Origin of the sequence: Coprococcus sp. LG101-27, from assembly GCF_027695515.1 — a bacterium.
Classification (GTDB): Bacteria; Bacillota; Clostridia; order Lachnospirales; family Lachnospiraceae; genus Allocoprococcus; species Allocoprococcus comes.
In genome coordinates, this window is the sequence record NZ_JAQEUJ010000010.1 from 1 (window position 1) to 57,671 (window position 57,671).

The 57,671-nt window shown below is 42.0% G+C and carries 47 protein-coding genes, 4 tRNA genes and 1 pseudogene; 12 read left to right on the plus strand and 40 right to left on the minus strand.

The window, feature by feature from the left end; genetic code table 11:
- Nucleotides 1-313: 313 nt before the first annotated feature.
- The 4 genes from PG766_RS08555 to PG766_RS08570 form a co-directional block, all read right to left on the minus strand.
- A complete protein-coding gene (locus PG766_RS08555) occupies nucleotides 314-1,225 on the minus strand; it encodes a CvpA family protein (protein ID WP_118199589.1) in 912 nt (303 codons plus the stop codon).
- A 9-nt stretch (nucleotides 1,226-1,234) separates the two neighbouring features.
- The gene (locus PG766_RS08560; protein WP_118199588.1) at nucleotides 1,235-2,413 is read right to left on the minus strand and encodes a DUF5711 family protein; all 1,179 of its coding nucleotides are present in this window, start codon (nucleotides 2,411-2,413) and stop codon (nucleotides 1,235-1,237) included.
- Between the two features lie 68 nt (nucleotides 2,414-2,481).
- Nucleotides 2,482-3,615, minus strand: coding sequence for a LysM peptidoglycan-binding domain-containing protein (locus PG766_RS08565; protein WP_118199587.1), 1,134 nt, complete (start codon nucleotides 3,613-3,615; stop codon nucleotides 2,482-2,484).
- A 66-nt stretch (nucleotides 3,616-3,681) separates the two neighbouring features.
- Nucleotides 3,682-4,281, minus strand: a complete 600-nt coding sequence (locus PG766_RS08570) for an HD domain-containing protein (RefSeq protein ID WP_118199586.1) — start codon at nucleotides 4,279-4,281, stop codon at nucleotides 3,682-3,684.
- Nucleotides 4,282-4,475: 194 nt separating this feature from the next.
- Between PG766_RS08570 and PG766_RS08575 the strand changes: the two genes are divergently transcribed.
- Nucleotides 4,476-5,276: a hypothetical protein gene (locus PG766_RS08575; protein WP_118199585.1), complete on the plus strand. Its 801-nt coding sequence runs from the start codon at nucleotides 4,476-4,478 to the stop codon at nucleotides 5,274-5,276.
- A 171-nt stretch (nucleotides 5,277-5,447) separates the two neighbouring features.
- Here PG766_RS08575 and PG766_RS08580 read toward each other — a convergent pair whose 3' ends face one another.
- The 8 genes from PG766_RS08580 to PG766_RS08615 all read right to left on the minus strand — a co-directional run bounded on the left by PG766_RS08580 (nucleotide 5,448) and on the right by PG766_RS08615 (nucleotide 13,040).
- Nucleotides 5,448-6,389: a transketolase family protein gene (locus tag PG766_RS08580; protein ID WP_022220697.1), complete on the minus strand. Its 942-nt coding sequence runs from the start codon at nucleotides 6,387-6,389 to the stop codon at nucleotides 5,448-5,450.
- Nucleotides 6,377-7,213 carry a transketolase gene (locus PG766_RS08585; protein WP_055158468.1) on the minus strand — a complete coding sequence of 279 codons (837 nt, stop codon included), beginning with the start codon at nucleotides 7,211-7,213 and terminating at the stop codon, nucleotides 6,377-6,379. The genes PG766_RS08580 and PG766_RS08585 overlap by 13 nt, the downstream gene beginning before the upstream one ends.
- A gap of 94 nt (nucleotides 7,214-7,307) precedes the next feature.
- The gene (fsa, locus tag PG766_RS08590; protein ID WP_008370963.1) at nucleotides 7,308-7,964 is read right to left on the minus strand and encodes a fructose-6-phosphate aldolase; all 657 of its coding nucleotides are present in this window, start codon (nucleotides 7,962-7,964) and stop codon (nucleotides 7,308-7,310) included.
- A 263-nt stretch (nucleotides 7,965-8,227) separates the two neighbouring features.
- Nucleotides 8,228-9,328 (minus strand): LacI family DNA-binding transcriptional regulator, encoded by a 1,101-nt coding sequence (locus PG766_RS08595; RefSeq protein ID WP_044998858.1) that lies wholly within the window; start codon nucleotides 9,326-9,328, stop codon nucleotides 8,228-8,230.
- Between the two features lie 67 nt (nucleotides 9,329-9,395).
- The gene (recR, locus tag PG766_RS08600) at nucleotides 9,396-9,992 is read right to left on the minus strand and encodes a recombination mediator RecR (RefSeq protein ID WP_008370967.1); all 597 of its coding nucleotides are present in this window, start codon (nucleotides 9,990-9,992) and stop codon (nucleotides 9,396-9,398) included.
- A gap of 16 nt (nucleotides 9,993-10,008) precedes the next feature.
- On the minus strand, nucleotides 10,009-10,359 hold the full coding sequence (locus PG766_RS08605) for a YbaB/EbfC family nucleoid-associated protein (RefSeq protein ID WP_022220696.1): 351 nt from the start codon (nucleotides 10,357-10,359) through the stop codon (nucleotides 10,009-10,011).
- Nucleotides 10,360-10,380: 21 nt separating this feature from the next.
- Nucleotides 10,381-11,949: a DNA polymerase III subunit gamma/tau gene (gene dnaX, locus PG766_RS08610; protein WP_118199584.1), complete on the minus strand. Its 1,569-nt coding sequence runs from the start codon at nucleotides 11,947-11,949 to the stop codon at nucleotides 10,381-10,383.
- A 14-nt stretch (nucleotides 11,950-11,963) separates the two neighbouring features.
- The gene (locus PG766_RS08615; protein ID WP_118199583.1) at nucleotides 11,964-13,040 is read right to left on the minus strand and encodes a 6-phosphofructokinase; all 1,077 of its coding nucleotides are present in this window, start codon (nucleotides 13,038-13,040) and stop codon (nucleotides 11,964-11,966) included.
- A 306-nt stretch (nucleotides 13,041-13,346) separates the two neighbouring features.
- Between PG766_RS08615 and PG766_RS08620 the strand changes: the two genes are divergently transcribed.
- Nucleotides 13,347-14,210, plus strand: coding sequence for a methionyl aminopeptidase (locus tag PG766_RS08620; RefSeq protein ID WP_055249318.1), 864 nt, complete (start codon nucleotides 13,347-13,349; stop codon nucleotides 14,208-14,210).
- 86 nt (nucleotides 14,211-14,296) lie between these two features.
- On the opposite strand, the gene PG766_RS08625 is transcribed toward PG766_RS08620, so the two are convergent.
- The 15 genes from PG766_RS08625 to PG766_RS08695 all read right to left on the minus strand — a co-directional run bounded on the left by PG766_RS08625 (nucleotide 14,297) and on the right by PG766_RS08695 (nucleotide 38,570).
- Nucleotides 14,297-16,186 (minus strand): fructose-1,6-bisphosphatase, encoded by a 1,890-nt coding sequence (locus PG766_RS08625; RefSeq protein ID WP_118199582.1) that lies wholly within the window; start codon nucleotides 16,184-16,186, stop codon nucleotides 14,297-14,299.
- A 24-nt stretch (nucleotides 16,187-16,210) separates the two neighbouring features.
- Nucleotides 16,211-18,724, minus strand: coding sequence for a hypothetical protein (locus PG766_RS08630; RefSeq protein ID WP_117559427.1), 2,514 nt, complete (start codon nucleotides 18,722-18,724; stop codon nucleotides 16,211-16,213).
- Between the two features lie 36 nt (nucleotides 18,725-18,760).
- Complete coding sequence (locus PG766_RS08635; RefSeq protein ID WP_270590731.1) at nucleotides 18,761-19,648, minus strand: methyltransferase; 888 nt, start codon at nucleotides 19,646-19,648, stop codon at nucleotides 18,761-18,763.
- 108 nt (nucleotides 19,649-19,756) lie between these two features.
- The gene (locus tag PG766_RS08640; RefSeq protein WP_270203567.1) at nucleotides 19,757-22,363 is read right to left on the minus strand and encodes a histidine kinase dimerization/phospho-acceptor domain-containing protein; all 2,607 of its coding nucleotides are present in this window, start codon (nucleotides 22,361-22,363) and stop codon (nucleotides 19,757-19,759) included.
- An 8-nt stretch (nucleotides 22,364-22,371) separates the two neighbouring features.
- On the minus strand, nucleotides 22,372-23,070 hold the full coding sequence (locus tag PG766_RS08645; protein WP_270590732.1) for a response regulator transcription factor: 699 nt from the start codon (nucleotides 23,068-23,070) through the stop codon (nucleotides 22,372-22,374).
- A gap of 149 nt (nucleotides 23,071-23,219) precedes the next feature.
- Nucleotides 23,220-28,553, minus strand: a complete 5,334-nt coding sequence (locus PG766_RS08650; RefSeq protein ID WP_270590733.1) for a sugar-binding domain-containing protein — start codon at nucleotides 28,551-28,553, stop codon at nucleotides 23,220-23,222.
- Between the two features lie 102 nt (nucleotides 28,554-28,655).
- Nucleotides 28,656-28,925 (minus strand): hypothetical protein, encoded by a 270-nt coding sequence (locus tag PG766_RS08655; RefSeq protein ID WP_008371021.1) that lies wholly within the window; start codon nucleotides 28,923-28,925, stop codon nucleotides 28,656-28,658.
- Between the two features lie 22 nt (nucleotides 28,926-28,947).
- A complete protein-coding gene (locus PG766_RS08660) occupies nucleotides 28,948-30,018 on the minus strand; it encodes a galactose/methyl galactoside ABC transporter permease MglC (protein WP_117824392.1) in 1,071 nt (356 codons plus the stop codon).
- A 30-nt stretch (nucleotides 30,019-30,048) separates the two neighbouring features.
- Entirely contained in the window at nucleotides 30,049-31,545 is a 1,497-nt protein-coding gene (locus PG766_RS08665) for a sugar ABC transporter ATP-binding protein (RefSeq protein WP_055249308.1), read from the minus strand.
- 137 nt (nucleotides 31,546-31,682) lie between these two features.
- Nucleotides 31,683-32,816: a galactose ABC transporter substrate-binding protein gene (locus PG766_RS08670; protein WP_117824391.1), complete on the minus strand. Its 1,134-nt coding sequence runs from the start codon at nucleotides 32,814-32,816 to the stop codon at nucleotides 31,683-31,685.
- Between the two features lie 232 nt (nucleotides 32,817-33,048).
- A complete protein-coding gene (locus tag PG766_RS08675; RefSeq protein ID WP_270590734.1) occupies nucleotides 33,049-34,068 on the minus strand; it encodes a substrate-binding domain-containing protein in 1,020 nt (339 codons plus the stop codon).
- Nucleotides 34,055-35,779, minus strand: coding sequence for a sensor histidine kinase (locus PG766_RS08680; RefSeq protein ID WP_118219329.1), 1,725 nt, complete (start codon nucleotides 35,777-35,779; stop codon nucleotides 34,055-34,057). Before PG766_RS08680 ends, PG766_RS08675 begins: the two co-directional genes overlap by 14 nt.
- Nucleotides 35,766-37,361, minus strand: a complete 1,596-nt coding sequence (locus tag PG766_RS08685) for a response regulator (protein ID WP_117824388.1) — start codon at nucleotides 37,359-37,361, stop codon at nucleotides 35,766-35,768. The genes PG766_RS08680 and PG766_RS08685 overlap by 14 nt, the downstream gene beginning before the upstream one ends.
- Before the next feature lie 197 nt (nucleotides 37,362-37,558).
- Nucleotides 37,559-38,047: a QueT transporter family protein gene (locus PG766_RS08690; protein WP_008371036.1), complete on the minus strand. Its 489-nt coding sequence runs from the start codon at nucleotides 38,045-38,047 to the stop codon at nucleotides 37,559-37,561.
- A 452-nt stretch (nucleotides 38,048-38,499) separates the two neighbouring features.
- Nucleotides 38,500-38,570, minus strand: a tRNA-Gly gene (locus PG766_RS08695).
- Between the two features lie 169 nt (nucleotides 38,571-38,739).
- On the opposite strand from PG766_RS08695, the gene pepI reads away from it, so the two are divergent.
- Complete coding sequence (gene pepI / locus PG766_RS08700; RefSeq protein ID WP_118219325.1) at nucleotides 38,740-39,621, plus strand: proline iminopeptidase; 882 nt, start codon at nucleotides 38,740-38,742, stop codon at nucleotides 39,619-39,621.
- A 123-nt stretch (nucleotides 39,622-39,744) separates the two neighbouring features.
- Here pepI and PG766_RS08705 read toward each other — a convergent pair whose 3' ends face one another.
- The 4 genes from PG766_RS08705 to PG766_RS08720 form a co-directional block, all read right to left on the minus strand.
- Entirely contained in the window at nucleotides 39,745-40,326 is a 582-nt protein-coding gene (locus tag PG766_RS08705) for a xanthine phosphoribosyltransferase (protein WP_022220300.1), read from the minus strand.
- An 80-nt stretch (nucleotides 40,327-40,406) separates the two neighbouring features.
- Nucleotides 40,407-41,285 (minus strand): aldose 1-epimerase family protein, encoded by an 879-nt coding sequence (locus PG766_RS08710; protein WP_270590735.1) that lies wholly within the window; start codon nucleotides 41,283-41,285, stop codon nucleotides 40,407-40,409.
- Nucleotides 41,286-41,544: 259 nt separating this feature from the next.
- Nucleotides 41,545-41,862, minus strand: a complete 318-nt coding sequence (locus PG766_RS08715) for a hypothetical protein (protein ID WP_081733101.1) — start codon at nucleotides 41,860-41,862, stop codon at nucleotides 41,545-41,547.
- Nucleotides 41,863-41,985: 123 nt separating this feature from the next.
- On the minus strand, nucleotides 41,986-42,201 hold the full coding sequence (locus PG766_RS08720; protein ID WP_025656187.1) for a helix-turn-helix domain-containing protein: 216 nt from the start codon (nucleotides 42,199-42,201) through the stop codon (nucleotides 41,986-41,988).
- Nucleotides 42,202-42,312: 111 nt separating this feature from the next.
- On the opposite strand from PG766_RS08720, the gene PG766_RS08725 reads away from it, so the two are divergent.
- Nucleotides 42,313-42,630 carry a hypothetical protein gene (locus PG766_RS08725; protein WP_118178119.1) on the plus strand — a complete coding sequence of 106 codons (318 nt, stop codon included), beginning with the start codon at nucleotides 42,313-42,315 and terminating at the stop codon, nucleotides 42,628-42,630.
- 158 nt (nucleotides 42,631-42,788) lie between these two features.
- On the opposite strand, the gene PG766_RS08730 is transcribed toward PG766_RS08725, so the two are convergent.
- Nucleotides 42,789-43,205: a helix-turn-helix domain-containing protein gene (locus PG766_RS08730; protein ID WP_005424130.1), complete on the minus strand. Its 417-nt coding sequence runs from the start codon at nucleotides 43,203-43,205 to the stop codon at nucleotides 42,789-42,791.
- A gap of 159 nt (nucleotides 43,206-43,364) precedes the next feature.
- On the opposite strand from PG766_RS08730, the gene PG766_RS08735 reads away from it, so the two are divergent.
- The 3 genes from PG766_RS08735 to PG766_RS08745 all read left to right on the plus strand — a co-directional run bounded on the left by PG766_RS08735 (nucleotide 43,365) and on the right by PG766_RS08745 (nucleotide 45,910).
- Nucleotides 43,365-43,685 (plus strand): hypothetical protein, encoded by a 321-nt coding sequence (locus PG766_RS08735; protein WP_005330993.1) that lies wholly within the window; start codon nucleotides 43,365-43,367, stop codon nucleotides 43,683-43,685.
- Nucleotides 43,686-43,827: 142 nt separating this feature from the next.
- Nucleotides 43,828-44,661, plus strand: coding sequence for a rolling circle replication-associated protein (locus tag PG766_RS08740; RefSeq protein WP_173794097.1), 834 nt, complete (start codon nucleotides 43,828-43,830; stop codon nucleotides 44,659-44,661).
- The gene (locus PG766_RS08745; protein WP_270590736.1) at nucleotides 44,654-45,910 is read left to right on the plus strand and encodes a tyrosine-type recombinase/integrase; all 1,257 of its coding nucleotides are present in this window, start codon (nucleotides 44,654-44,656) and stop codon (nucleotides 45,908-45,910) included. The genes PG766_RS08740 and PG766_RS08745 overlap by 8 nt, the downstream gene beginning before the upstream one ends.
- Nucleotides 45,911-45,993: 83 nt before the next feature.
- Here PG766_RS08745 and PG766_RS08750 read toward each other — a convergent pair.
- From PG766_RS08750 to PG766_RS08770, 5 genes are all read right to left on the minus strand, one after another.
- Nucleotides 45,994-46,079: transfer RNA gene (locus PG766_RS08750), tRNA-Leu, on the minus strand.
- Nucleotides 46,080-46,147: 68 nt separating this feature from the next.
- Nucleotides 46,148-46,229 (minus strand) — tRNA-Tyr (locus PG766_RS08755).
- Nucleotides 46,230-46,319: 90 nt separating this feature from the next.
- Nucleotides 46,320-47,246: a C39 family peptidase gene (locus tag PG766_RS08760; RefSeq protein ID WP_270590737.1), complete on the minus strand. Its 927-nt coding sequence runs from the start codon at nucleotides 47,244-47,246 to the stop codon at nucleotides 46,320-46,322.
- Nucleotides 47,247-47,640: 394 nt separating this feature from the next.
- Entirely contained in the window at nucleotides 47,641-48,396 is a 756-nt protein-coding gene (locus tag PG766_RS08765; protein ID WP_270590738.1) for a tRNA threonylcarbamoyladenosine dehydratase, read from the minus strand.
- Nucleotides 48,397-48,470: 74 nt separating this feature from the next.
- Nucleotides 48,471-49,133: a 4'-phosphopantetheinyl transferase family protein gene (locus PG766_RS08770; protein WP_195251669.1), complete on the minus strand. Its 663-nt coding sequence runs from the start codon at nucleotides 49,131-49,133 to the stop codon at nucleotides 48,471-48,473.
- Between the two features lie 235 nt (nucleotides 49,134-49,368).
- On the opposite strand from PG766_RS08770, the gene asnB reads away from it, so the two are divergent.
- From asnB to PG766_RS08785, 3 genes and pseudogenes are all read left to right on the plus strand, one after another.
- Complete coding sequence (gene asnB, locus PG766_RS08775) at nucleotides 49,369-51,204, plus strand: asparagine synthase (glutamine-hydrolyzing) (protein ID WP_022221050.1); 1,836 nt, start codon at nucleotides 49,369-49,371, stop codon at nucleotides 51,202-51,204.
- A gap of 361 nt (nucleotides 51,205-51,565) precedes the next feature.
- Nucleotides 51,566-51,847, plus strand: coding sequence for a type II toxin-antitoxin system RelB/DinJ family antitoxin (locus PG766_RS08780; protein ID WP_055155989.1), 282 nt, complete (start codon nucleotides 51,566-51,568; stop codon nucleotides 51,845-51,847).
- Nucleotides 51,844-52,129: pseudogene (locus PG766_RS08785) on the plus strand (type II toxin-antitoxin system YafQ family toxin). Before PG766_RS08780 ends, PG766_RS08785 begins: the two are co-directional and overlap by 4 nt.
- Before the next feature lie 74 nt (nucleotides 52,130-52,203).
- On the opposite strand, the gene PG766_RS08790 reads toward PG766_RS08785, so the two are convergent.
- Nucleotides 52,204-53,148 carry an AEC family transporter gene (locus tag PG766_RS08790; protein ID WP_195479699.1) on the minus strand — a complete coding sequence of 315 codons (945 nt, stop codon included), beginning with the start codon at nucleotides 53,146-53,148 and terminating at the stop codon, nucleotides 52,204-52,206.
- 137 nt (nucleotides 53,149-53,285) lie between these two features.
- On the opposite strand from PG766_RS08790, the gene PG766_RS08795 reads away from it, so the two are divergent.
- Nucleotides 53,286-53,360, plus strand: a tRNA-Pro gene (locus PG766_RS08795).
- Between the two features lie 114 nt (nucleotides 53,361-53,474).
- Here the strand turns inward: PG766_RS08795 and PG766_RS08800 are convergent.
- Both PG766_RS08800 and PG766_RS08805 read right to left on the minus strand, forming a co-directional pair.
- Nucleotides 53,475-54,047, minus strand: coding sequence for an HD domain-containing protein (locus PG766_RS08800; RefSeq protein WP_182420323.1), 573 nt, complete (start codon nucleotides 54,045-54,047; stop codon nucleotides 53,475-53,477).
- A 196-nt stretch (nucleotides 54,048-54,243) separates the two neighbouring features.
- Nucleotides 54,244-55,476, minus strand: a complete 1,233-nt coding sequence (locus PG766_RS08805; RefSeq protein WP_117558134.1) for a replication initiation protein — start codon at nucleotides 55,474-55,476, stop codon at nucleotides 54,244-54,246.
- A gap of 821 nt (nucleotides 55,477-56,297) precedes the next feature.
- Between PG766_RS08805 and PG766_RS08810 the strand changes: the two genes are divergently transcribed.
- Nucleotides 56,298-57,665 carry a sodium-dependent transporter gene (locus PG766_RS08810; protein ID WP_117558132.1) on the plus strand — a complete coding sequence of 456 codons (1,368 nt, stop codon included), beginning with the start codon at nucleotides 56,298-56,300 and terminating at the stop codon, nucleotides 57,663-57,665.
- Nucleotides 57,666-57,671: the final 6 nt, after the last annotated feature.

Here is a 57,671-nt window from a genome sequence, read left to right on the forward strand (position 1 = left end):
AGGGTTTGTTGTCTATTGTTCAGTTATCAATGTTCTTTTTTTGTTGTTGCCGTTTCATGTGACAGCTTTTATATTATATCAAAGTGTTTCGTGTTTGTCAACAACTTTTTTAAATTATTTTTTGTCGCTTTTTATTTTTATCAGCGACAACCTCTATATAATATCATGTGTATTTTGTTTTGTCAACACATTTTTTGAGGTTTTTATTTTTATTTTCAAAGGCTACCTTACATTCCTTATTATAAATAAAAATCCATCACTTTTCCGTGACGGATTTTTATAATACCATTATCAGTTTCTATTGTCAAGCCTTTTATCTCAACATTGTTGCAATTTTCATAATTATATTATTATCATATAAAAAACTAAGGATCTGATCTTCTCTGATCATTCCCATTGCCTGCTTTCCTATCGTTGTTGTATACAGAAGCGTAATTACAATAAACAGGATCCCTACTATAATAAATGAAATCGTCGACCCTACCAGAACTCCTGCCAGCCTGTTCAGAATTCCCAGAACCGGAAGTGCTGTCACAAAATCAAGCGCAAACACAACCGCTCTTATCACAATGGTTGCAAACAGGAATGTTACCAGAAACGCGACAATCTCGATAACCAGCTTTGCAAAATATTTGCTTACATATTCCGCAAATGTCGTTACCCCAAGCTTCTGATAAACTTCACTGTTATTATTTTCCAGAAGAAGATTCTTAAATACATCCGGAAGATCTGCCCCCTCGATTGCCACTATCTGCATTTGCTTTGGAATCTCAGCCTCCATGATCGACTGCTCTACCTCTTCCGTTGACACATGTCCATCGAAGATATCTGGTGAAATTCCATACTGCTGCAGCATCTCATCTGACACATTACCATTTACAATATCTTCCACGGTAATTCCTGCTGCTTCCAATGTCTGCTCAGATACACCTGCCGCTGAGAGGATTCCCCGCACCTGCTCTTCCGTAAATCCCGAATTTGTATCCGCTTCTCCCGTGAAGGCTTTTGTCATCGTTTTTATACACTGCTGTTCTACCATCTCATCAATCGGTGTAAGCGAATAAATTGCTTTGCTGACATACGGCGTTGCAAAATACACAACCGCCAGTGTAAGGATCGTCGCCCCAAGCGATACAGCAATCCTGACAGCACCTTTAGCAAATCCTACAATAGCTCCTATTGCTATAATGCCCCCGACAATTACCAATAAAATATTTACTTCCATACTCTACTCCTATTTTACAAGCCGTACCTCTGCAAGTCCGTCTGCATTCATCACAAGGTACTTATTGATTCCGAAAACCGGAATTACTTCTTTTATCTCATATTCTGTCGTTCCTTCAAATTGCTTCACACCAAGCTTGGAATAAATCAGGCAGGAAGTCCCATCATACATGATAACATTTCCATCTGCAATCTTTACATTTCCATATTCCCCGGTAAATGTTTTAGATAATTTCTGATTTCCTTCCATATCATATAGGCGAAGCTCATATTCTCCGCTTTCTTCTTTCAGTATGAACCCAAGATATTCATCGTCATGGAAAAAGCTCTTAATCTGCTTATCCAGCTTTACTGTTTTAGAAAGCTTCGGCTTGTCCGTTTCCTTATAGATCATAAACGACTGATCTCCGACCAGAACAGACTTCTTCTCATCTATAAAAAACGAAGTCGGAACAATTGTGTTTTTGTAAACATCATCAGCAACCTGATATTCTTTGTTCGCTTCTTCTGTATTATCAAAATTCAGGTATCCGACTCTTGTTGCCTCGACACCATCCGCTACACACAAATATGAAATCTGAAGTCTCGTTCCGTTCGGCGAAAGTGCGATTCCAATCGGGTATCCGGTTCCGGTAAGTGAAGCTCTGTGCTCTACCAGTACATTTCCTGTCGCATCATAGCACACAACCATTGGTGAATTTTCGTTATTTAAAATCGTACTGACAATTCCATTTTCCGCAACAGCTATCTTCTCGATCGGATAATTCGTATGGATTTCTCCCTTCGCGCCTTTTTCATCCATAACATAAATATCATTTCCACCGCGCTCTGCGACCGCCATCGCTTTTCCCGACACATTGATAACCGGATCCTTAATCTGATAAGACTGATTCCACTGCTCTACACCTTTTTTATTGATATACGCAATTCCATCCCGTCCGTATTTGAGCATTCCGTCTGCATATTGCAAATATTTCAAATCACTTGATTCTGTCTCTTTATTTTTATAGCTTTGCAGAGTCCGTAAGCTTGTATATGTCTGCAATTTCACAAGCAGATAGCTGCTGATCAGTGCAAACACAAACGCCAAAATCGTTACCGCCGTCTTTATTCTCTTTTTTACTTTGTACGCCTTTATCTTCTCTTCCAGGTTTTCGTCCGGATCACGTACCTTTACTATCACATCCATAACCTGTCCTTTTCCTGTCGTTAGTTTGTTGTTAGTATACCACAGTTTTTATTCATATGTACAGAAAACTACGGCAGAATCAATTTCTGTCCGATAAAAATCAGGTTTCCGTCCGACAACCCGTTCATTCTGCAGATCGCATCTACATGTCCACTATCCCCGTATACTTTCTTGCTGATTTTGGCTAGCGTATCGCCTTTTTCTACAATATAAATATCTTCACTCATTTCCTGCATTGCGCTCATCGAAGAATCATCGACCTTTTCTTCCTCTGTCGAAGCAGAATCAGAGCCCTCTCCCTGCTGTGGCATCGGATCCTGCTGTTCCTCTGTCTGCGGATCATTCGTCTGCTCTGACTGAACGGTATTCTCATTTTGTTGCTCATTTGCTTCTTTTACTGTGCCACTGGTTTTCTGCGTTTTTTCTTCGCCCTGCTTCATGATCGAATTACGTATAAATTCCAGGGATGACTGGACACTTTTCATTTTCCCATAATTGTTCAGGGTTGTCACGCCCATAATCAGAACCACAATTACCAGAAACACGCTCGCCACGTATGTCAGCCTGGAAGTTTTCTTCTGCTCCTGCGCCTCAAATCTTTCTTTTACAAGGTTGCGAAAATCTTTTGCAGCCTTATCTTCCACAACTTCGCTGGGTGTCACGCCAATCTTTTTCCGTGCCGTAATCATATAACTCTGCATTGCAGCATTTTTTTCATAATAAACATAATGCCCGCCAATCTGCATCAGCTCTTTATATTTGTAACAATAATACTGTTCTTCCACCTCTGCATTATCTTTTAATATAAAAATAGTATTTCTTTCGGAAAAATATTTTTCATGGGTATTGAATATCTTCGTATCTATCACCATTCGCGCGCCCGGTCTGCAGAGCATCCAGCCAATCATCGTACCCTCTTCAAAATATTCCTTTTTCTCCTGCTCTGCTTTTTCAAAATTCTCCTGTGAAATGATTTCATTTTCATCATCGGAAAATTCCATGCAGATCGCGCCAAAAATATAGAGACACTCCTGACCTTCTGTTACTTCTTTTTTACCGACCAGAAATGCACCTGCCTGTTCCTTATCTGCTTTATCACAAATCTGATTCAGAAATGTATCTACATAATCTTCCACGTAAATCTTCGGAGTATCACTCACATTTCCTATCTGACGTACATTTTTTGGAAATTTGTTTTCCATAATACTCTCACCTCATTCTGCATATTTTGTAGTTTAGGCTATCGTATCATATGGAAAGCACACTTTTTATCGCTTTGTGTCTACTAAATAGGAAAATCGTTCGACAATCCTGTCCATTCCCCGTTTTTTCTTTACCGGATCGCTCTCCTTTCGCTGTGCAGTCTCAAAACTGCCGCAATACTTGTCAGCAAGTGTCGTAATCCATCCTTCTTTTGTCCGCGGCACAGAAAAAAGTGTGACCGGCCACATATGGTTGATGATAATATCCCGTTCGATGCTATTCAGATCAAAAAATTTCTCTGCGTTCATGAGCGCTCTTTTCGGATGCGTCATCCCATGAAAATGATCCCCTGTCCGCTTTGCATGGGTATGCCAGTCGTACAAAAACAAATCATGCAGCATTCCCGCACGCGCTGCTGACCTTGCATCCAGTCCAAGTGCCTTACACCAGATATAATTATAGTAAGAAACATGAAGACAGTGCTGATAACAGTTTGTCACTCCATGATGCGGATAAAGCTTCATTCTCAGCACTACCGGATGGATTGCAATATCTTTGATGCATTCATAAAACTGTTCAAATTCTTCATCCTGCTCCTCCGGTGTTTTATTTTTCTTTTTTAATTTATCATTTAATTCAGTTATCGTTTTCTGTAATTTTTCCATTCTGGTTACCCTCTTTTTTTCTGCCGTGTTCCTTTCCCCGGCATACTTTAAGTATACCAAAATTTCTTTTGTTCCACCTCATTCTTTTCTAAAGAATTCCTTATGATTTTGTGATGTTTCTGTGATTCATATTGTTTCTTTCAAATTCCTGGTATAAAATAGGGCGAAACAAAAATGAGGAGGCTGATTGTAACATGAAACAGATTTATGAAGACCTGTCAGACGATACTGACTTTGATATCATTGATCTGGATGACGTACCGGATCGGGATACCGTAAAAAGGCGTAAAAAGAAATCTCAAAGAGATGTAAATAAAACCAACAAAAGCGAGGAAGTAAAAAAGAAGGAACACTCTTCCTCCGAAGATCCTTCAGAGGATTCACGAAAGGAGCGGTCTAAAAAAGCCCGGAAACGTACTTCCGGAAACTCTGGAAACGGCAGTTCAAAAGCTTCCGGGAAAAAGCGTTCCACTCCATCCGCTTCGATCATCACCACTCCGGTGAAAAAGACCGTGCAGACAGGCGCAAAAATAACCGGCAAACTCCTGCAGACCGGAGCCCGTGGCGTAACGCTTCTGATGATCGCCGTAATTGCATTTAATATTTTCAAGAATTTCTGGAGCTGTTATCCAGTATATGGTTCACTTGCCACAGCGGTAAATGCCAAGAATTATACGCTCGGTGCCTTCCTTGGCGTCGCAGCATTTCTGCTGATTATGGAGATTATTTTCTTCCTGTGGGCGCTGACCGGACCATGTGCTTATGGAGACAGGGGTACAAAGCGTGTCGATACCGGACGGGGGCTTTTCTCTTTCCTGTTCATCGGTATAACTGTAATTGCTGCCGGAATATTCTGGAATCTGATTCCTTCTTCTCCATCACCACTGACCGGTCTTGCCGGCGGTCTGCAGCTGTATGGAAGTCTGAAAGGAATCCTTCTTCCATTATGCGGAATTGGACTTGTAAGCTGTATTATACGGAAAATATTTTCCTAGAACGGGAAATATGCCACTCTCAAAATATAACTGGTTATAGTGCCACTGGTCTGGTGCTGTATCCTTCTCACTCCCACAGCGGATCAATAACTTTCATCCATAACAAAAATGCCAGTCCCGATTTACACCGGTTCTGGCATTTTTATTATAGATTCTCAGAATCCTTTTTTATTATTTTACAAATGCTTTTACTTTTTCGCAGATGCTGTCTGCATCAAGTCCGTATTTCTTGATCAGTTCAACTGCCGGACCAGATTCCCCGAACGTATCCATAACACCAATCTTCAGAACAGGTGTAGGAAGTTTTTCAGAAAGCACATCACATACAGCACTTCCAAGTCCACCGATAACAGAATGTTCTTCTACGGTAACAACTTTTCCTGTCTCTTTTGCTGCTGCAACAATAAGTTCTTCATCAATAGGTTTGATCGTATGGATATTGATTACTTTCGCATCGATTCCGTCTGCTGCAAGCTTTTCAGCTGCTGCAAGAGATTCGCTCACTTCAAGTCCTGTTGCAACGATTGTTACATCTTTACCTTCGCGAAGTACGATTCCTTTTCCGATCTCAAACTTATAATCCGGATTATCATTGATTACCGGCACTGCAAGTCTTCCGAAACGCATATATACCGGTCCCTGATGTTCATATGCTGCAAATACAGCTGCTCTTGCTTCTACATCATCTGCCGGGCTGATCACTACCATACCTGGGATTGTTCTCATAAGAGCGATATCTTCGTTGCACTGATGGGTAGCACCATCTTCACCAACGGAAATACCTGCATGTGTAGCACCGATCTTAACATTGTTCTTCGGATATCCGACAGAGTTACGAACCTGTTCAAATGCACGTCCTGCTGCGAACATTGCAAATGTACTTGCAAACGGAACTTTGCCTGTTGTAGCGATACCAGCTGCAACTCCGATCATGTTGCCTTCTGCGATACCACAATCGATAAATCTTTCCGGGAATGCTTTCTTAAACATTCCTGTCTTTGTAGCTCCGGCAAGGTCAGCATCAAGTACTACTACATCATCATGCAGTTTTCCAAGTTCAACTAAAGCATTACCATAGCTTTCTCTTGTTGCGATTTTCTTTACTTCTGACATAATGCTTCACCTGCTTTCTCTAAATCTTCCATAGCGATCTTGTATTCTTCATCATTCGGAGCTTTTCCATGCCATCCAGCCTGGTCTTCCATGAAAGAAACACCTTTACCTTTTATGGTCTTGGCAATAATAGCTGTCGGCATTCCTTTTGTTTCTTTTGCTTCTTTGAAAGCAGCTGCAATCTGATCAAAATCATGTCCATCGATATTGATTACGTGGAAGTTAAATGCTTCAAATTTCTTGTCGATCGGGTATGGTGAGTTAACTTCATCAATACGTCCGTCAATCTGAAGGTTGTTATTATCTACAATTACTACCAGATTGTCCAGTTTTCTGAAGCCTGCTAACATAGAAGCTTCCCAAACCTGTCCTTCCTGAATTTCTCCATCTCCGAGAAGTGTGTATACACGATAGTCATCATTACTCAGTTTTGCAGAAATAGCCATACCTACTGCTGCTGAGATTCCCTGTCCCAGAGATCCGCTTGACATATCAACACCCGGGATGTGCTTCATATCCGGATGTCCCTGAAGGTAAGATCCTGTATGACGAAGTGTCTTGAGGTCTTCTACCGGGAAGAATCCTCTGTGTGCCAGTGCAGAATAGTATCCCGGAGCTGTATGTCCTTTGGAAAGAACGAAACGGTCGCGGTCTGCTTTCTTAGGATCCTTAGGATCGATATTTAACTCTTCAAAATATAAATATGTGTAGATGTCTGCTGCTGACAGAGATCCGCCCGGATGTCCGGATTTGGCAGCGTGTACTGCTGTCACGATGCTCTTACGGATTTCATTTGCAGTTTTCATAAGTTCTGACTTGTTCATGAAAATATGCCTCCTGAAATAGTTTATTTTTAGTCACTTTGTCGGAAGCGCAGATTGGTGCTCTTCCGACAGTAAATTATTCCGATTGTAAATTTTATTCTCCGAATACTGCTTTGTAATCAGCCTGGAATTTTGCGATACCAGCATCTGTAAGCGGATGATGTGTCATCTGTTCAATTACTTTGTAAGGAACAGTTGCAATATCAGCACCTGCAAGTGCACATTCTGTAACGTGCATTGGGTTACGGACGCTCGCGCAGATGATCTGTGTATCAATATCTCCGGCCGCTGCAAACATCTCAGCGATTTCTTCGATCAGTTCTGTTCCACGTACAGAAATATCATCCAGACGTCCAAGGAACGGCGATACATATGTAGCCCCTGCTCTTGCTGCAAGAAGTGCCTGGTTTGCTGTGAATACCAGTGTTACATTTGTCTTGATTCCTTCAGCTGTAAGAGCTTTACAAGCTTTCAGTCCTTCTACAGTCATCGGAATTTTAACTACCATGTTCGGATGGATCTTAGCGATTTCTCTACCTTCTGCAATCATACCTTCTGCATCAGTAGTTGTTGCTTTTACTTCTCCACTGATCGGTCCGTCTACGATAGATGCGATCTCTGCGATAACTTCTTTAAAATCACGTCCCTCTTTTGCGATCAGTGACGGATTTGTTGTAACTCCGCAGATAACTCCCATATCGTTAGCTTTTTTAATGTCTTCCACATTTGCTGTGTCGATGAAAAATCTCATTTCGTTTTCCTCCTTATGAACATGAAAATTCGTATTTCCCGTTATCAGGAATCCCTCTTTTTATCTGATTGCCTGACTTGGTTAAATTATATCGCAATTTACTCTGACAGGTCAATAGCCATATGTTTTTATTAGTAATTTTTCGCGTTAATATTAACTATTTTATTAGTAATTTTTTGATACCGTTTTTGGATAATCCTTTATTTTATAGCGTTTTCAGAGATATAAACTATGAAATATTACTAATATTTTTTGAATTTAAACTAATTTTTCCCTTTTTTTGTTTTCGCATAAGACGTCGTTCCACGCACGATCAGACGAGGTTCATATTCTACATGGTAGGTGCTGATCGGCTGGATCTCTGAATACTGGCTGTTCTGAGAAAGAATCTTTTTCATAATGATATCACAGGCATCCCGCCCTTTGAAAACGACAAAATGCTCGATCGTTGTCAGCGACACCTTATGCATCTTCGCAAACAGTGTATTATCACATCCCATTACGGAAATATCTGCCGGAACTTTATATTTTTCTTCGTGAAGTGCATCCAAGATTCCAAATGCGATCATATCATTTAATCCGACGATCGCAGTAATATCATTATGCTCTCTCAAAAGCTCTTTCGTCAGATCATATCCGATCTTATACTCCGAATCGATATTCGGGATGCTCATATCGATCGACTCATTTGCTGCCTTGATGATCACATTGTCTTTTAATCCAACAGCATCAAATTCTTTCAGAAATCCTTCCACCCTTTTGGAGCGCTGCTTCTGTCTGGTTGTAAGAGGTGGTGCAATATACGCTACTTTCCGATGCCCCAGATCCAGAAGATGCTTTGCCATCATCCTTCCGAGTTTGGAATTATCCAGTTCCACTGCATCTACATTCAGATGCTCATTCTGGTTATTGATAATTACGATCGGAATTTTTTCTGCCAACTCTTCTATCGTATCCATAAAGCAATGACTTGGATTGCAGGTATAGATAATGCCAAGCGGTTTCAGCTCATGCATCATCCTGAGATACCGCTCCTCCATCTTCAGATCCCTCTGGGTATTGCACACAAACAGTCCATATCCCTGCTCCTTTGCACGGGATTCAATCCCTTGAAGCAACATAACATAATAAGGGTTCGTGAGGTTGGAACAAAATACGACGATCAGTTTTTCTTTCCTGCTTTCTCTGCGTGTCTTTCTTTTCGGTACTTCGTATCCCATCTCTTCTGCGATCTGTTCCACTTTACGGATCGTTTCTTTTGAAAATGATACATTATATTTTTTATTCAGGATCATGGATACCGTTGCCTGCGACACACCTGCCGCATGTGCGATATCCGAAGAGGTTACTTTCTTCTTTCTCATATCTTTACTTCTTTCAAATGCATACGTTTCCGGCACTCCTCGCAGTCCTTAAGTCACGTTAAGTCACCTAAAGTGCTGTACGTCCTTCCAGTGCACGCAGAAGCGTCACTTCATCAATATATTCCAGATCGCCGCCGACCGGCACGCCGCTTGCGATCCGGCTGACCTTGATTCCTGTCGGCTTGATCAGTTTGCTGATATACATCGCAGTAGTCTCCCCTTCCAGGCTGGAATTGGTTGCGATGATCACTTCATCCACATCCCCCTGAAGACGCTCCATCAGCTCTTTTAGCCGGATATCTCCAGGTCCGATCCCAAGCATCGGGGAAATTGCGCCATGAAGTACATGGTACACACCATTATATTTTCCAGTCTTTTCATAAGCTGCAAGATCTCGGGAATTTTCCACAACCATGATCGTCTTATGATCCCGCTCCTCGCTGGCACAGATCGGGCATAATTCTTTGTCAGTAAGCGTGCAGCATTGCTTGCAGTATCTTACATTATTTCTTGCATCTACCAGTGTCGCTGCAAGCTGTTCTACCTGTTCCTTCGGCATATTAATGATATGAAAAGCCAGCCTTCCGGCTGACTTTGCTCCGATACCAGGCAGTCTTGATAATTCTTCGATCAGTTTACTGATCTGACTGCTGTAATAATCCATCTTTTACACTCCCGTTCTAGAACATTCCCGGCATTCCGCCAAGTCCGCCAGTCAGCTTGCTCATAGCGGAAGTATTTGCCTCATCGACCTGACGAAGTGCTTCATTGACTGCTGCCATGATCAGGTCTTCCAGCATCTCTACATCATCCGGATCCACAACTTCTTCCTGAAGTTTTACTTTCTGGACTTCTTTTTTACCGCTTACGGTCACTTCTACAGCTCCGCCACCTGCAGTTGCTGTAAAACTTTTCTCTTCCATCTCTTTTGCCTGCTCTTCCATCTGCTTCTGCATCTTCTGAGCCTGCTTCATTAAATTTGCCATATTTCCCGGCATTCCGCCTCCTGGAAATCCTCCTCTTTTTGCCATAACTATAAATCCTCCTAATTATTATTCATCTTCAATCGTGATCTCCATATTGATCACTTTTTCTATATCCACAAAACTGTCTTCAAAATGGCGTCCGTTCTCCACCTGACGCACATCAATCTCCACAGTCTTGCCGATTTTTTTCTCAATCAGATCTTTTAATTCCTGCTTATGTTCTTCACTTCCTACCACGCTGGCGCTGATCTCATCCGGCAGAACGATCAGAAGTCTGTCCTGATCGTCCACGCTGAGTCTTGCCTGCTTCAGATAGCCTCTAAGCATTCCTGATGCTTCGTTTGCAATCTTCCGGAAATTGGATGTCACCTGCTTTACATCTTCCTTCAGTGCTTTCGGAAACTGCGGTTTTGGCTGTGGCTTCGGTGCTTCACCATTTACATAAACAACCCTCTCCTGCGGCTGCGCAACTGCAAAACTTCCTTCTTCTACCTGTTTTTCCAGTGCACGGATCCGGTCCAGAATACTGTCCTTCGTACTCTCCATCTGCGGTTTGCAAAGCTTGATCAGTGTTACTTCCAGAAGCACTCTTTTCTGTGTTGCGTATTTGAGCTGATTTGTCAGCTCGGAAAAAATACGGATATACCGGAGCAGCACCCCGGATTCGATCATCTGTGCTTCCTCTTTCAGCTGCGCCAGATTCTCCGTCGATACATCCAGCACATCTTCCATATTATCCGAAGTCTTCACCAGAAGAAGGTTGCGCAGATACCAGGTAAAATCTGCCGCAAGCTGCGTCAGTTCTCTTCCCTGCATCACAAGCTCTTCTACAGTAGCAAGTACCTTTCCCACATCCTGGCTGATGATCTGTCTGAGAAGCCGGCTGAACACATCCGTATCCACCGCGCCAAGAACCTCAAGAACATGATCGTAGGTCAGCTTCTGTCCGAGGTAAAACGCAATGCACTGATCCAGAAGACTTAGTGCATCTCGCATGGATCCGTCCGCCGCTTTCGCAATATAGCGGATTGCTTTTTCTTCTACCTCAACTTGTTCTTTTTTCATCAGTTCATCCAACCGCGCTGCGATCGTATCGATCGTAATACGCTTGAAATCGTAGCGCTGGCATCTGGATAAAATCGTGATCGGAATCTTATGTGCCTCTGTCGTTGCAAGAATAAAGATTACATATTCCGGGGGTTCCTCCAAAGTCTTTAACAGAGCATTAAATGCACCTATTGAAAGCATATGCACCTCATCGATGATATACACCTTATATCTTCCCTCCGTCGGACGGTAGGATACCTCTTCCCTGATCTCACGGATATTGTCCACACCGTTGTTGGAAGCCGCATCGATCTCAATGACGTTCATGGAAGTACCGGCTGCAATATTTTTGCACATGGTACATTCCCCGCAGGGACTTCCGTCTACCGGATGCTCGCAATTGACTGCCTTTGCAAAAATCTTCGCTACTGTTGTCTTTCCGGTTCCTCTTGTGCCACAGAACAGATATGCATGTCCGATCCTGTCCGCCTTTATCTGATTCTTCAGCGTTGTGATAATATGATCTTGTCCTTTTACGTCTTCAAATTCCGCAGGACGGAATTTACGATACAGGGCAGTATATGACATGTTAAATTACTCCTTTACTCATCACCAAAACTGATTCCGACAATCTTGGCTTCTTTGATGATATCCGCTTTCGGATCTACCATCTTCAGCTTTCCGGCAACCTCTCCAAGCGGAACCTTGCGGATGTTGCCGTTCTTGATTCCTACCATATATCCGTAGTCCTCTTTTAAGATCAGGTCTGCTGCTGCTGCTCCAAGTCTGGTTGCAAGCACACGGTCATACGGACACGGGCTTCCACCTCTCTGCGTATGTCCCGGAACCGTGATACGAACCTCCTGATCCATACGGTTCTGGATCTTCTCTGCAAGCTCATATGCCACAGACGGATAGCCCTTCTTTTCCTGTTTTTCTTTTAATTTTTTCTTCGGAAGGGCTGCATCTTCTTTTGTGATCGCGCCTTCTGCAACCGCGATGATCGTAAAATGCTTTCCTGCCTCTGTACGGCTCTTGATCGCACGCACTACGTTATCCACATCATACGGGATCTCCGGGAGAAGAATAATATCTGCTCCGCCTGCGATTCCGGCATGAAGTGTTACCCATCCTACTTTATGCCCCATAACCTCTACAATAAATACACGGCTGTGTGAAGTTGCAGTTGTATGGATTCTGTCAATTGCTTCCGTTGCGATATCTACCGCACTCTGAAAGCCAAATGTCATATCTGTTCCCCACAGATCGTTGTCGATCGTCTTCGGAAGTGTAATCACATTCAGTCCTTCTTCTCTTAACAGATTCGCAGTCTTATGGGTTCCATTTCCTCCCAGTACTACCAGGCAGTTCAGGTTCAACTTGTGATAAGTATGCTTCATCGCTTCGACCTTATCGATTCCATCCGGTCCAGGTACGCGCATCAGTTTAAACGGCTGTCTGGATGTTCCGAGGATTGTTCCACCCATCGTCAGTATTCCCGAAAAATCTTTTGCTGTCAGCATCTCAAACTTCGAATAAATAAGTCCTTTATATCCATCCTGAAATCCATAAATTTCCACATCGTTTCGTTTTGAACAAAGTCCTTTTACAACACCTCGCATGGCTGCGTTCAGTGCCTGACAATCCCCACCACTGGTAAGCATTCCAATTCTAAACATAATTGCCCATCCTTTCCCTGTTCATCTTTTCCAGATCAGTCTGTTATTTTCAGTTATAATCCCTTTGTATTATAACCGATTCCTGAGTCCTATACAAGCAATAGTTCTGCTGCAAAACCAATACCTACCGCATCCTGGTCTGTCATTTTGAATCACATCTGGCGAAATGCACAGCACAGATTGACTTTTTGTTCCGGAATGGATATATTATAGAAGTGAAACAGTTAGTGCAGGCATACATCTGATTTTTTGTGATCACATCAGACTCTGCACGTAAAAATTTATAAAAGAAAGTCAGGTATTCTCATGGAAAGAAATGAATTGTGCTGGTGTGGCAGCGGAAAAAAATACAAAAAATGCCATCTTATGATCGAAGAAAAGATCGCATATCATGCAGATAAAGGAGAAATCGTTCCGACAAGAGATATGCTCAAGACCATTCCTCAGATTGAAGGAATCCAGAAAAGTGCAGATCTCAATACTGCCGTACTTGATCATGTAGCTGCCCATATCCACGCAGGCATGAGTACAGCCGAAATTGATAAATTAGTTTATGACTATACAACCGAACACGGCGGAATCCCGGCACCGCTTAATTATCAGGGATTCCCAAAGAGTGTGTGTACTTCTATTAACAACGAGATCTGCCATGGTATTCCGGATGAAAATATTATTCTGGAAGAAGGCGATATCATCAATGTGGATGTATCTACCATTCTGGACGGATATTTCTCAGATGCATCCCGTATGTTTATGATCGGCAAGGTCAGCGAACGTGCCGAAAAACTGGTTCGTGTCACACAGGAATGTGTCGAACTTGGACTTGCGCAGGCAAAACCATGGAACCATCTCGGAGACATTGCAGATGCGATCAATTCACATGCAAAAGCAAATGGCTATTCTGTTGTAGAGGAAATCGGCGGACATGGTGTTGGTCTTGAATTCCACGAAGAACCTTGGGTAAGCTATGTTACACCAAAGGGAAGCGAAATGCTTCTGGTTCCGGGTATGATCTTTACCATCGAACCAATGATCAACGAAGGCAGTCCGGAATTCTTTGTTGATGAAGACAATGACTGGACGGTTTATACCGAAGATGACGGACTTTCTGCTCAGGTAGAATACATGGTCCGCATTACGGATGATGGCGCTGTCGTTATGACAAAATAATAATGCATAAAAAGGATGCTGCAAAATCATGACCTGATTAAGCCGCATCCTTTTTATTATGCATATCAATAATGGAATCAAACTCTCTACTCCAGATCCCCTTCCCGGTAAACACGAAGCAGCATCTTCAGCCCTTCAATGTCTTCTTTGATCTTCTTTCCGGTATCTGTATCTCTTACCATCAGACGTTCTTTCTCAGTCTCTACCAGCTCCGATTTTGACTCAATATCTTTATTTTCCGTCAATGCCGCAAATACACTCTGGAATGGCTGGTGTGACTTGATCCGGATTCCATGGGAATTAAAGATCAGCGTATAACCGGCAATGCCGGTCGTCTTGTGATAACTTTTGCAAAAGCCCCCATCGATCACCATCAGTCGTCCATTTGCACGCACCGGATGCTCGCCTTTTGAAGTCCGCACCGGTGTGTGTCCATTGATGATATGTGACCGCTCAGAATAAAGACCAAATTCATGCAAAATCATATTGCAGACCTTTTCTTCTTCATAGAACCGGTAATATGGGTTGGACTCCTCATGCCAGGTCGTTTCATCCTTCACATAAGTCCGCTCAAAAGTCTTGATATTTCTGCCTGACAGCGGTGATTTTCTTCCGCACCACAGATACCACATAAAGTCTTTGTCTTTTTCCTTCGCATCTTTTGACCATGCCCTTCTTGCAATGTGTTCTGCATAATCCAGATAATCTCTTCCGCAATAACGCTTCCTTCCAAATACAACGCCCTCAAAATTACCGCTTTCATCCAGTGGCACACAGCCATGATATAAGAGGTTATTGTTAAAGATCCGATACATACTTCCTTTTTTGTACAGAAAATCAATGTGCTGGCGCAGACGGATGCTGTTCACAAATGCCATCTCAAGACCTTCGACTACCTGCTCTTCCTCTTCGGTGAGTTGGTATACATCCTCCAAATTTTCTGCCGCAAAATTGACTGTCGGGAAAGTCTCTTCTTTAATGTCATATTCCCTTCCGTCAATTTCCACCGTCTGACGTGCAACATCGACCTTGTGAAGCAGAAGCTTATCCTCCATTTTGTAATCCGGATTGCGCAGGATCACCTGACCTTCCAATTTAAAAAGAAGTACAGAAATCTCTTTTAAAGCTGCCTTCATCGGATCAATCCCCGGATAAATCTTCTCTGCAAATAAAGTCAGATTCCGAAGGCTGATGCCATAACTGTTCTCCAGGATCTTCATGTTATCGTACTTCAGATTGTTCCGGATCACAGTGGCAATACACGCTCTGCTTCCTGCCGCTGCCCCCATCCAGAGAATATCATGATTGCCCCACTCAATATCGATGGAATGATAAGTCATCAGGAGATCCATGATCCGATCTGCGCACGGTCCCCTGTCAAAAATATCGCCGACAATATGTAAGTGATCCACCGCAAGACGTTTGATCAGACCTGCCAGTACTTCGATAAACTCGTCTGCATTCTGAAGCTCAAGAAGTGTATCCAAAATATTGCGGTGATAGATAAGCTGATTGTCATCCTCATCCTTCTGCACATGAATCAGCTCGTCTAGGATATATGCATATTCCTTCGGCATCGCTTTCCTTACTTTCGAGCGGGTATATTTGGAAGAAAATAACCTTGCGATCTCAATCAGTTTTCCCAAAATCACACGATACCATTCTTCATTGTTCTTCCCTTCTTTTTTGATCAGCGCAAGCTTCTCAACCGGATAATAGATCAGGGTACAGATCTCTTCTCTGTCCAGATCAGATAAGGTATCTCCAAACAGCAGATCCACTTTTTCCCGGATCACGCCAGAACAGTTATTTAATATATGACAAAATGCTTCATATTCTCCGTGCAGGTCACTCATGAAATGCTCGGTTCCCTTCGGCAGACTTAAGATTGCCTTCAGGTTGATGATCTCTCGGCACACAGCCTGCTCTGTCGGGTACTTTTCTGCCAGAAGTTCTAAATATTTTTCATCTTTCATTTTCTTCCTCCATCCGGTTATTTTTTACTTTACATATCCAATAAATACATTTCCGCTTCCGCTTACAAGACCGTTCATCTCATCCGGCGTTGCGGAATGACGTTCTCCGTCTGCCGGATCCAGATAAGCATACTTCGCATCCGTGTATCCGATGACCAGTACCGCGTGATCCACACTGAGCATTGCGATCACCGGTGTCTCATGGCTGATCGTATAGCGGATTTCTTCCGGTGTACATCCGGTCAAATCAAACCCTTCTCCACCGGTTGCTTCTGTCAGGATTTCTGCCGGCGACTTTCCGTTTTCCAGCTCTGTTGATGCATTTATATCTTCTGCGCCTTCTAGCTTCAGGATCCGGTTCAGGCACGCTGCAAGTGTACTCTCACCTTCTCCTGTCCGGAACTCATCCATATTATTTACTTCATAAATATCCGGCGTATTTCCGGACTCCCATACATATTCCTGTGATGAAGAAATGACCACACCTTTTATCTTCTCCGCTTCCTGGATCGCATAAGATGCTTTTTCATACACCCCCTGCAGACTGCCAAGTGCATATACATAATACTGATTCTTTACCTTCGGTTTATCAAAGCTGACAACCATCGGTTTATCAAACAATACCTGCTTTGGTTTTAAAATTTTTGCTTTGCTGTCTTTGATCCCATTTTCATAAGTAAGACGAACCAGAGTTCCCCGCAGATCATCATTGTAGGTCTCAACTGTGATATTGCTCTCTTCCTTCTCCTGATTGTTGGTAATATAATCTGCCGTTGTTGAAATATAGGTATTCTCATTTCTGTTCACCCGATTAAGTGTCATCATATTGTCTGCCACATAGCCATCCAGAATGTAAAAATCCTGTACCTCATAGGTCTTGGCTATCTCCTGTTTCTGCGTGATGATATCCACTTTATACATCGGGTACACACTCTGTCCGGATATATTGGTTCCTGCATCGTTTCCACGCAGCGTGCCATAGGCAAAATCATTCCGGATAAATCCGATCGGTTTGACATATTCGTCTCCTTCGGATGTAATATCAAAAGATTTGCCCGTCTTCAGATTCAGCACGATAATCTTCTGCGACTCATTGATCTTTCCGCCCTCACTCTGGTAAGCAAGCAGATGTCCGTCTGGTGAAACCTGATACTGCCCTTCCTCCAGATCTTTCACCAGCACCTCTCTGGTGTTGTCCTTCAGATTCACAAGATACAATGTACCATCTATCATTACATAAAGATTTTCATCAGAATTACTGTAATATACAAATTTACCCAGATCCTCTTTCATCAGATAATATCCGTCTTCGCTAGGGACAAATGCTTTTTCCGTAACGGAATTTTTTTCTGCGTCAAAATAATAGACTGCTACACCTACCTGCCCTTCATGTACACCGCGATTCATATAACCCACTACAGTAAATGTGGTATTGCCTTTTTCATCTACTGAAATCAGGCGGATATCATGCAGGTCGCATAATGTACGCACATCCATGTTTTCCGCATCTGCGAAGCCGAATACCAGTGACATTTCATCCTCTTTTTTATCATAATGCCAGAGCTGGTTATCCTCTATAAATGCTACAATGGTTCCATCTGTATTAGTCTCATACTCCAGGTCCGTCGGCGCAATCCCAACAAGAACACCTTTCTGGTTCAGCGCAGTTGTCTTACCATCAAATCTCTGATTCATCGTGCGATCATAATCAAGCAGATACTGTTGTGCATCTTCCCCGGTGCGGATCCGGAAGAATTCCTTTACACTGTAAAGCCGATCAGCATAATCAGTATCCCCGGTGCACTTTACCTGGTATTTGAGGACAAGTGATGTGTAATTCTCATTGCATTCCTTAATTTCCCAGTATACATTTCCCGATACCTGCGGTGCAAGCGAACCCCATGTCACCTGTGACTGTGTCGATGCAAGTGTGACCTCCTGATAGGTGGAGCTGTCCTCACTGGAATCTGTTTCCAAATAGCTTTCGACCTTATCACCCTGATTTTCGAGTGCCGCATTGTGGAAATCATTTGCGAAATCCAGGCTTTTCTTATAGTTGCAATCTGCCGAATTCTTGATCCTGGTATAAAAATAAATATTCTGATTATCCAGGTACAAGGTTACTTTCAAAATCCTCTCTTCTTTCAGGATCTTCGTATTCTTGAAATTTAAAGTTACTGTATCCTGAACATCTTTAATGGTTCCCTCCTGGATACATTTTTTCCCATTCAGTGTATATACCTGCCAGTAAACCTTCTGGATCTGGTTATCATATTTTGCAATGTTCATATCCAGCTGGTTATTTGTGACGGGTGTCAGTGTATCACGCATTGAAGTAAGCGTCATATCGCTTTTATATCCCGGCAGTGAGTTCACTTCATATCCTTCTGTCGTAAAGGATATTCTTGGCAATGTCGCACCTCCCATATCTGCACTCATATCAGTGTTGCCTCTGTTCGTCACATAACTGGATACGATAACTGCAAGAATAAATACAGTAGTCAGTACCCCTGTCTTTATTGCTATCTTTTTAAACATTGTAATTATAGTCCCCTTTATCTTAATTTGCTAAATTTATACTCCTTTTTCTCCCTCTTCATTCTGCTGATCCAATAATCTCCCCAGCATTGGATCGATGTGAAGCATTTCTTCACATGTGCGGATTGCCTCTGTATTTTTTCCTTTATTTCCCGTGTAAATGGCCCGTATCAAAATATTCTTCGGTGTATGCTCCATATCGATAAACTCCAGGATCTGTGTGTCATATCCCTCCCTCTTGAGATATTCTGCACGCATAGCATCCGTGACAAGAGCTGCCATTCGCTCTTTGATCAGTCCGATGATCCGGATATCATAACCTTTTAACTCATGCAAATAATAGTAAATTGCAAATGTCAGATAGGATTTGCCGCATCCAAAATCCAGAATCGTTACTTCCCTATCCTTCGGGAGCTCCGGAAGAACATCCTCGATAAACTCCAGGAAACGGTTGATCTGGCGGAACTTATCAAACTTTGTCCGCACGATTTCCCCTTCTTTTGTCATAACTCCCAGATCCTGTAAAAATGGAACTGCTTTTCCTTCCTCCAGGATATAATGCTTCTTCCGGTTGTGTGACAGATCAATCTCTTTGAACCTCCCGGTCTGAAGCCGTCTCTGAATCGTCATTTTCCTTTTTTTGCTGACCAGAACCTGATAGCGGAATTTTCTCGTCTCCATCTGCATCTGTTTGAATTCCTGCATGGCATTTTCAATATATCCTGCTGCTTCTTCTTCATTCAGATTGTGGTGAAATACCTGGTTGTTCCGGTGCTCTTCGCACTGGTACAAAATATTGTCTTTATGCTCCACAGGGCGGATCTTAATCTTTACAATTCCGCCTTTTTCACGTGGATTGCTGATTATTGCTGATAAAAATTCTTTATTTAAACTCTTTTTTAAGATATTATTCAATGATTCCATTTTAATTTCCCCTTACATTTTAGGTTATATGTACGAATCCAGTTTTTATTGTAAAGCGAAATAAAATAGAGCGCAAGGGAAATTTCCCTTACGCCCCATATTTACCTGTTACTGTTCTACTTCCTGATAGACATCTTCCGTTTCTTTTGGAACCGGGAAACGGATCAGTACCTTGAACAGATCTCCGTCGAGATATAACTCGAATTTTCCCCCTTGAAGCTTTGTCAGATTCTGTGCAATCGAAAGACCAAGCCCGCTTCCTTCCGTGCTTCTGGATACATCTCCGCGGATAAATCTTTCTGTCAGCTCATCTGCCGAAATATTCAGCGGCTGCTCTGATACATTCTTGATCGTAAACTGTACTTCCTCACCTGTCTGAACCAGATCCACGTAGACCCGGCTTCCCTCCATTGCATATTTTGCCGCATTGTTAAATACATTTGCAAGAACTCTCCACATTCGTCTGCCGTCTGCGTAGATTGTTGCCGGTTCGGTCGGAAGATTCATGATCATTTTCAGATTCCTTGCCTCAAATTTTTCTTCAAACTCTGCACTGGTCTGGTTAACCAGCTCAACCAGATTCAGATTCATCATTTCCAGGCTGATATTGCCACTGCTTACCTTGGAAGCTTCTACCACATCCTCGGTAAGTGTCTTCAGACGATATGCTTTTTCTTCCAGAACCTGAAGATAATTCCGGATCTTCGGATCCTCAAAATCCTCTCTCTTTAAAAGGTCCACATAATTAATGATTGATGTAAGCGGCGTTTTGATATCATGGGATACATTTGTGATCAGATCCGTTTTGAGGCGTTCATTTTTTACGCTCTCTTCTACCGCCCGGTCCAGTCCATCTCCGATCTTATTGATGCTGACTGCTGCTTCAAGCTGTCCGCCTTTGAGTCCATTTAACGGAATCTGATAATCAACCTGACCGTCTGCGATTGCTTTTACCCCTTTGATGATCCGCGCTCTTCCGATGGCTCTGCGCATCAGGCAGAAAAATGCCCCCGCCTCTGCCGCAAGCATTACGAACAGCCAGATTCCCGGCTCCCACATGGCGATCGCGATCCAGTGAACTACAACCAGTACTCCAAACAAAATCGCAGCTTTCCAGACCTCCCCCAGATGCCGGATTCCAATCCGGACGTATTTGATGATCAGACATAAAATACTGTTCTTCCACAAGGTCTTTGCCTTGATCCTTCTTACCATTCCAAGCCAGAAAGTAAGTCCTGTCATGCAAACGCTTACCGCAACAATCCCTGCAAAAATCAGTACCGATGTGCCATTGAAACCATCTCCGCTAAACCAGACTCCGTTCAGCAGACTGTAACTTAAACTGATTTCCCCGTAAATACATATCACCATAACTGCAACCGACAAAAGAATAAAGAGTTCTGTCTTCATTTTATCGACCCGATTTAACACAATGCCTTCTTCCCGGTTTGATCTGCCCGCAACAATTGTCAGCCATGCCAGAATTACAAGCATTGCAAATCCGGTTGCAATCGCAATCCAGAAGGTAAATCTTACCTGCGGTGCATACTCCTGATAAATCTTGCTCTCCTGATAAAAGTCATCCTGGATTGGATAGGAAGTATCTACCGCGAACACGCATTCGTAATTATCCATCCACATATTGCCACCGATCAGTGATTTCCACTGTGATCCGTCCATATCAATATCACTCTGGTACTCAGTAAGCTTTGGTGTGGCAACCGCATATACTCCCAGCTTTTTCATACTTTCCAGATTCTTTTCCCATTCATCAAATCTCTGATATGCAAGACGGTTGGTATAAACTTTTTTATTGTCCAGATCTACAATCATATATGCAAGATTGGTATTACCTTCTTTATATTCTTCCGTTACATACTGCCACGTCAAAAAATTATCCCGTACACTGTCCACAGTATTTCCAAGCATGGACATCGCATCACTTAACTTGCCGTTCCATCTGGAATCCTTGTTCACAACTTCCAGAAGATTCTTCGCGCCCACCGGTGCACAGTTTTCGGAAACTTTTTCTCCGTCATACCGCCAGCACTTTGTGTAGACCTGGCGATTTTCACTGTCCAGAATATTGCGGTAAATACTTGCGGAGCTCTCGATCCAGTCATTGATCAGAGAATCAATCACTTCTCCGGTGCTTTCCAGTGAATATTCATCTTTTGCCTCATCCATATTACCAAACTGAAGGTTCCCGTTTTTAAATTCTCGACGAAATTCTTTTTCATAGTAATAATGGTAGGTTCCGTCATCCTTCTGGCAGACGATGATCTCATCATCATTGTCTCCATCTGCCATCTTGGTCCCGTCTGCGTAGTACATCTCCTGATCGTTTTCCCAGTAATTCACAAGATCACCAAGACGGTATGCAAGCCCATTTACATTTTCATTTGAAATCTTACGATCTGAATCATATTCTTTCAGATCTACAATTCTGTTTTCATCATATTTTCCTTCTGTTTCAAAATTGCTGTCGTATCCTTCCGCAGCCGCAATATCATTTGCAGCACTCATCAGCTTGTCGGTAAACCCTTTTGACTGTTCATACTTCTTATGTGGCTTTTCAAACAGGATTCCTGCCAGATTATCGCCCGGATAACTGAATGTAAAAACCAGACATGTGATCATCACCACCGCTAAAATATGCTCCAGTACGATCAGGATTCCTTTACATGGTGCGCTCTGATACCATTTGTTATTCATAAGACCTCCTAACCGATCTTCTCTACCTTATATCCGACACCCCATACTACCTTCAGGTAACGTGGCTCTTTCGGATTGATTTCGATTTTCTCCCGGATATGGCGGATATGTACGGCAACGGTATTGTCCGCTCCGATTGCTTCTTCATTCCAGATATTTTCGTAAATCTGATTGATAGAGAACACCTTTCCCTGATTTTTAACGAGTAACAGTAATATATTGTATTCAATCGGTGTCAGCTTCACTTTTTCGCCGTCCACAGTCACTTCTTTCAGATCATCCCTGATCACAAGTCCCCCGGTCCGGAACTCACTCTGGTTGTCAGATCTCGCCGTACTTCCAAGCTGGGTGTAACGTCTGAGCTGGGATTTTACCCTTGCTACCAGCTCCAACGGATTGAACGGTTTGGTTATGTAATCATCTGCACCGATATTCAGTCCTAAAATCTTGTCCGCATCCTCTGATTTGGCGGATAAAATAATAATCGGGAGGCTCATGTTTTCCCGGATCTTGAGTGTCGCCCGGATTCCGTCCAGCCGCGGCATCATCACATCCATGATCAGAAGATCAACTTCATTACTTTTCAATACCTTGATCGCTTCATCGCCATCATACGCCTTCTGGACTTCGTATCCTTCCTGCGTCAGGTAAATATCTATTGCTTCTACAATGTCTTTATCATCATCACATACTAATATTTTCGCCATCTTTTTTCACCTCCTCTATACTATACAAGATTAGCAGAGATTTTTTAAGAGATAGGGCTGGATTTTCTTAAGAATTTTTTGAGATTTGAAAATAAATACTCCCGGCAAATTTTACCTTGCCGGGAGTCCTTTAAATGTCTTCTATATTTTTAAAGACGTTTCTTTTTTCTGATTATTAAAACAGTGGCGATTGCCAGAATTGCTGCTGTCATTCCGATTAATGGGAATACCAGATTATTTCTGTCTCCTGTCTGCACTTTTCCTGAATTCTTATTGGAAGAATTGCTGTTGTTATTGTTGTTATTATTTATGATGTTATTTACTGTATTATTACCACCACTGCTTCCGTTATTGGAATTTGATCCGCTTCCACTTCCTGTTCCACCATTGTTCTCACTGCCAGATCCATTCCCTGGTTTTGGATCTTCTGGGTTTGGTTTCTCTGGATTTGGTTTTCCCGGTGTCGGATTCTCCGGATCCGGCTTTTCAGGTCCTGGTGTTTCTGACGATTCTACTCCGATAAACACAACTGCTGATTTTCCGCCATAAGCCACGGTAATTTCTTTTACTTCTTCTGTAAGTGCAGTATCCAGACCTGGTTCAAAACCAAACTGTCCTGCGGTTTCTTCGCTATATACCAGTTCTTCCTCTGAATCATCATCGTATACCAATTTCAGCGAAAGACCGGTCGGATCGAAGGTTTCTCCTGATTTGTAAACTGTCTTTCCGGGCTGACTCTGGATATACACAGCACTTAACTCCGGAGCTTTCTTTACAATTTCAAATGTACGCTCTACAACTCCGCGGTAATTTACAATTCCGGTAACAATCACCTTACCTGTTCCAAAAGCTGTATTATTTTCATAGGACAGTAGATAATCCACTCCGTATCTCAGAGTCTCTTCTACGCCGTTTACCGTTCTCTTGACTTCTACCTGTGGATATACCGGATTCTGTTCATCTGCTTTCGCAACCTCTGTTTGTTCCGGAACTGACACTGTGATCTGGCTGTCTTCTGCCGAAATATCTACACGCTTGTCCGCCTCACGGACACGAAGCTCTGCAACTGCCATGTGTGCATCATTTCCAGATTCCGCATAGGTATGGATTCCCACCAGTCTCACATATTTTGCTTCTACCGGTTCGTCAAATTCTGCTATTTTCCATTCAAGCGTCCTGTCCCAGGTACCGCCTGCAATATCGGTCCATTCATCTTCCTGATTCAGTTTGTACTGTACTTTATACTCACTGACAAATCCATTCATATTGCCACCACGCGGATAATAGCGAAATGCATCCAGAACTGCCGGTTCTTCCAGTTCCAGTCCGATCCAACGTTTTTCTACATCCTGTGCTTCATTTGTACGCCAGTTTGTATGCCAGTGCGTTCCTTCATCTTCATCCAGAACGTACTCTGCCGGTCCTTCTGTTCCACTGCCATTATACTCACTTTCTGCAAATGCAGTGATCCTTCCAATCGGATAATCTCTGTCACCGGATTCTGGTGTCTCTTCTGTCTCTTCTCCAAGACGGATTTCAAATACATTTCTTGTATTGTGATCTTCTGACTCAACAATGATCTTCTTGATATTGTTGAAAGTCGGAAGAATAGTCACTGACGCATTATCGGCTGCTTTTGCCTCTACCTCTGCAAAAATAGCAGGTGTAGAATAGCTTCCCTGTGCCAGTGCACTTTCCGGTACCGGATTGCCATTTACAATGACTTCTTCCAGCTTCGCTGTCGTATTCGATACGAAGCTTCCCTGTGCCACCTTCAACTCGATCTCAGTAAGTGCAGTACAAGGTTTCCATCTGGTTCCTGTCGGTGCACTTGCGTTCGTAAGCTTGAATTTGATAAAAGTCGCTGTCGTCGGTGTGAAATCATACGTATATGGTTTTACCCGTCCACTTTCTTCCCCGATCGTCTCCGTTACTGCAAGCTTGTTCCAGTTGGTTCCATCCTCTGAAACCAGAATCTCTGTTATTCCTGCATCCGGATAACGCATACTTCCGCTGTCCTTTGCAAAATGCATCACAATCTGTCCAAGTCTCTGCTGGGTTGCATACTCAAATGTGATTTCTGCTTTACTATTACCATTCTGGGAACTCTGCCAGTTGCTCCATGCAGTCGGGTTTGCTCCTCCACTTGTGTTATCACTGATTGTTGTTGATCCGTCCACAATTGCAGAAAGTGTATCTGACTGTTCGCCTTCCGGAATGCTCTGTGTCAGATTCATTACCTTTCCGGACACGCTGCTTCCAACTGTGATCTGCTCTGTCTGTACACGGATTGTTGCACTTACCGGAATTTCATCACCGAGTACATCTGCTGTCCCATTTACCGTAACAGTTCCTTCTTCTGCAAACTGATCAGCCGATATGTCATCCCAGTTTACTCCAAATGAAGCGGTCAGAATGGTTCCGTCTGTAAGAACCGCCGGCCTGGATTCCGGAAGAATCGGTACAGTTCCAACTGGTGTTGAGGTTGAGTAATTCAGAAGTCCTCCAACTTCATCAATAACATTTACATTGACTGTTACCTGATGTCCTTCAATCTGCCCCTGCACATTAAAGTTTCCTGACTGCTGTACCATCTCCTCTCCGATCGCATCCCATGTCACTACTTTGCTTTCTTTGCTTCCATCGGTATAACGAGTTTCAATCGTTGTCGGAAGTACCGGGATATTTCCAGTCTTGACATAATAGGTCTTTGACATCCAGAAACTGTCGATCTCTTTTTCTTCTGGTGTGCCATCTGATACAGAATAAGTTGTGACGGTTGCTGTTGCACTTTCCAGTCCATCTGCCGTAGCTGTCACAGTAAATGAACCACCAGTTTTCGTGGACTGCACGATTGCCAGAACTTTTCCACTGAATGCTTTTCTGTTATCTGCAAGATAAGAATCGTGATCCGGAGAGCTTCCGTTATCTACACCAACCAGAACTCCATCACCTTCTACGTTAAATGTAACGCGGTTTTCTGCATCCGGAACAATATTTCCATTCTGGTCTGTCACATCAACTGTCACATAAGATAAATCTTTTCCATCCGCAGCAATCTCGGTTCTGTCTGCTGACATCTGCAATTTTGCAGCTTCGCCAGTCGTTGTCACGCTGGAACGTCCGTCTGTATTTTCAATGATATTTCCATCTGCGTCATATGCAACGGCCTCCAGTGTTCCATCCGCATACGGAACCTTCCAGGTAAGATAAAGATTCTTATGCTCGGTTCCGTTCTTATCTTCTCCCTCGTAAATCTGATAGGTATAACCTGCAGCTGTTGTTTTCTGTGTAAATGCTTTCTTTCCAAGAGACTGTCTTTCTCCACCTGCCGGCGTAAAGAACAACTCGACCGATGCTGCATCCGAATATACAACTACCGGAACCTTTCCACTGTTGTCTTTATAGACTACATTTTCATTCCATGCCGGAAGTACATGTAAGGTGTGCACCTGATCATTCCACTGGCTCTGATAGAAGTAATAGCTGTCTTTCGCAAAGCCTGCGGTATCCACGATACCAAAGTAAGAGCTCTTCGGTGCCGGCCAGCTTCCTACTGATCCTGCTCCGGTTCCATTCCAAGGTGTCGGCTCACCGATATAATCAAATCCGGTCCAGACATATTCTCCTGCAAGGTAATCTCTTGTAATCGTTGTATACCATGCATCACTTGCTACACTGCCCCAGCCTACAGCAGAATTATCATAGGATGTAAGCTGCTTGTCGGAAGTCTGGCTTCCACCGTTGATCCGATTATAGATTCCACGGCTGTTGATCGCAGAAGCAGTCTCAGAACCGTACATCAGCCATTCTGGATGCAATTTATGCCAGTTGTCATACTGCCAGCCTGCGCAATAGTTAAATCCAACGGTTCCGCCTGCTGCATTTAATGTATTGCCAATACTTTCTGCTTCACTCCAGTTGGCTTTCAGCTTGTTATCTCCGGTTGTCATCGGTCTTGTTGTATCCAGCTCTTTTACCCAGTTCACCAGTTTCTGGGCAGTTGCCGGATAATTGGAAACGCCACCGCTGATTCCTTCCATAACCTCATTTCCAAGAGACCACATAATGATCGATGGTGCATTGTATCCTCTCTTCACCATTGCTGTCAGGTCAAACTGTGCCCAGGTCATACCGTCCCCTGCACCTAAAATCTGATTGTCCCCGTCGATTGTCTGATTGAACCATTTTGCATAGTCATTACTGTTTCCATTTTTTGCATAAAGCCAGGTATCGAAAGCTTCATCGATCACCAACATCCCCTGCTCATTGCATGTTTGGATCAGCTCATCAGCTGCAGGGTTATGTGTCACTCGAATCGCGTTACACCCCATCTGCTTCAGGATCTCAATCTGTCTTGCAATTGCGCGGGCATTTGCCTTTGCACCAAGTGCTCCCTGATCATGATGCATACATACACCTTTTAGTTTTGTATTCTGTCCGTTCAGCGAAAATCCTGTATTGTTATCAAAATCAAAATACCGGAAACCATATTCTGTATCGTAAACATCTACTGTATTTTCTCCAAGCTTTACTTCTGTTCTTACAGTATAAAGTGTCGGACTGTCCACACTCCAGAGCGCCGGACTTTGTGCCTCAAGTGTTATTTCGATTTCATCACTTTCTCCGGATGCAACAGTTTTAGCTTCGGTTGTCACTGTTCCGATTGCTGCACTTTCATCTGCGCCTTTTGGAAATACCGTGTGCGTCAAGGTTACAGCCTGTTCATCTTCAGAATCATTCACAACCTGTGTGCGGACATCCATATTGACAGTTCCACCCTGTTCTGCTTTCAGGTTCTCAGTCGTAATCTGCGTCCCCTCAAGATCCACATGAACCTTTTCTGTCATGGTCAGATTTACACTTCTGTAAATACCACTTCCGGAATACCATCTGCTTGAAGGCGTCTTGTTCTCCACCTTTACTGCAATTGTATTTTCCTCACCATATTTCACATAGTCTGTTATGTCAAATGAAAATGGTGTATATCCGTATGGATGTGTTCCAAGCTTTTCTCCATTTACCCATACAGATGCATTCATATAAACACCGCTAAAATCAATACGGATCTCTTTTCCTTCCGCAGCTTTATCTATGGTAAAACTTTTCCGGTACCATCCTGTTCCTCCTGGAAGATATCCACTTTCTGCTTCCATAGATTTTGAATAATCCTGTTCAATACTGTAGTCATGCGGAAGCGAAACCTGGCGCCATTTCGAGTCGTCGAAATTTGCTGTCTGCGCATTTTCCACATCTCCCAGATTGAATTTCCAATTACTGTCAAAATTGATCGTTCTCTGATCCGTCGATTTCCCGTAATTGCTTACGTAAACCGCTTCCGGATCTGAACTCATCTGTGTCTGTGAATTGGATCTTACTTTCACCTCTTCACCTGCCGCCACAGGCAATGTCATTCCCTGTACCGTGAGCAATGCCGCAAGGCAGGCAGCCCCGGCACGGACATACCTTTTTCTTGTTTTCATCTTTTCCTCCAATGTTTTTATTCCTCTTTATAGACACAAAAAGACAGGGGGGTGCTATTACTCTCCTGTCTTTTTGTTTTGAGGTCTCGTCCTCGTTATGAGCTATTCCTCATTACGATCTTTATCTGTACTCTGATTCTTTTTCATATTTTTGTAGACATTTATAGTTCCAAACCCGATCAGTCCAACACCAACTATCAGAAACAGAATCGTCGCCACGATCATAACAAGCTGTTCATTACCATGACTTGTGGAAATCGCCCTGAACATCTGGTATGCCAGTGTCAGCAGATAAAACCCGGCCATTGCATAAATCGCCAGTCTTGCATTTTTCTTCCATCCGTCATTCTCCGGCATCTTATTCTCGTCCATAACATTTCCCAGCCTTTTCTTTTTATTTTCTTACCAGATATTTTCTCATATCAATTGCACATGCGATCAGAATAATCAGACCTTTGATCACATACTGCATATTCTGACTTACTGCCAGGAACTGCAGTGCAACGAAGATGATTCTCAGAATGAACACCCCTAAAACAACGCCGCTGATCTTACCGGTACCACCTACAAAAGATACACCACCGATTACACAGGCAGCAATCGCATCACACTCGTAGTTCAGACCTGTATTTGCCTGGTTGGAACCGATACGTGCAGATTCAATGAATCCAGTGATACCATACATGCATCCTGCAAGTGTATGTACCAGAATGGTTGTTCTCATAACATTTACACCAGATACATTAGCAGCTTCCGGGTTGGAACCAACTGCGAACATATTCTTTCCAAATGTTGTCTTATTCCACATGAACCACATGAATACAACTACGACACAAGCGTACCATACATAGTTCGGGATCGGAACGCCACGGATCTTTAAGAAACTTCCTGTTACAAAATTCTTAAAGGATTTGTCCAGTCCGGAAAGTGGCTGTCCGTTGTTACCGTTCAGCATAATGTACATCAGAAGAATTCCGTATACGATCAGCTGTGTTGCCAGTGTTACAATGAATGGATGTAAGTGGAATTTCGCTACGAAGAATCCATTTACCCATCCAACAATACCTCCGACTACGATTACGATCAGAATAACCAGTGGTATCGGAAGAACCGGAAGATCCGGGAAAATTTTGGTTGCATAAGTTACTGACTGCAAAAGTGATGCAGAAATACATGCTGTAAGACCTACAACACGTCCTGCTGAAAGGTCTGTACCGGTAAGTACGATCGTTCCTGCAATACCACACGCGATCGGAATGTTCGCTGCAGACAGCGAGATAATGTTAACAATAGATGCCACGCTCAGAAATCTGCTGTTCTGTGTGTAAGTGTAAATAACTGCGATAATGATCAGAAGATAAATCGCATTATTGATAAGTCCTTCTTTCCACGCTTTTGCCTTGTCTGCGGAATCCAGTGCTTTGTATTCTGCATAGCGTGATTTTATATTTGCAAATGCTTTCATCTGGGAAGCCTCCTTCTTTTTGTTTGAAAATTACACATACTTTGCTGCGTAAGTCATGATCAGTTCCTGCGTCGCCTCTTCAGCGTTAATCTCTCCGGCAAGTCTTCCACCGGACATAACCATGATACGGTCACAGATTCCGAGAAGCTCCGGCATTTCTGAAGAAACTACAATAACTACTTTGCCGCGGTTCGCAAGATCGATGATGAGCTGATAGATCTCATACTTTGCACCGACATCGATTCCTCTTGTCGGCTCATCCAGAAGCAGTACTTCCGGATCGGTAAGAAGCCATCTTCCAAGGATAACCTTCTGTTGGTTTCCACCGGAAAGTGCACGGATCTTTGTCTCCTGCGACGGTGTCTTTGTCCGCAGCGCATCAATATATTTCTGCGTATCTTCTTTCATGGATTTTTCACTCAGATAAAATCCTTTTTTGTGTCTCTTTAAGCTGGAGATAACGGTATTTTCACGAATGTTCAGGATGCCGAAGATACCGGTTGCTCTTCTCTCTTCTGTCAGAAGTGCAAATCCGTTCTTGATCGAATCCTGTGCATTCTTATTGCTGACTTGTTTTCCGTCAAGTTTTATCGTTCCTGATTTCCTGGTTGCAATTCCAAAAATTGTCTCCAGAGTTTCTGTACGCCCACTTCCGTCAAGTCCGGCAATTCCAAGAATTTCTCCTTTTCTTGCTTTGAAGGAAACATCATTCAGGATCGAATACATTCCGGAAAGGTGTTCCACTTCAAGCGCTACATCGCCCGGTTTATTTGTCTTTGGCGGGAACTGATTGGTAAGCTCACGTCCAACCATCAGACGGATGATATCGTCCATCTCCAGATCATCTGCTTTCTCTGTTGCTACCCAGGTTCCGTCACGCATGATCGTGATTTCATCTGAAATCCGTTTGATCTCTGCCATTTTATGTGAAATGTAAATGATTCCGCATCCTCTCTTTTTCAGCATCTCAATGATATCAAACAGATGCTCTACTTCCTGCTCTGTAAGGGAAGAAGTCGGCTCATCAAATACGATGACTTTTGCATTCACAGATACTGCTTTTGCAATCTCTACCATCTGTCTCTGTGATACCGGCATCGTACTCATGATCCTTTTCGGATCTACATCAATTTTCAATTCTTCAAATACTTTTTTTGTGTCGTCATAGATTTTTTTCTCATTTACCATAACGCCGCCCACTTTCGGGTAACGTCCGAGCCAGAGATTATCCATGACGTTTCTTTTGAGCGCCTGGTTCAGTTCCTGGTGAACCATTGCAACTCCATTTTCAAGAGCTTCTTTCGAATTCTTGAAATTAATCTCTTTTCCCTCCAGCTCAATCTTGCCACTGTCTTTGTCATAAATTCCGAAAAGGCATTTCATCAGTGTTGACTTTCCGGCTCCATTTTCACCCATCAGTGCATGGACAGTGCCTGCTTTAACTGTCAGGGACACATGATCTAATGCTTTTACGCCCGGAAATTCTTTACAGATATCCGTCATCTGCAGTAAAACATCCTGTTTCATAGCTGTCCTCCTGTCTCTCATCTTCTAATCTCGCATACCTTTCGAACCTGCCACTATGCAGTTCCATCCGACTGCGTCACAACTTTGGAAAAGGTGGCTGGCCAACCACCTGGCCGCCACCTTTATTTTTTACATTTTTATTTTCCTGAGTATTCCTGGTAAGGAATGAAGATCTTGTTGCTTACTTTATCAGAAATGTTGTAAGAATCTGTTCCATCCATCAGATCTTTTCCATCTGCTGCATTCTTAGCAAGATCTGCGATACAAGCTGCCATACCATCTGCATCCTGTTTAACAGTTGCTGTCATCTTGCCATCTCCGATCAGCTGTTTTGCTGCATCTGTAGCATCAACACCAAATACCGGAATCATCTTTCCGTCTTTGCCTGTTCCAAGGTTGTATCCCTTATCATTCAGAGCAGAGATTGCGCCTTCTGCCATACCGTCGTTGTTGCAGATAACAAGCTCGATCATGTTATTGCTTCCTTCGTTGTACTGGGAAAGGTTGGTTGTCATATAGTTGTTTGCTGCTGTTGCACTCCAGTTACCATCCTGGTCAACCTGGTATTTGTCACTGTTAGAAGCATCGAAATATTCCAGTGCCGGTTTGCCAGCTTCTGTGATGATCTTGTCTGCATCTTCTACAGCAAACTGTGTACGGTAAATAGCTTCTGCATTTCCAAGCTGTCCCATAAACATTGCGTAAGAGATTTTTCCATCTCCGTTGAGATCCATTTCATCAAAATGTTCTACTACATAGTTACCAATCATTTCGCCCTGCATATGTCCTGCTTCCGGAGCGTCTGTTCCTACGAATGCACACTTGTCATAGCTTCCAAGTACATCTCCTTCTGTTTTGTCATCTTCGACTGCACGGTTAAAGAAGATAACCGGGATTCCTGCTGCTTCTGCTTTTTCAACGATCTGTGAAGAAGCATCTACAGAACCGGATGTAACGATGTTAACGATCAGTGCTGTAGCACCTGTCTGGATCGCTGTATCAATCTGTTCGTTCTGTGTTGTCTGGTTACTGTTTCCATCATAGTCCTGATATTCAACGCCCATCTCGTCAAGTTTTGCATCGAGTGCTGTACGGACAGATGCGATGTAAGTATCAGAATAGGTATAGTAGAATACTGCGATATTAGCGTCTGATGATTTCTTATCACTGCTTCCACCATCACTGTCACTCTTACCGGAGCCCCCGCATCCTGCAAGCATTCCAAGTGCCATCACACCTGCGAGCATCGCTGCTACAATTCTTCTTTTCATAATTTCGTTCCTCCTTGTATAACGTTTACTTGATGATACGAGTATAACAAGAAGAAAATAAAATACCCATGTGAAAAACTACGAGGGGTTTGTGAATTTCAACGTTTATATAAATTTTTACTTAATTTCGTCCATAAATGTTTCAAATGCCCAATTCTTCAAAAAGCTGTAGTCCAAATATTTTTCAGACTACAGCTTCTATACTTCCGAGCAGCTACAAACATTCCACCCGTTACTTTTCTTCAAATGAAAACAGCGCCTTCTGGCTCTTATCATCATACATATTTTCTCTTGTCACCAAAATACTGCTGGTTGCCGTCTCTTTCTTTTCCGGCTTCTGACCATTCAGTAGTGTATTGATCTGCTCAATCCCCAGGTATCCCATCGCATATGGGTTTTGGACGATCAGCGCATCTACATTTCCTTTTTCCAGCATTCCAATGGATTTTACGTTACTGTCAAACGCAACAACCTGCGTCCGCTCTCCGGCGCCAAGTGCTTCTACCGCATCCCCGACTCCAAGTGTTGTCCATTCATTAAATGTCACGATCACATTGATCTGCGGATTGTCAAGCAACATCCTCTCGGTGCCCTCTCTTGCGTCGGTGATCGTAGACTTCACATTGATGGACGCCGTAATATTTGCCCGGTCATCATTAAGAACCGTATCCCGGAATCCCTTTTCACGAAGCTGCCCGTTCTCCGTACTCTTATCAAAATTTACGATTCCGATATTTAGATTTTCCGCCGGATTACCAAGCACTTCTTCTCCTGCCATACATCCGGCTTCATAATTGTCTGTACCAATATAGCATTCCACAGCCTCACTGTTTACCGGACTGTCCACAACCACAATCCTGATTCCTACCTTTGCCGCACGGTCGATTGCTTCCGCATTCTTTTCAAAATCAATAGCAGAGAACAGAAGTGCATCTACCTGTTCCCGGATTGCCCGGTCTATCATTTCATTCTGCGCCTCATAATCTTCCTCACCGTCTCCATCCGGTCCTTCGCACACCAGATCCAGATTATATTCCGCACTTGCCGCACCGGCTCCCGCATATGCGGACTGCCAGAAAGAAGAATCCATGGATTTTGTCAGAAACACTACTTTTTTCTTCTCGATGACGCTATTTGTACTGCCTTCTTTTCCTTCCCAAAGTCCGTCACCCGTCAGGACAAAAAACAGAATTGCAAGTAGGATCACACCTGCACCAATTGCAATAAATGGTTTTCTTCTACTTTTTCTCATATTCTTCCTCCCTGACCTTCGGCATACGGATCGTCACACAGGTCCCTTCATCCAGCTCACTTGTGATATTCAGTCCATAATTGCTTCCAAAATAAATCTTGATCCGGTCATTTACATTCTTGATTCCGATTCCGGTACGGTCTCCCGGCTCTTTGCGCAGAATCTCCCGGCACTGTTCTTCCGTCATACCGATTCCGTTATCCTCCACCTGGAAAATAATATCTTCTCCGTCCTCAAAAATACGGATCCAGATCTCACCCTCATCGATCATCTGCTTTACACCATGATAAATTGCATTCTCGATAATTGGCTGCAAAGTAATTTTGTTACAAAGATACGAAAGACACGACTCTTCCACCTCAAATGAATAGGTAAATTTGTTCTTATACCGATAATTTTCAATCTTCAGATAACTCTTTGCATGTTCCACTTCTTTTTCGATCGGAATCAGCTCATGCCCTTTACTGATACTGATACGGAACAGCCTTGCAAGTGCCGTAACCATCTCTTCTGCATCTTCATTTTTCCCGTCTTCACACATCCATGCAATCGCATCCAGTGTATTATACAGGAAATGTGGATTGATCTGCGCCTGAAGCGCTTTCAGCTCTGTTTTCCGCAGTGTGATTTCTTCCTGTCTGACCTGCTCCATCAGCTTCTGGATCTTCACAACCATGTGTTCAAATGAGTTGGATAAAGTCGTGATCTCTGTAGTTCCCGCCATCGGCTCAAATACAAAATTTTCAGCATTTTTTTCAAACCGGTGCATGTCATCAGCAAGCTGCCTTACCGGTGCTGAGAACAGTTCTGAAAATGCCCATCCGAGAAGAAAGACTGCTCCCATAACCAGACACAGGACGATCAGAAGTCTGGATACCGCACTGCTTACCTTCTCCGTAATCATTTCATCTACATAGCAGACACCTACAATTTTCCAGTCACAGTTCTCCAGATTTTTCACAGTATAGATCGCCTGTTCCTGAATATGTGTCCCTTCTTTTAAATCCATTCCCTTCTCTTCTTTTAACCCGGAATAAATGAGCTGCTGCTGTGGATGATAGATCAGATTGCCTTTTTTGTCCGCAATATAGGCATAGCCGTGCTGCCCGATCCCTACATCATCAACATAATTGGCAATGTCAGAAAAACGGATGTCAATATTTACCTGTATACTGGTTCCGTCTTCTTTCTGAATCTTCTGGTAAACGGTTACAACCCATGGATAATATCCCTCAAACAAAGATTCCACATATGGTTTGGTTATACGCAGCCTGCCATCGTCATCTTCCATTTCGGTACTCTGAACAATGCGATAATTCTCTTTCAGCTTCTGCCCTCTGTTCCAGTAACGCAGAAGCTCCCCATCTTCACCACAGATTGTTACCGCTACTACATCGGAACGGATATTTACCAGATTCTGGATATATTCCTCAGAATGATTATTCTCATGACGCATTCTCGCCACGATCCCTTCCAGTATGATCCGCATATCCTGTGTATAATTCTCAACCGTATTCTGTACCTGTTCACAGCTCTGGGAACTGCTTGTCACTGCACTTTGCTCCATTGCATTCCGGTAAATCTGAACAAAAATAAGCGTTGCAGCCACTACCGAAGTCAGGACGATTCCCATTACCATTGCAATAAACACACCGGAAATAGATATATTCCATCCCTTGTGCTGATCTGCTTCTTTTTTACGCCTGTTCATGTTCCCTCCTGTATTTGTTCGGTGATACTCCAGTCAGCTTTTTGAAGCAGTGGCTGAAATAATACTGATCCTTATAACCACACAGCTCTGTAATCTCACCGATCTTCATACCGGTACACTGCAGAAGCTCCATTGCCTTTTCAATTCGTTTTTTCGTCAGGATCTCAACCAGTGAACTGCCTGTCGTCTTTTTTATCAGACTGCTGAGATAATTCGGCGACACCCCGATCTCTTCACTGATGATCATAACAGACAGATCCTGTTGGGCATAGCGGTCCTGTATGATCTGCACTGCCTGCTCGCAGATCACCTCGCTGCTCTTCTTTCTCTGATCCATAAGCATTTTTTTAGCCTCCATACACAGCATTTTTATGATCTGAAAATTCTCTGCCATACGTTCCATTTCACGCATCTGCTGCATGGAATATTTTTTCTGAAGAACTTCTACACCACATTCCCCGATTGCCATATAAATAACCTTATATACTGCCGCCCCAATCTCGGTCAAAAGTATCGTACTAAGTACCAGTGTATTCTTGCCTCCATTTCGCAGCTTCTTTTCCAGATCATCCAGATAAATCTCCAGATCCTCTGCCATTCCACCACGTAAAAAATTCTCCATCGTTGCTGTAATTTCCTGTATTTCTCCCTGTTCCAATCCCGATCCGTGCTCTGCATCGGAAATGAAATAGACACTGCTTTTATCCTTTCTGGAATAACTGAGCGCATTCATCGCCTCCAGATAGCTCTCTCTGCATTTTCCAAGAGTATTCACACTCCTGCTTACCCCGACCTGACAGCAATATCCCATAATACGCTCCACACTCTGAACAATTTCTTCTACAATAATATGTAAATACTTACCCATACCTCCCGGAGTCGTCGCGATCAGCGATACCACTCTTCCTTCCAGATGGCAACTTACATAATGAACATATTTTTTCAGGATCATATCAACTGCATTTACACTGCTATAGCTTGTCTGATCCTTTCCATTTGCATCACGGATTCCGGTTACAAGCACCACATACTGCATATTATCCGGCTTTGGATTACGGATCAGCTCACATTCCTCTGCCCGCTCAAGAAGTGCCTCTTCGGACACCCGTTCATTCTGAAAGCTGTCGAGCAAAAGCGGAATAAGGAATTGCGTCTTGCGGATATCCAGCTTCTCTTTTCTTTCTTTTGTAAATTCTTCCACTCGCTGATCCATGGCTTTTTTAATCTTTATCAATTCCGCCTCGATCTCTTTTGCTGAAATTGGCTTCAGCATATAACTTACAATATTATATTGAATTGCCTGCTGCGCATAGGTAAAATCATCAAATCCACTTAAAAATGCGATCTGTACCATCGGGCAAACTTCCCTGACCGCCCGTGCCAGCTCAATCCCCGATAAAAATGGCATCTTGATATCGGTAAGGAGCAGATCTGGTTCCAGCTTTTCAACCAGTTCCAGCGCGTCTGCACCATTTTCAGCTTCCCCGACCACTTCAAAACCAATCTCTTCCCACTTTACCCTGCGAACAAGACTTCTGCGAATTTCCTCCTCATCATCAGCAACAACAACTGTATATTTCATATTTCTCCCTTTTTCCCTTACTGTCAAACTTTCATCTGGTTACAGTTTCTCTTTTTATATTATAGAAGATTCATATCCACTTTTCCATAAATATATCTCCACTCAAATTTGTAAAATTCTACGATTGTATACACAACAATAGTATAAAAAACGGACAGGCTGAATAGCTTTTCAGTCTGTCCGCTTTTTACATCTTCTTATGCTGTTTTAAAAATTACATTTTTATAACGATTCAATGCAGTATAAAGGACTAATCCAAGCACACCACATCCGACAACTTCTCCGACACCAACTGTCAACATCATAAACGGAATCGGAAGTGCTACTCCATATCCGTAACGAAGTACAAACGGAACGATTACTGTGTTAGCAATAATCGGTGGTAACGGTGCAAGGAAACGGTTTTTGTTACGAAGCTGATAAGTAAAAAATGCTCCGATCAAAGTTGCAATGCTTCCGAAAATGATATCCGGCAGGATTGCTCCTCCGAGAATGTTTCCAACAATACATCCAACGAAAAGTCCAGGAATCGCTGCCGGTGTAAATACCGGAAGGATCGTAAGTGCTTCTGCAATACGTATCTGTACTTCTCCGAATGAAAATGGTGCAAATACATAAGTAAGCACCACGTAGATTGCAGCGATCATCGCTGCCTGAGTCATAAATGCTACATTCTTGTTCTTCATATGAAATTCTCTCCTCTAGTTTTGTTTTACGAGTGGAAGGTCACGAACACTCGATTCATTTTACGCCGGGAATCGGCGAAACCCTTGTAAGACCTTGTTTTTAGGGGTTTTGTAACGGGTGTTAGTATAGCATGGTGGGGATAAAAAATCAAGGTAAGTACCAAAAAATTTACGACACTGGTAAACATTTCGTTCACCCATTGCGTCCTGCTGCCAGATATGCTATATTTAAGACATAAAGAGGGAAACCGCAAGCGGCTACCCGCAAATAGTGTCAACTATTACTAATGTCAGTCGTCAACTATTCCCAGTAGTTGGCGGCTATTTTCGTTTACCCTTATAATCGAGCCGATATTTTAACGTACCAGTCAAAAATGACTAAATTTTTCTCTATAAATCAGGAGCCCGGTCACCACTTTGGCGACCGGACTCCTGATTTAAAACATAACAAAAGCGGGTGATGGGAATCGAACCCACGTATCCAGCTTGGAAGGCTGGTGTTCTACCATTGAACTACACCCGCGTGACTCTTATTATTATATTCATCATTCAACTGTTTGTCAACAACTTTTTTGTTTTTTTTATTTTTTTATATTTTTTTTCGTTATTTTTTTATTTTTCCACTTTTTCTTTCCCTTACTTCATTTTGATGTTATAATGAAGAAACTTAATGTACTGAGGAGGGATTAAATATGAAAATTACAGAAGGCTACATGCCTTATCTTGGATACAAAACCTACTACCGTATTGCAGGCGAATGCTCCGGCAATAAAAAACCACTCATTCTGCTTCACGGCGGGCCTGGTTCTACACATAACTACTTTGAAGTACTTGACCGGCTTGCTGATGAAGGTCGTGCAATTATTTCCTACGACCAGCTCGGCTGCGGTAATTCTTATGTAGAAGGACATTCAGAACTCTGGTGTTCTAAAACATGGATGAATGAACTGATCGAACTCAGAAAATATCTCGGACTTAATGAACTTCATCTTCTCGGACAGTCCTGGGGCGGAATGCTCTCAATCGAATACTTATGCGATCACAAACCAGAAGGGATCAAATCCGTTATTCTTTCCAGCACCCACCCATCTGCCAGATTGTGGGCCCAGGAACAACACCGGATGATCAAATTCATGTCCCAGGAAGATCAGGACGCCATTGCCAAAGCTGAAGCAACCGGCAATTTTGACGATCCGGCATATCTCGCAGCCAATGAACGCTTTATGCTTCTTCATGCCGCCGGCGTACCAAAAGACACCGATCCTGAATGCCTGCGCCGTCCAAAAAAGGTTGGAACAGACTCTTATATCACCGCGTGGGGACCAAATGAATACACGCCAATCGGAAATCTCAGCAACTATGAGTACCGTGACAAACTGAAAAATATCAAAGAGCCGGCACTTATCATCAACGGAGCCAACGATCTGTGCACTCCACTGGTTGCAAAGACCATGTATGACAGTATCCCGAATTCACGCTGGGAACTTTTTGATGACTGCCGTCATGTATGCTTCGTTGAAGATACCGACCGCTATTGCAGGCTTTTAAATGAATGGATGGAGCAAAATGACTAAACCTGCTTATCAAAAATGCAGATCCCTTTGAAAATACAAATCTGCACTTAGCTCATCATATACGCAAAAGACGCATATGCCCGACAAAATTTTTGTTCAGGCATATGCGTCTTTTTGCACTTTTTACTGCTCTCTGAAAGTGATCTCACCCGTCTCACTGTCCATAGCTTCTACAATCGCAAGTGATTCCAGCGGATATCCAAGGTTGCGGATGATTCTTCCGCCGGACTGGAATCCTTTTTCGATCACAATTCCAATTCCCTCTACAGTTGCACCTGCCTCTGTAACCAGCTGAATCAGCCCCTGCAGCGCACATCCATTCGCAAGGAAATCATCAATAATGAGTACATGATCTTCCTCTGAAAGAAATTTCTTTGCTACAATTACCTGGTTCTTGCATTTGTGGGTAAATGATTCGACTTCTGCTACATACATCTCCCCTTCCAGATTGATGCTCTGTGTCTTTTTTGCAAATACAACCGGCACATGAAAATGCTTGGCTACAATACAGGCAATCCCGATACCAGAAGCTTCGATTGTCAGGATCTTGTTGATATTCTTATCTGCAAATCTCTTCTTGAATTCCGCTCCGATCTGGTCAAATAATTCAATATCCATCTGATGATTCAGAAAACTGTCCACCTTAAGAACATTTCCTTCTTTCACGATTCCATCTTTGACAATACGTTCTTCCAAAAAGTTCATCTTACGTTCTCCTCTTCCTTTAATATTCCATGTATTTTTTTCATTGTATCAGTCTGAGCCATGAAACGCAACCCTCTGCGCTATTTTACCAGAATCTTATAATCCTTTTCAAAAATATCGCCCGGTTCCAGTTCATTCCCCCACTCCCTGTTTTCCAGAATATGGTCAAAATCTTCTCTGTCACTTCTTCCATACCATGGCTCAATACATACGAAAGGTGCGTGTTTTTTTGCCGGAGACCAGATTCCAAAAAGCGGTGCATCAAATTTTACTTCCAGATAAACCTTTCCATCTGCATCCGCAAGACCGATCCTCTGTGCCTGATGATTTTCAATAATAAGTGCATCCTCATCAAATAAATGTTCCTCAAGCTTCAGACATTTTCCGAAAAGATTTAAGATTTTTGTCCGTGGACAAAGTGCACCTTCTTCATTCACGATGCTGCTCGTGAGCGGTCCTTCTGTATCAAATATCAACTGACAATCCTCCTGCTTTTCTCCTTCTTTCAAAGGACAGTTAAATGCCGGATGCCCTCCGATCGAAAAATACATCTTCTTATCATTTGGATTTTCTACTTTCCACATTACTTCCACCTGACGTCCGGAGAGTCTGTATCCTACTTTCAGAATAAAATGAAATGGATATTTTTCCAAAGTACTTTCTGTATCTTTCAGTACAAACCAAATCTCTTCTTCTGTCTGGCTCTCCAGATCAAATTCCATGTCTCTTGCAAAACCATGCTGTGACAGCGTATATGTCTTTCCTTCGTATACCGACTGCTTCTGCGCATAATTTCCTACGATTGGGAAAAGAACCGGTGATGTTCTTCCCCAGAACTTTGGATCTGCCTGCCACAGATATTCCTGCTCTGTCTTATTGTCTTTTAGCGATTTCATTTCTGCGCCTGCTGAAATAACAGTCAGTGTAAGTTCTTCATTTTTCAGTTGATATGCTCCCATTTTTATGCCTCCATTCCTTTCTGTATCTACTTTTCTGCCTCTACGCCGGCAAATTGCGTATTTAACAGAATCCCGGTTAAACAAAAAGCAGGAGAAATGCTGTAAATTCAACGTTTCTCCTGCTTTTCAAACACTGCCGCAGACCGGAATCGAACCGTTTTACTTAATCTCAAATACTGATAGAAAGGGGCTTTGAAGACTTCATCACGGTTGCGGTGTTCAAAAAGTGTTCAAACGTTTGTTGCATACAAACAGGAAGTTATCTTTTTCCTAATGGCAATGCTATTAAATTTCCCAATAATGCAATAACAGCATATCCAACTACATAAACCCATGCACTTGAGTTATAAAATATAAATATAGATGGCGCAAACATTATTGCTACAATCAAAATATACCAGAAGTTAAAACCATTCCTAATCCCATAAAAAACAGAGGTTATTAAACATATTAGAGGAATAATTACTAACATAACAATCATTGCACTTCCTGTGTTTTTTATAAACCAAGGAACGATATAAAAATCTATCAGCAACAGTAGGTAGAAAACCATGTTCTTTTTTAATTTATCCATCATATCATCATCCTTTCAAACACCGATTTGTCTGTTTCATGTTATACACAGTATAATTCCATTTTATAAAATATTCAATTAAAAAGGTATGCGAATATTTTTTATTTCCGCATACCCATTATCACTTTATTCTTTTACATATCGAATTAACTCACCAATTTCACATTCAAAATAGTTGCATAGTTTACAGATTAAATTTGCATCCAGTCTTTGAAATTCATTTCTGCAATATCTATTGAAATTTGACCTCGGTATGTCAAGTTCCTTACAAATCGTATTCTTACTGATACCTTTTTCTTGTAACAGTTCTTCTATCCTTAATTCTAAATGTCCATAGTTCATGTTCTGCACCTCTACATAAAGTATATTTATTAAATCTTTATGTAGTAATTCACTATATAGTGAGGTACTATATAGTCATCCCTGTACAAATAACACGAAAGAGGTATGTACATGAAAAAGAAAATTATAGCACCAATCACAATACTCTGTTTACTGACCATTCTCTACAATTATCTCAGACTGCCGGACTACCATATTACTAACAGCATGTCCTTTAGCAGTGCAGATACCAGAAATACTGAATTGACTGTAATTGTTTACAAATGTTGGGGAATTGATGGAGTAATCAAAGACATTGAAAACGAACATAACAAAATTAACGGTACACCTACCACCTTGGAAATCAACCTCTATTATCCAACTTATTACTTGCACAATAATAGCAAGCCGTTCCGAACTGTAACCATTGAATATAATAAAAAGGAATAGCACTCTATTACTGCTTTTGAAGTAGTATCGGCTATTCCCTCTCCTTATATTCTTTTGTTCGTATTTTCGCAAACTAACGTTCCGCAAGGATGCCCAGTGCGACGGTTCCTAACAGGGCGGCGGGTCGACTGGGCAAGTGGACGGCTGAAAAGCATTTTCTACTCAACGACATATTTAACGTTTGATTCTCTCCGTCCCTCATATTTCTCCTGTGCCAACAGTTTATCAAGAAATTCTGACACTTCTTCCATGTCTTCACTGTCTATCAAATCCAGTTTTATCAATACATCAAGGTCTGTCTGATTCTTCGGTTGTATTGAGATCGGCTGAGATGTATCCACAACCACTTTCAACTGTTTTGTCTTATTTGCTGTTTCAATATCCGTAGTTAATCCCATAACGTGGCTTTTACTCACGCCGAATATCTGTGATAATTTTTCCCATATAGATTCATCTCTCGGCGTTCCGTTTCCATTTTCATAGTTCGTAAGCATACTTTGTGAAATGCCTAATTCTTTTGCAAGTTCCGCAACGGTTATATTCTTTTCTTTCCGCAATTCTTTTATTTTATTCATAGCGAACCTCCTTTATAAGCACATTATATTTCATCAAATTTTCTCTGTCAATCTTTTTATCGGATATTCAGATATTTTCTATTGACATTCTGCAATGCTTGTTTTATCATAAGATTATCTTAATATCTGATAATCAGATATCTGTAAGGAGGTGAAACGATGATTAGAGGAAATGACTTTATTTTAAATCCAGACAAACTGCAAGAGGAATTTCAGTTAGTAGAAGTTTCTGACTGGGTAGACTTTTCTACAAAAGAAAAATTAGGATTCTACTATACAGTTCTTCTTCCAAAATTAAAGTTTGAGAAAGTCAAAGTAGGCATTAAAGCCAACACAGCGATTGTTACCAACGAGGAACTTGAACAAAAAGGGCAGATTCCAGTCTCATTTGATGGATTACATACTTGGGCTAGTCTCTATAATGGACGTCTTTCTGTCAAAGCAGAAGCTTCCAATATCAGAAAAGTGGGAATGAAATAATTTCCCTACTATGTCAGCCAGTCAGTGCCGGACAACGTCATAGGTGCTGAACTGGCTGACCTCTATACTTGATATATAAAACAACATCTTCCGAAAACAATCGGAACATTCATTACAAAAATTGGGATATGAGGTGAGATTCGTGAGCAAAACAAAAGAGTGTTTTGCATACAATACGAAAATCATTGAAACTCCTACTACAAAAGAAGTATATATTTACGAAAACCCTATTTTTATTCACTCGAAAGAAAAGGCAGATTTAACAGACACAAGTAACCGAAAAAAATTTGATGAAATGTCAGCTCATAAGCAATATGACAGTTTAAAACGCAAGCAGAAGCATTACGAACAGGCTCGTTGGGATATTGCCCGTATTGTTGACTGCAACTTTGATAACAAAACAAAATTTGTAACGCTGACATTTAAAGAAAACATTCAAGAAATCCTGATAACTAACCGAGAATTTAAGTATTTTATCCAGCGATTAAATTATTATTTGTATCATACCAAAACCCAGTTATTAAAATACCTTGCAACGTGGGAGAAACAGAAGCGTGGAGCAATCCATTATCATGTTATTTTCTTTGATTTTCCGTATATAGCAAAAGAAAAATTACAGAATTTATGGTCACATGGATTTATTAAAATCAATCGCATTGATGTAGACAGCAAAGAAAACAGAGGTCGTTATCTTAGCAAGTATTTTGGAAAAGACCTTGATTTGAAAGAACATAAGAAAAAAGCCTTTTTTAAATCTCAAAATCTGAAAGTTCCACACGAAACAAAAGTCATGCTGACCGAAGACATTTTACATGACTTACAAAAAGAAAATATCGTCTTTCAGAAAGAATACACAAGGCAAATTTACGATACCAACGCTTTCTTATCTACTGGTTCATGCTTAAAGGACAGCAGTGTTATCTACATCAAAATTAAAAAAGAAAATCCTTGCGTAAAGGGGGAATCTTATGGATAATCCCGTTACGTTTTCAGATATAACATTATTGAATACGTTAGCCACCTGTGCTAACATGACCACAGATGAAGTCTTCAAAGATTTTAAAATTATGGCAAATAAAAAAATCTTGGAGAATCACAAATATGAAATTTATTACTCGGAATCAGAAAAAAGCTGGCGTACTTATTTACCCGATGAAACCAAACCTAACAAACGCCGTCCTGTTAAGAGGAAGAGTAAAGAGAACCTTGAAAAAGAAATCATCAGATTTTATCTCGAAAAGCAGAAAGCTGAAAACCGTCAGAATGTCACACTGGAAGAATTATATGTTGAATGGCTTTTGTATAAAAGAGATTATACTTCCGTAAAAGCAAAAACAATTCAAGAGTATGTATCTGAATGGAATAGATTTTTCAAAGATACAGAACTTGTTAAAATGAAGATAGGCGAAATCAAACCAATCACGCTTATCCGCTTTTTCAGAGAAGCTACAAAAGACCGACAGTTCACTCACAAGCGAGTCAGTAATGCCCGTTCTGTTTTGAATGGAATCATGAGTTATGCGATTGAAGAAGAAATTATATCACATAATCCTGTCTCTGATGTGAATTTCAAACAGTTTACCTATAAGCCAGTAGAAGTACAAAGTGACAATGTATTTTCTCGTGATGATACGCATAAGTTATTAAATTATCTTCGGTGTATCATAGAGCCATATTCTCTTGCAATACAGTTATCTTTCTATCTGTTTATCCGTGTTGGAGAAACAAAAGCTATCCGTTGGGAAGATATTGACTACAATAACAGGCTTGTATATCTTCACAGACAGGCGACCTGTGAACGTACATTGAATGATGATTTAACATTCTCAAGCCGAAAAGTAAAAGTAGTAAATCAAATGAAAGGAAATACTTCTCATGGATTCCGTAAACAGTTCCTTACAGACGAAGCACTTAAAATTCTTCACAAAGCAAAGGAATTAAATCCAAATGGAATATATGTCTTTGAACCCAACGGCGAGATTATGACAACAGACAGCTTTAATCGCCGTTTGAAGAAATATTGCAAAGAAGCCGGTGTTCCTTATCATTCCAGTCATAAAATCCGCTTTTACAATGCTTCAACAGCTTTTGACGGAAATAATCTTACAACCCTTAGTTATTTAATGGGACATAGTGAGACAGCTACAACATTGCATTACTTGCGGAATGTCAATAAGAGGAAGAATGACAGGCTTGCTTTTCAGAATCTTGGTATTTCATCATAAAGTGTTCAAAGGTGTTCAAACATTTTAAAACAAAAAAATAAGAGAAACGCTGTAAATTCAACGTTTCTCCCATTTTTAACTAATGCCGCAGACCGGAATCGAACCGGTACGGGTATCACTACCCACGGGATTTTAAGTCCCGGGCGTCTGCCAGTTCCGCCACTGCGGCAAGAGATGCTCATACGGTTTTTGCGAAAAGCATACGCGCTCTGCACTGTCTCTTCAACCTCGCATCAATGGGCGGAGGTGGATTCGAACCACCGAAGCAAATTGCAGCAGATTTACAGTCTGTCCCCTTTGGCCACTCGGGAATCCACCCATTTTGTCTCTCGACAATATCTATTTATATCATAAATAAAAGAAAAGCGCAAGGGAATTTATCCAATTCTCCTGCACTTTTTCCAAATTTTTATACCCAGAATGACCACGCTGCATTCATCTGATTTATAATTGTATTCAGATCCCATTTCTTACGACTGTTGATCTTACTGTTCGGATCATTGATCAGTACCTTGCCCTCCTCTGTCAGCCCGGAAAGGACGATAAAATGTCCCTGGTTTGTAAAATCACCCGGTCCCATACTGCAGATGATCGGATGTCCTGCCGAAAGCTCGGACTTGAGAGTGTCTTCTGACCAGTTTGTAAGCTGTGCAGAGTTTATTCCAAGTTCTGAAGCTCCTGCAGTCATAAGCGTCCAGTCTGTTCCGACTTCATCTACATAATATCCCATATTGACACTCATATCTGCCACATACTTCGGTGTAAATGAAGTATTGCCTGTAAGTCCTGTCGCCACCATGGAAAGACTGGTCGGTCCGCATCCACCCATTCCGATATTCTCGGAACCATAAGATGCATATCCCCATACTTCGCTCCACTGGAAATATACCGGAATATGGTTCTGAATTCTGTAATCTTTCAAATCTACCGCCTGAAGTCCCTGCGCACTGAGTTCTTCCTCTGATCGTGCTGACTGTTCCGGATAATCAATCACCCACTGCAGTGCTTCCTGATGATCAAACAGCCATGTCAGCAGATCATCGGAATACTTTTCTCTGTTCAGAATGATTTCCTTCGTCTCCGGGTTTTTCTTATATAATTCGCCCAGCTGGTCTTTATACTGGTCAGAATCCAGCACCTCCCGGACTTTCTCAGCTTCTATCTCTTCTGGTGTCTTTGTTTCTGTCTCTTCACTTGTCTCTGTCTTTGTCTTGGCAGAGGATGTCTTTTTTGCAGATTTCTTTGCATTTCCACTTCCACAAAGCATCAGGATCACAGTCAACACGATAATTCCTGCTGCTGCAAAAATGCCTGCTTTATATAGCTTTCTTTTCATCCTTCGTACTTCCCGCTTGCGCCTCGCCATTTTTTTCTGGCGCTGCTCCGCTCTTTTCCTGTCTTCTCTCATCATATGTCTATGGTTCTTCCTTCCTTAAACGACATCTCGTTAATGTTTGTTCCTTTTTACGCATATTTCAGCCTTACTTTAACATATTTCTTCATGAGAAAACAGTCTTTTCCGACAAGTTTAGAATTTTTTAAGTTTAAAGCTCTGTATAATTACTCTCCAGAGTTACCTCTGTTTCCTGATCTTCGATACAGATCGTATAAGATTCCCCGGAAAATCTGTGAAAAAAAATGAAACAAAAAAGCCAGGCATTTGCTGCAAGTTCTGACAGCAAATGCCTGGTTTTGATATGCGCCCCGCAGGGGCGCCCGCGATTTTATTTTTATTTTTCACAGAGGTCCTTCACTACTTCCCCTGCGATAATCAGTCCAACTACAGATGGCACAAATGCCACACTTCCCGGAATATCTCTTCTCTCCGTACATTTATGCTCTGCTCCTGGCGGACAGATACAATGGTTTCTGCAACTGATTGCCATGTCCTCGATTGGTCTGGTCGGTTTCTCTTCTGAATAAACAACTTTCAACTTCTTAACATGACGCTTCTTTAACTCCCGGCGCATAACTTTTGCAAGCGGACACATCTGTGTCTTATAGATATCAGCCACTTTAAATGCACTTGCATCCAGCTTGTTTCCGGCTCCCATACTGCTAATGATCGGCACATTCATTGCCTGCGATTTCATGACAAGCTCAATCTTTGCAGTCACCGTATCAACTGCATCAACTACATAATCATACTCATCAAACGGAAATTCATCTGCATTTTCCGGAAGGAAGAAGCATTTGTGAATCCGCACATTCACGTCCGGATTGATTTCCAGCATTCTCTCCTTCATAACATCTACTTTGTATTTCCCTACCGTCTTTCTAGTTGCAATGATCTGACGGTTTAAATTGGTCAGACATACCTTGTCATCATCGATCAGGTCAAATGCCCCGATTCCGCTTCGTACCAGTGCCTCACATACATAACCGCCGACTCCGCCGATTCCAAATACGGCAACTCTTGAATTCTTCAGTTTATCCATCGCCTCTTTGCCAAGAAGCAGTTCTGTTCTCGAAAATTGTGTAAGCATCTTCTTCTCCTTCTTCTCTCATAAAATACCTGTAAACTCTTAACCAATCCACTTCTTGTTTCATTGGCTTATTTTCAATCTTTAAGTTCCACAATCATTTCTCTTTTGTAAATATCTGTCATATCCAAAATATTTTCGTCAAAATTCGGATTCGTTGAGCACACCGCAATCCTTGCTCCATCTGTCTGATATTCTTTTAAATAATAAGCTTCCCGGATTTCTTCCGGCTGCCTTAAAAAAAACGGATCTCCCTGCTTCGGAATCTGGATCTCGCTGGTATTCAATCCCATCACAAGGCCTTTGCGCGTCGCTTTTAAAAAGCTTTCTTTTAAAACCCAGTAGCGGTAAAACATTTCCGTCTGCTCCGCTTCATCTGCATTCCGGATTCTCTCATATTCAGAAGAACAAAAATATTTTTCTGCCAGCCTTTCATGATATTTCCGCATGCATTCGATGTCGCAGCCTACCCGCTCTCCGGATACGCCTGCGCTGCACAGAACATATTTCCCAGAATGTGATAAATTAAAGGACTGCCCTGCATCTTGCGGTATTTTGTGTCTCTCCTGTATCTTCATCCAAAGATACCATGCACCCACGCTTTGAGCCTGATCCTCCCTGTGCTTCAGCCGGTCTGCTTTTTCCTGTCTGAACGCCGGAACTTTTTCATAAATTTTTTGATAATTTTTCTCATTAAGCAGATCAGATATATCTGCCAGGAAAGTTTTCACCTTTTCCATTTCCCGGATTCTCCTTTTCTTTGCCGGCTTTTACACATTTATCCGCATTTTTCACTATATAACACCTGTAAAAAATATGCAAGGAATATCCTACTGATTTTATTGGATATTCCTTTCCGGTTTTTTATCCCTTGTTAATCTTATATAGACTATGGTATAATAAATAAATCTACAGGCAAAATTAAGTTACTATAATATTTTTAATATGTATCAATTCAGAAAGGATGTGCAATTTATGTGTGGATTTGCAGGCTATTATGGCGCCGGCGATTTTAATAGAGAAGAAGTCATCGACCAGATGGGTGAACGCATTGCCCACCGCGGACCTGACAGCAAGGGAAGCTTTGTTGATGACTATGTAGCCCTTGGCTTCCGCCGTCTGAGTATCATCGACCTTGAAGGCGGATCTCAGCCGATTCACAGTGCAGATGGCAAACATGTCATTATTTTCAACGGAGAGATTTACAACTATCAGGAAATCCGTAAAGAACTGATTGAGAAACACGGATGTCAGTTCCAGACAAACTCCGATACAGAAGTTATTCTTCAGGGATACAAAACCTATGGCGAAAAAATTGCTTCTATGCTTCGCGGAATGTTCGCATTTGTAATTTACGATAAAGAAACTCACAACTTATTCGGAGCAAGAGACTACTTTGGAATCAAACCATTCTACTATGCACAGATGAATGGAAGCCTTTTATTTGGTTCTGAAATCAAATCCTTCCTGGCTCACCCACATTTCCATAAAGAGGTCAACAAAGATGCCCTCAAGATGTACCTGATTTTCCAGTACACCCCACTCCTTGAGACCATGTTCAAAGGTGTATTCAAACTGGAACCGGGAACATACTTCACTTATGATGGAAAAGAACTTAAGAAAACAAAATACTTCGATCCGACTTATGCAAAGAAAGACCGCAGCTTTGACGAGACAGTAAAACTCATCGGTGAGACAATTCAGGATTCTGTTGATTACCATCAGATTGCTGATGTAGAAGTAGGATCTTTCCTTTCAGGTGGTGTTGATTCAAGCTACATCGCATCTACTGTAAAACCGATGAAGACCTATTCCGTAGGATTTGAAGTCGGCGGATTCGATGAGACAACCTTCTCCAAGGATCTGTGCGATATCCTTCATATGAGCAATGCAAAGAAAGAAATCTCTTCTGACGAATTTTTCGATGCTCTGCCGGAGGTTCAGTATCATTCCGATGAACCACATGCCAACCTTTCCGCTGTACCGCTGTACTATCTGTCACAGCTCGCAGCCAAAGATGTAAAAGTAGTCTTAAGTGGAGAAGGCGCAGATGAGATGTTCGGTGGATACGAGACATATATCCCAAGCAAATCCGGTGATATGTACCGCAAGATCGTACCGGCATCTATCCGTAAAAAACTCGGAGACTGGGCAAAACACCAGCCAGACAAGAGAGGACTTAACTTCCTCAAGAGAAATGCAACTTCCGTAGAAGATTCCTACATCGGCCAGGCATTCATCATGGACAACGAAGAAGCAGATGAAGTACTCTCTCCTGCATATAAGAGCAAGATGCGCTACCAGGACGTAACCAAACCGTACTTCGACCAGGTAAAAGATCAGGACGACCTTCATAAAAAGCTCTTCCTCGATATGCATCTGTGGCTGCCACACGACATCCTGCTCAAAGCAGATAAGATGACAATGGCACACTCCCTCGAACTGCGTGTACCATACCTCGACAAAAAAGTCTGGGAACTCGCCCGCAGCATCGACAGCAAATACTGCGTAGACGGCATGGAAACAAAAAAAGCCTTCCGTACCTCCGCCCTCTCCCACATCCCAATGGACTGGGCAAAACGTAAAAAACTCGGATTCCTCGTACCATTCAGAGTATGGCTCCGAGAAGATAAATACTATAATAAAGTAAAAGAAATGTTCCAGAAAGACTTCGTATCCGAATTCTTCAATCAGGAGTTACTGCTGAAATGGCTGGAAGATCATAAGAATAAAGTCGGAAATTATCATAGAAAGATTTATACCGTATATTCATTCTTACTGTGGTATGAACAGTACTTTGTCCTCAGATAGAGCAGTGCCAAAATAAAAGAACACGCAAATTTCATGCTCGCATGAAAATTTGCGTGTTTTTTTATTTTGATAGAGCGATAGCTCGCACAGCGAATGAACCGCCAGGTTCACGAGCTGTGGTGCACTGCTCCTCCCCTAAATCATTCGACCAACAAACTTTCTTATCTAAAACACACCAATCTCCAAGGGGAACAGCGCCAGCGCCTTCCCCGCCCCTGGCACCATCCTCCCAAGCGAACAGCGCCAGCGCCTTCGCGCCCCTCTAACAGCAGCTCATACATAATATATTTTTTCGTGCAATATATTGATATTTTCGTGCATTTGCCATATAATATCTATATCATAAAAAGAGGTGATTACTATGGCAAAATCAACAACAAGTAATATCAGCATTCGTATGGACAGCGATCTCAAAGCTGCAGCCGAAGCTCTTTACGAAGAACTCGGTATGAATCTCAGCACAGCTTTCAATATTTTTGTACGCCAGTCTCTCCGCGAAAGAGGAATTCCTTTCAAAATTACAGAAGGAACTCCAAGTAAAGAAACCGTCTCTGCTATGCTTGAGGCAGAAAGAATTGCAAAAGATCCTAACATCAAAGGATACCATGATGTTAATGAACTTTTTGCAGATCTTGATTCATGACAAAATATGAAATCAAAAATACCACTCAATTTAAAAAAGATTACAAACTTGCAAAACGACGCGGTCTTAATTTAGAACTTCTAAAAGAAATCGTCACCAAACTTGCAAAACGGCGAGAGCCTGGATCCTAAACACAAAGATCATCCATTATCCGGCAATTGGGTTGGACACCGAGAATGCCACATCTTACCAGATTGGCTGCTCATCTATCGCTACGATGATGATGTCCTTGTCCTCACTCTTACTCGAACCGGCAGTCACAGCGACTTATTTAATCTTTAAAAAATAGAAGCAACTAGTCAATGGTGTGCTACCACAATTCTCATTTTAACTGGCTGCTTCTATTTTTATTCTTCTTACACCAACCCAAATGACCTCAACACATCCAGCCACATCGTAAGCGTAAACGCACTCAACAACGTCGTCATCATAATCACTCCGGAACTAAGCGTCCCCTCATGTCCCATATTCCTTGCCATAACAAAACAGCTGACCGTCGTAGCAGATCCAAGCATCACCAGAATCGCAATCAACTCTTCATTTCTAAATCCAAGAACTGCTGCTACCGGCAAAAAAACCGCACAAAATCCAACCAGCTTCATAAACACTGCCACAATTGTCGGCTTCATTTTCGATGTCGCTTTCCTCAACTCAAATGTCGCTCCCATCGACATCAGACCCATCGGCGTCGCTGTCGCCCCGACATTGGATACAACCTTATGTAAAATTGTCGGCATCGGAAGCTTAAGTGCAGACCAGACAAATCCCGCCACAATTCCAATAATGATTGGATTCGTTGCAATCCCCTTCAGCGTTTTCTTTACCAGCGCCTTATCAAAAGAATTATTCCCCGGTTTAAACACTGAAAGCACCACAACCGCCATAATATTATAAAGCGGCACACTGCCGATGATCATAAGCGGTGCCATTCCCGCAGTTCCGTAAATATTCTGGATAAAAGCAATTCCAAGAAGCGCCGCACTGCTCCGGTAAGTCGCCTGTATAAATTCGCCTTTAATGCTCCGATCTTTCCACAGCAGTGAAATCAAAGTTGATATCGTAATACTGATCGCCGTCACCACAAAACAAAAAAGAATAAACTTAATATCCCATACTTCCGAAAAATCCACGGTCGCCAGCTGTTCAAACAGCAACACCGGAAGCGGAACCAAAAATACAAACTTGTTCATCTTTGCCGCAAAGACTTCATCCATCCACCCCAGTTTTCTGAATAACATTCCAAGTAACATCATCAAAAAGATCGGAATCGTTGCATTCAAACTGAAAATTAAATTTTCCATAATCGTTCCTCATCCTACTCATTTATATTTGCATATCGTTATTTTGAACTCTTTCCAAAAACCTGTCAACAGCATTTTCTCACATCAAAAGAATGATTGAGATTTAAAACAATTTATACTATAATGAAATAACACTTCGGGGTATGGCTCAGCTTGGTCAGAGCGCACGGCTGGGGGCCGTGAGGTCGCAGGTTCGAATCCTGTTACCCCGATTTATAATTAAATTTTTACTTATCATATATAGAAAATAAGCCGGGACATTCGCCCCGGCTCAGCATGAATATGTAGTATTACATTTCCAATGCAACTATTATGAAAATTTTTTATTAGTCTTTCTGTTTGCTTTCTTCAATCTTACGCTTGGAATCTTTCCTCACTTCATCCCGAAGCCTTTGGATATATTCCGTAAACTTACATTCTTCATTCCCATACGTCATCTGAAGATCATACTCCAACGGAATCCATGTCGAGATATCCGCCTCATTATGCTGGATCAGCGCCTCCAGCTTATCCAGTGATTTATAAAGCCTCGCCTCCTGTGTCTCCATCGCTTCCATCTCTTCAAATAGTGCCTTCCATTCTGCACGGACCGGTTCCGGAAGTATATCCGTCAGCTGCTCCACCTTTTTATTCTCAACCTTTCGGTCTTTATCCGTCTTTTCAAATGCCGGAATATCCCCGGTGATCGCCTCACCCATATCATGGATCAGACACATTTTTATAACCTTATCCATATCCAGCTCCGGAAATTCATCCCCAACCAGCATTGCCATCAAAGCCAGCCGCCAACTGTGCTCTGCCACACTCTCCAACCTGCCACTTGAAGTATACGAATGTCTGGTGTTACATTTCAGTTGTTCTGCTGTCTTTAAAAAATCCAGTAATCTTCCTATTTCCATAATTTTCTTCCGTTCCTCCATAATTTAAGATACCAGGGTCAAAATACCTCTTGACACCAACATCTAATTTAATTTTCCATCATAAAATAAGACGAATCGAGTAGGCTGACTCCTACTCGATTCGTATACTTTGTACACTATCTCGCTTAACTTGTGTACCATTTAGGTAATAACTCTGCTTTTCGCAGAAAATACCCTACTCTTTTTTCACTTTTTCGCGCTCTTCTATGTATTCCTGATAAAGATCCAGTGTCATCTGCGCTTCTTCCAGCGTCTTTCCTTTGAACTTGGATACTTTTTCGTTCTCATACCACTTTTCTTCGATACATTTTCTGAGCCATCCGACCAGATTATTGATGTATGCCTGCTCCTGTGACAGCTTAAAAGCTTTCCGGATCACATCCGGCTGGTTATCGGATACCTGAAGCAGCACCTTAATCTCCTGAATCGTGATCGGTTCATTTCCAAAAATATCGGCAACTTCTAAAATCAGTTTTTCATTAACCGGAGTTTTCTTTGCAGCCAGTACATTTGGCGCAATCTCTTCGCCCTCTTCTTCTCCGGATGGCATACGCTGAAGATCTGAATGATGGATACACTTCGGATTCTTCTTCACAAAGAAACGGATTCCTGTAACCTTTCCGCCCTTCCCGCTCTTAACCGGCTCATAATCAAAGCAGATCTCGGAATACTCGGATTCTTCCAGCTCTTTTTTCGCAACTTCAAGTACTTTTCTACGGAAATTACGCCAATCTTCAAACGGTGCATCCTTAATCTCTGCAAGCGCTTCTTCAAAACGTCCCTGCTCAACAAGACGTTTTACTGCTTTAGATGCATTTGCATCCACTACATTCAGTGTAAATTTAAGCTCTGCGATCGTGTATGGATTCTTCGGCGGTCTCGGTACGATCAGCTGGTCACACTGTTCCCTGTCAAAACGATAATACTGGGTTCTCAGGATTTCGTAAACACGGGTTGTGAACAGGGATTTAAAAGAGCACAATACATCAAGACTCATACGGGTATAGTCTTTTTTCAGGTTATAGATATGAGGTTTCATCTCTTTAGTAAATCTGGTTGTAAACACGCCATCTCTATATTCACATTTATTCACTACATTGAACATGATGAAGTTCTCTTTTTCGTCGTCCTCGATACTTACTACATGTCCCAATGTCTCTTTTGATACTTCTTTCAGACGAGAATAGATGGAGTTTCCTGTTATATGAAGATAATTCTTAACATCCTTGGTGGAAACCTTTGCGATCAGCTCACCGTCTTCTACATATGCTTTTGCGATTGCAATATTAAGAAGCTTTCTTTCAAATAATGATGTACTGGATTTACTTTCGATTAGCACATTGGACCGGGAGACCGTATCACGATCCAGTAGTTGTTTCTCTTTTGGTTTTTTCTGTGTTTCCTTCATCGCTCATACCCCTTAATTGTTTTCTTCTGTATTATTGTGTACTTTTGAGGTGTATTAAAATCCCCTCTACACCCCATATAATCCCTTATTGTGTACCATTCGGGGTAACCAACCCCTTTATATTGGGGATTTGTGTACCAAAAAGGAACACCCTCCCCTAAAAAGTACCCCATAAAATGGGGTTTCTGTCTTTTTTTACGTTTTGTGTACGTTTAAGGTGTGTATTGTTCTTTTCGTGTACCATTAAGGTACCTTTTTTGATAAAAAATGTGTACCAAAACGGTACGTCTAGGTTGATTATATACAAGAACCCCCCTCTTGTAAAGCCTTTTTTTAATTTTTTTCGACACTTGTGTACAGAAAAGGTAAAATTGCCAACCCTTCAAGTACACTGCGTAACCCCGCAAAGTAAACAACAACCCCCATATATGTACACCTCTTTGCCCTCTGAAGTAAACAACCTCCACCGTTTCCGTACACAAAATATGCCCCGAAATGCGTCAACCACGGGCTTTTTCAGCCCTCCTAATATAAACAAAGGAATTTTAATAAGCTGTTGTTATCTTTAATATATATATACATGCAAATTTTCACCCCAAAAGGTACACATCTGACGATTTCGTGTACTAAAAAGGGGAAAATTAAAATTATCAGATGCCTTCGCCTATGAAAATATAAACAATCATGGACAATTTCCCAATAATTCAGTATAATTCCTCTGTGGATATTCTGGGAAAAGTTATCCACATACTTGTCGAAAAATGGGGATAAATATCATTTTGGCAAGTTATCCACAATTTAATAGAATGAGAGGATTTTTTATGCAACGAGAAAAATTTTCTTCAAGACTCGGATTCATCCTTATTTCTGCAGGATGTGCAATCGGTCTTGGTAATGTCTGGCGTTTTCCTTATATTGTAGGAAAATATGGTGGAGCAGCATTTGTTCTTATTTACCTTGCATTTTTACTGATTCTTGGACTTCCGATCATGGTAATGGAATTTTCTGTCGGAAGAGCCAGTAAAGTAAGTGCGGCGCTTTCCTTTGACCGTCTGGAGCCAAAAGGAACGAAATGGCATTGGTATAAGTTTGGAGCTATGGCCGGAAACTATCTGCTGATGATGTTCTACACAACAATTGCAGGCTGGATGGTCCAGTATTTCATTAAAATGGCGACTGGTGAATTTGAGGGAAAGGATACTGCAGCTGTTGCAGGTGTTTTTTCCGATATGCTTGCAAAACCTGGAGCAATGACTTTCTTTATGATCATTGTTGTTGTTGGATGTTTTGCAATTTGTGGGATGGGGCTTCAAAATGGAGTGGAAAAGATCACAAAGGTTATGATGCTGCTTCTGCTTGCATTGATGGTGATCCTTGCAGCACGTTCTGTAACGCTTGATGGGGCTTCTGAGGGGCTTCGCTTCTACCTGGCACCGGATTTCCACAAAGTCGTGGAATATGGCTTATTTGACACGATTTTTGCCGCTATGGGACAGGCTTTCTTCACATTAAGCCTTGGAATCGGTGCAATTGCTATTTTTGGAAGCTATATCGACAAATCCCGCAGTCTTACAGGAGAAGCAGTCCTGGTAACACTTCTGGATACCTTTGTTGCTTTGATCGCGGGTCTGATCATTTTCCCGTCATGCTTCGCATATGGGGTGGATCCGGGAGAAGGTCCGAGTCTGATCTTTATCACACTTCCGAATGTATTTAATTCCATGGCAGGCGGAAGAATCTGGGGAGCCTTATTCTTCTTATTTATGATTTTTGCTGCGGCATCGACCGTAATCGCCGTTTTTGAGAACATTTTATCCTTTGCCATTGATTTGACCGGATGCAGCCGGAAAAAGGCTGTAATCGTCAATATCGTGGTTGTGGCGGTACTTTCCATGCCGTGTGTTCTCGGATTTAATGTATGGAGTGGATTTATGCCGTTCGGAAAAGGTTCCGGAGTACTGGATCTGGAGGATTTCCTGGTAAGTAACAACCTGCTTCCACTTGGAAGTCTGATCTATCTTCTGTTCTGTACAAGCCGTTATGGATGGGGATGGAAGAACTTCCTGAAAGAAGCGGATACCGGAGAAGGATTGAAATTCCCGAAATGGGCGAAATTTTATGTAAGCTATATCCTGCCGCTGATTGTATTATTTATCTTTGTACAGGGATATATCAGTAAATTTATGTAGGATAAG

What these genes read in the sequence shown, in the direction of transcription:
- PG766_RS08555 (WP_118199589.1), bottom strand. Translation starts at nt 1,225, where the DNA reads ATGGAAGTAAATATTTTATTGGTAATTGTCGGGGGCATTATAGCAATA.
- PG766_RS08560 (WP_118199588.1), bottom strand. Translation starts at nt 2,413, where the DNA reads ATGGATGTGATAGTAAAGGTACGTGATCCGGACGAAAACCTGGAAGAG.
- PG766_RS08565 (WP_118199587.1), bottom strand. Translation starts at nt 3,615, where the DNA reads ATGGAAAACAAATTTCCAAAAAATGTACGTCAGATAGGAAATGTGAGT.
- PG766_RS08570 (WP_118199586.1), bottom strand. Translation starts at nt 4,281, where the DNA reads ATGGAAAAATTACAGAAAACGATAACTGAATTAAATGATAAATTAAAA.
- PG766_RS08575 (WP_118199585.1), top strand. Translation starts at nt 4,476, where the DNA reads ATGAAACAGATTTATGAAGACCTGTCAGACGATACTGACTTTGATATC.
- PG766_RS08580 (WP_022220697.1), bottom strand. Translation starts at nt 6,389, where the DNA reads ATGTCAGAAGTAAAGAAAATCGCAACAAGAGAAAGCTATGGTAATGCT.
- PG766_RS08585 (WP_055158468.1), bottom strand. Translation starts at nt 7,213, where the DNA reads ATGAACAAGTCAGAACTTATGAAAACTGCAAATGAAATCCGTAAGAGC.
- fsa (WP_008370963.1), bottom strand. Translation starts at nt 7,964, where the DNA reads ATGAGATTTTTCATCGACACAGCAAATGTGGAAGACATTAAAAAAGCT.
- PG766_RS08595 (WP_044998858.1), bottom strand. Translation starts at nt 9,328, where the DNA reads ATGAGAAAGAAGAAAGTAACCTCTTCGGATATCGCACATGCGGCAGGT.
- recR (WP_008370967.1), bottom strand. Translation starts at nt 9,992, where the DNA reads ATGGATTATTACAGCAGTCAGATCAGTAAACTGATCGAAGAATTATCA.
- PG766_RS08605 (WP_022220696.1), bottom strand. Translation starts at nt 10,359, where the DNA reads ATGGCAAAAAGAGGAGGATTTCCAGGAGGCGGAATGCCGGGAAATATG.
- dnaX (WP_118199584.1), bottom strand. Translation starts at nt 11,949, where the DNA reads ATGTCATATACTGCCCTGTATCGTAAATTCCGTCCTGCGGAATTTGAA.
- PG766_RS08615 (WP_118199583.1), bottom strand. Translation starts at nt 13,040, where the DNA reads ATGTTTAGAATTGGAATGCTTACCAGTGGTGGGGATTGTCAGGCACTG.
- PG766_RS08620 (WP_055249318.1), top strand. Translation starts at nt 13,347, where the DNA reads ATGGAAAGAAATGAATTGTGCTGGTGTGGCAGCGGAAAAAAATACAAA.
- PG766_RS08625 (WP_118199582.1), bottom strand. Translation starts at nt 16,186, where the DNA reads ATGAAAGATGAAAAATATTTAGAACTTCTGGCAGAAAAGTACCCGACA.
- PG766_RS08630 (WP_117559427.1), bottom strand. Translation starts at nt 18,724, where the DNA reads ATGTTTAAAAAGATAGCAATAAAGACAGGGGTACTGACTACTGTATTT.
- PG766_RS08635 (WP_270590731.1), bottom strand. Translation starts at nt 19,648, where the DNA reads ATGGAATCATTGAATAATATCTTAAAAAAGAGTTTAAATAAAGAATTT.
- PG766_RS08640 (WP_270203567.1), bottom strand. Translation starts at nt 22,363, where the DNA reads ATGAATAACAAATGGTATCAGAGCGCACCATGTAAAGGAATCCTGATC.
- PG766_RS08645 (WP_270590732.1), bottom strand. Translation starts at nt 23,070, where the DNA reads ATGGCGAAAATATTAGTATGTGATGATGATAAAGACATTGTAGAAGCA.
- PG766_RS08650 (WP_270590733.1), bottom strand. Translation starts at nt 28,553, where the DNA reads ATGAAAACAAGAAAAAGGTATGTCCGTGCCGGGGCTGCCTGCCTTGCG.
- PG766_RS08655 (WP_008371021.1), bottom strand. Translation starts at nt 28,925, where the DNA reads ATGGACGAGAATAAGATGCCGGAGAATGACGGATGGAAGAAAAATGCA.
- PG766_RS08660 (WP_117824392.1), bottom strand. Translation starts at nt 30,018, where the DNA reads ATGAAAGCATTTGCAAATATAAAATCACGCTATGCAGAATACAAAGCA.
- PG766_RS08665 (WP_055249308.1), bottom strand. Translation starts at nt 31,545, where the DNA reads ATGAAACAGGATGTTTTACTGCAGATGACGGATATCTGTAAAGAATTT.
- PG766_RS08670 (WP_117824391.1), bottom strand. Translation starts at nt 32,816, where the DNA reads ATGAAAAGAAGAATTGTAGCAGCGATGCTCGCAGGTGTGATGGCACTT.
- PG766_RS08675 (WP_270590734.1), bottom strand. Translation starts at nt 34,068, where the DNA reads ATGAGAAAAAGTAGAAGAAAACCATTTATTGCAATTGGTGCAGGTGTG.
- PG766_RS08680 (WP_118219329.1), bottom strand. Translation starts at nt 35,779, where the DNA reads ATGAACAGGCGTAAAAAAGAAGCAGATCAGCACAAGGGATGGAATATA.
- PG766_RS08685 (WP_117824388.1), bottom strand. Translation starts at nt 37,361, where the DNA reads ATGAAATATACAGTTGTTGTTGCTGATGATGAGGAGGAAATTCGCAGA.
- PG766_RS08690 (WP_008371036.1), bottom strand. Translation starts at nt 38,047, where the DNA reads ATGAAGAACAAGAATGTAGCATTTATGACTCAGGCAGCGATGATCGCT.
- pepI (WP_118219325.1), top strand. Translation starts at nt 38,740, where the DNA reads ATGAAAATTACAGAAGGCTACATGCCTTATCTTGGATACAAAACCTAC.
- PG766_RS08705 (WP_022220300.1), bottom strand. Translation starts at nt 40,326, where the DNA reads ATGAACTTTTTGGAAGAACGTATTGTCAAAGATGGAATCGTGAAAGAA.
- PG766_RS08710 (WP_270590735.1), bottom strand. Translation starts at nt 41,285, where the DNA reads ATGGGAGCATATCAACTGAAAAATGAAGAACTTACACTGACTGTTATT.
- PG766_RS08715 (WP_081733101.1), bottom strand. Translation starts at nt 41,862, where the DNA reads ATGATGGATAAATTAAAAAAGAACATGGTTTTCTACCTACTGTTGCTG.
- PG766_RS08720 (WP_025656187.1), bottom strand. Translation starts at nt 42,201, where the DNA reads ATGAACTATGGACATTTAGAATTAAGGATAGAAGAACTGTTACAAGAA.
- PG766_RS08725 (WP_118178119.1), top strand. Translation starts at nt 42,313, where the DNA reads ATGAAAAAGAAAATTATAGCACCAATCACAATACTCTGTTTACTGACC.
- PG766_RS08730 (WP_005424130.1), bottom strand. Translation starts at nt 43,205, where the DNA reads ATGAATAAAATAAAAGAATTGCGGAAAGAAAAGAATATAACCGTTGCG.
- PG766_RS08735 (WP_005330993.1), top strand. Translation starts at nt 43,365, where the DNA reads ATGATTAGAGGAAATGACTTTATTTTAAATCCAGACAAACTGCAAGAG.
- PG766_RS08745 (WP_270590736.1), top strand. Translation starts at nt 44,654, where the DNA reads ATGGATAATCCCGTTACGTTTTCAGATATAACATTATTGAATACGTTA.
- PG766_RS08760 (WP_270590737.1), bottom strand. Translation starts at nt 47,246, where the DNA reads ATGAAAAGAAAGCTATATAAAGCAGGCATTTTTGCAGCAGCAGGAATT.
- PG766_RS08765 (WP_270590738.1), bottom strand. Translation starts at nt 48,396, where the DNA reads ATGCTTACACAATTTTCGAGAACAGAACTGCTTCTTGGCAAAGAGGCG.
- PG766_RS08770 (WP_195251669.1), bottom strand. Translation starts at nt 49,133, where the DNA reads ATGGAAAAGGTGAAAACTTTCCTGGCAGATATATCTGATCTGCTTAAT.
- asnB (WP_022221050.1), top strand. Translation starts at nt 49,369, where the DNA reads ATGTGTGGATTTGCAGGCTATTATGGCGCCGGCGATTTTAATAGAGAA.
- PG766_RS08780 (WP_055155989.1), top strand. Translation starts at nt 51,566, where the DNA reads ATGGCAAAATCAACAACAAGTAATATCAGCATTCGTATGGACAGCGAT.
- PG766_RS08790 (WP_195479699.1), bottom strand. Translation starts at nt 53,148, where the DNA reads ATGGAAAATTTAATTTTCAGTTTGAATGCAACGATTCCGATCTTTTTG.
- PG766_RS08800 (WP_182420323.1), bottom strand. Translation starts at nt 54,047, where the DNA reads ATGGAAATAGGAAGATTACTGGATTTTTTAAAGACAGCAGAACAACTG.
- PG766_RS08805 (WP_117558134.1), bottom strand. Translation starts at nt 55,476, where the DNA reads ATGAAGGAAACACAGAAAAAACCAAAAGAGAAACAACTACTGGATCGT.
- PG766_RS08810 (WP_117558132.1), top strand. Translation starts at nt 56,298, where the DNA reads ATGCAACGAGAAAAATTTTCTTCAAGACTCGGATTCATCCTTATTTCT.